This is a genomic window from Hyphomonadaceae bacterium BL14 (assembly GCA_027627705.1).
Classification (GTDB): Bacteria; Pseudomonadota; Alphaproteobacteria; order Caulobacterales; family Maricaulaceae; genus Oceanicaulis.
Window position 1 is genome coordinate 1081928 of the sequence record CP091242.1, and the last position, 55985, is coordinate 1137912.

Genomic DNA, 55985 nt, shown 5'->3' on the forward strand with positions numbered 1-55985 from the left:
AGCGCGTGCTGGGCCTGCTGCTGGCGTCCGCAGGGATCATCACCCTTCTGGTGGGCGGGATCGGCATCATGAATGTGATGCTCGTCTCGGTGACCGAACGCACACGCGAGATCGGGCTGCGCCTGGCAGTTGGTGCCCGGCGGCGCGATATCCGCAACCAGTTCCTGATCGAATCGGTCGTTCTGTGCTCGGCCGGCGGCGTGATCGGCCTCGGCGTGGGCGTGCTGGTGGCCAGCAGCATTGAAGCCTTCGGCCCGGCGCTGGGCCTGACCGGCCTGGCAGTATCGGTGGACCCGTCCATTGCGGTCATCGCCATCGGCGCGGCAGCGGCGGTGGGCATATTGTTCGGGTTCTATCCGGCGATGCGCGCGAGCCGCCTCGACCCGATCGAGGCACTGCGCCACGAATAGATCCGGTATGGATCATCACCGCCGCGACGCGGCTGTGATGATCCGCCACACGATCCAGATCGGCACCACGATCACGGCACCAAGCGCCAGATAGCGCAACGCCCAGCCCAGCGTGGACCCGATGGAGTCAAAGAAGGTCGTCCAGGCCCGGCCCACGGCCCCGAAGAAGTCCACCCAGAGGTCAGCGGGGTCGACATTGAAGGCGGCCAGGATCAGACCCACCACCACGCACAGCACGACCAGCAGGACGATGTCGCTGGGTTTCACGGCGGCAAGGCGCTGCCAGAAGCTGCGCCGGGTGCGCGGCGGCGGGGCGGTGTCCGGGGTCTGGGTCATGCATCGCTCTCCTGTCTTGAGCTGACATCATCGATGCCAGCCGAATGCGGCGCAATCGCGGCGCGCCTCAGGTGTCCGAGCGCGGCTTGCGCGGCTGTTTGGCACCCGACGGCTTGCGGCCGGTGGCGGGTGCCCGCGTCGTCTTGCCCTTGCCGTCGGCGCTGCTGGCCGCAGCACCGGTCTTGGCCGCCGACGCCACGCGCGGCTTGCGAGCGGTCTTGGCCGCGGCCGGTTCGGGGGCCGGCTCCGGCGACGGCGACGCGTCCTCCACAGCCACCTGGGTCAGCGCAGCAGCCGCACGGACGGCCTTGGCGGCAGCGGCGATCACGGTTTTGCTGCGAGCCGCAGACGGCTTGGCCGGTGCCATGTCGGCCTTCTCCACCATGACGCGGTGGGGGAAGGGAATGGAGATGCCCGCCGCGTCGAAAGCCAGCTTCATGCGGCGATTGGCGTCCCAGTGGACATCCCAGTAATCGGACGCGTTTACCCAGACCCGCGCGAAGAAGTCGATCGACGAATCGGCGAAGCTGCCCAGCTCCACAAACACCGCCGGATCCTTGTGGATGCGCGCATCGGCTTCGAGCACCTGGCGGATCACTTCACGGGCCAGCTCCAGATCGGTGTCGTAATCAACCGAGAAGGTAAAATCGACGCGCCGCGTGGGGTAGCTGGAGAAATTGGTGATCACATTGCCCCAAGCCTGGCCATTGGGGACGATAATCTGCTTGTTGTCCGGCGTGCTGAGCTCGGTCAGGAACAGGTTGATATCCTTCACCGTCCCTGCCGTCCCGGAGATGTCGACGAAATCACCGACCCGGTACGGGCGGAAGAACACAATCATCACGCCTGCCGCCACATTGGCCAGCGTGCCCTGCAGCGCGAGGCCGACAGCCAGCGTCATGGCACCCAGCGCGGCGACCAGCGAGGTGGTCTCCACGCCGAACCGGGTGAGTACGGCGATGATGACCACCGCCATGATGATGTATTTGACGATGGAAGAGAAAAACACCGCCAGCGTGCTGTCGATACGCGGATGGGCGATGCCCCAGGCCCGCACGCGCTTTGAAATGAAACCGGCCGCATAAAGCCCGATGACGAGGATTGCGGCGGCCATCAGCACGCTGGTCAGCGCCTGCATGCCGGTCACGGCAAGCCAGTCCAGAAGTTGTGTGACTTCTGCATTCATTCCGGCAGTGTTCATGTGTCTCCCCCCTTTTAAGCCCGTGTTCGTCAATATCGCCGCGCACGCTTTAGCAAGCGCTGCGCCCGATGCGAAGCAAGACGATTCAAAATTTACCGGAAGGGCGGCTCGTCAAAGCTTCTCAGCTTGCGTGAATGCAGCGCGGCAGAGCCTTCGCGTTTGAGAATCTCGATGGCTTCAATGCCCGCAGCCAGGTGTTCGGACACCGAGCGCTGGTAGAACCGGTTGGCCGCGCCGGGCAGTTTCAGCTCGCCATGCAGCGGCTTGTCGGACACGCACAGAAGCGTCCCGTAGGGCACGCGCAGGCGGAAACCGTTGGCGGCGATGGTGGCGCTTTCCATGTCCACGGCGATGGAGCGCGACTGGTTGATGCGCCGCGCTTCCTGATAATAGCGCAGCTCCCAGTTCCGGTCGGCATAGGTCACCACCGTGCCGGTGCGCAGGCGGCGCTTGAGCGCTTCGCCCTTGTCGCCGCTGACCGTCTCCACAGCCTTGTGCAGGGCGACCTGAATCTCGGCGATGGGCGGGATCGGGATTTCCACCGGCAGATCACGGTCAAGCACGCTGTCATAGCGCAGATACGCGTGGGCCAGCACATAATCGCCCAGGCGCTGAGAATGGCGCAGCCCCCCGCAATGGCCCACCATCAGCCAGCATTCGGGGCGCAGCACGGCCAGGTGATCGGTGATGTTCTTCGCGTTGGACGGCCCCACGCCGATATTGACCAGCGTGATCCCCCGCCCGTTCGGGGCCATCAGATGATAGGCCGGCATCTGGAAGCGCTGCCAGTGCGCGCTCATCACCTCGCCCAGGGCGTCAGGCGTATCGGCGTCCACGCGCACCAGGCCGGCTGCCGACAGGGCGGTGTAGTCATTGTCTTCTTTGAGCTGGCGCACCGCCCATTCGACGAACGCATCGACATAGCGGTGATAGTTCGTGAACAGGATGAAGTCCTGAACATCATCAAACGGCGTGCCGGTGTAATGGCGCAGGCGCGAGAGCGAATAATCCGTACGGGCCGCATCAAACAGCGAGAGTGGACGCGGACGACCGGGCCTGGAGGGCCGCTCGCCATTGGGCAGGGCATCGTCGATCGTGGCCAGATCGGCGTAGGGGAAGTGACGCACCAGCTCGGCCGGGCTGACCTCGTCCAGATCCAGATCGCTGCCGTCGAGCACATAGGAGAACGGAATCTCCTGGGTCGACAGCCCGGTCTCGATCACCACCGGGTATTCGTCGGCGAGAATCTGGATTTGCTCGGTCAAATAGCGCCGGAACATGGCCGGATGAGTGACGGTATTGGCGTAGACGCCGGCTTCGGAAAACTTGCCGAAGGCCCGACTGACCGGCGGGACCGGTCCTTCGGGCTGGTAAGTGATGCGCAGCTCAGGATAGGCGAACGCCCCCCCGGCCCGGCTGGCCGGCGAAGGCGGGGTTCCGTCGGAGAGAAAGGCCTTGAGCGCGGCGCGCAGATTGGCCACGGACGCTTCATACAGCGCATTGAGCCGATCGACGGCCGCATTGGCGTCATCGGCTTCCTTGAACGTCGCCAGAACCGCGTCCGGCGCCACGGCGCGCACAAGCGACAAGGCTCTAGTCCTCGCGCTTGACGAAGGTCACAGCGAACAGCGGTTCGCCGTCAAAAGCGGGCTTGGTCTTGCCGTCCTCGTCGATGATCTCGAACACGGTCGGCGCAATCCGCCCCTCCATCCGGTAGCCCTTGTCGGCCATGTGCCCGCGATGGAATTCCAGCGCAGCAGCAGAGAAGGTCTTGGCGAGATAGGTGATGCGGTGCGGATCGGCGGCCATGGGGCGCTCCCTTGATATCAGGCTGGTGTTGGCGTCACTCCTAGCGGCTTCGCCCGATGGAACCAAGTCCCTTGCGGCAAAGGCCTGCGCCAAAGCTGTGCGTCACAACCGGCTGCGTGCGCCCGCCGCGGTGTCAATGCGCAGCGCCGTCTCAAGCGCCAGCCGCCCGTCTTCGCCGTCGGCGGCGGGATAACCTGTGCTGACACCGCGCACCGCATCGAGAAACGCGCCGACATTGGCCCCCAGGCTGTCGCGGGCGGCGGGGTCGTCTGCAAAGTCCGGGTTCAGCGCGAGACCGGGCGAGGCCTCGAACGTCTTGGCAATGAAGTCCACCTTCACCGAGCGATCATCGACATAGCCGATCTCCATCACCCGGTCTCGCGCCTCGGCGACCCGGCTCGATTCCAGCTCGGCGATCAGCCCCGATGCAAAGCCCAGCGTACAGCGCACATGGTCAGCCAGCCCGGCGCGGCCATCCACCATCTGCGCCTCGACCCGGTCAGGCGCCGAGCCGGCCAGCGCCAGCACCAGATCGATATCGTGGATCATCAGGTCCAGAGTCACCGAGACATCGAGATTGCGCGCGCTGGGTACGCCCATGCGCCGTGCCGAGAGGGTCCGCGCCCGGGGCAGATCGCCGAACAGACCCATGGCGTGGAACACAAAGCGTTCCTGATGGCCGACGCGTAGCACGACACTGTTCGCCGCCGCCAGCTCGGCCAGTTCGCGCGCCTCGTCCACCGTCGCCGCCAGCGGTTTTTCCACCAGCACCGCCCGGCCCGCCATCAGCGCACGGCGCACCGCGTCATGGTGGAACACCGCCGGGCTCGCCACGGTGAGCACGTCGCACGCATCGATAAGCCCGCTCAGGCTTTCATAGGCCTGCCCGCCCTGGGCAGCGCACATGGCGCGCGCCCGGTCGCTCACGGGATCGTAGACGCCGATGAAATCGACGCCCGGTGCCGCCACATATTTCGAGGCATGGTATCCACCGAACACGCCGGCACCCACGACCCCGGCCCGAAGCAGTCTTGTGTGATCTGTCATGGCGCGCACCTAGCCCAGCGCGGGCGCGGCTGCAACAGGCTTGCCGTTCGGCGTGTGGAACGCTTGTCCGCGACCGGCCTCTGGTTAATCCTGCGGGCCACATGAGCCACAGGAAAGCACCCCATAGATGACATCCCGCGAAATCCGCCTCGTCCGCCACTTCACGGGCCCGGTGAAGCCCGAGTATTTCGAGCTGGTCGAGACCGACATCCCGGCTCCGGGGCCCGGCGAGGTTCAGGTGCGGAACGCCTTCATCTCGGTTGACCCCTATATGCGCGGGCGCATGATCGGCGTGAAAACCTATGTCGATCCGTTCGAACCGGGCAAGGCCATGGATGGCGGCGCGGTGGGCCAGGTGACCCAATCGAACGCGGACGGGTTTGCGCCGGGCGATTGGGTGCTGAGCATGCATGGCTGGCGCGAGGCGTACACCGCCCCTGCCGCGGGCCTGATGAAGGTCGATGCAAACCTTCTGCCCGCCCAGGCCTATCTGGGTCTGGCCGGCATGACCGGCCTCACCGCCTATGCCGGCATCAAGCGCATGATCGACCTGAAAGCGGGCGAGACGCTGTGGATGAGCGCCGCGGCCGGTGCCGTCGGCTCGGCCGGGGTGCAGTTCGCCAAGGCCATGGGCGCGCAGGTCGTCGCCACGGCGGGCGGGGCGGACAAGACCGCGTTCTGCCAGGAGATCGGCGCGGACGCGGTGGTCGACTACAAGGCTGTGAGTGATCTGGCCGGCGCGGTACGCGAGGCGGCCAAGCCACTAGGCGGGGTGGACGCCTATTTTGAAAATGTGGGCGGCGACCATCTGCAGGCGGCGCTGGACGTGATCAAGCCGTTCGGGCGCATCGCCGCGTGCGGGATGATCGCGCGCTATAATGACGACACGCCAATGCCCGGCCCGTCCAACCTCACCCAGATCGTGGGCAAGAAGCTGACCATTCGCGGCTTCATCGTCACCGACCATTTCGATCTGCAGCGCGAGTTCATCGCCGATCTGTCCAAATGGATGATGGCGGGTCAGGTGACGATGCGCGACACCGTCTATGACGGCATCGAGCGGGCGCCGGAGGCCTTCATGGGGCTGTTTACCGGCGCCAATACCGGCAAGATGCTGGTCAAGCTTTGATCAGGCCTGCGTCATGAGCGGCGGCGGGATTTCAGCAGAGGACCTCAATCGCGCCGGCACGGGCAAGCTGCCCGAGCTGATCGGGATCGAGGTCACCGCCGCCGGGGCGGCGCGCGCGGCCGGGCAGCTGGCCGTGCGGGAGGCGCTTTTGGCCCCCAATGGTTTCCTGCATGCGGCCAGCGTCATCGCGCTGGCCGATACCCTGGCGGGCTATGGGGTGATGGCGAGCCTGCCGGAGGGTGCCAGCGGCTTTACCACGGTGGAGCTGAAATCCAACTTCCTCGGCACGGCGCGCGAGGGCGTGGTGCTGGGCGAGGCGGTGATGGTCCATGGAGGGCGTACGACGCAGGTCTGGGACGCGCGCGTCTGGCGCGAGAATGACGGCCGCACCATCGCCCTGTTCCGGTGCACCCAGATGATCCTCTATCCGCGCTGAAGCGGGCCGTGGCGCATCAGGCGCCCCAGGGCGAACCCGCCCACGCACGCCGCCACCAGGGCCGCCAGCAGCGGATTTTCGAACATGTGGACGAAGCCGGCATAGGCCAGGCACGCCGCTGCCACCGCGAATCCTGCCGCACCAAGCCTGTTCAGCCATGAGACATGTGTGCGCTTCATGTTTCCCCACAGGCAAGGAGCGGGCCGGAAGTCGAGGTTTTGTTTACCATACGGATGAATTGCTGCACGTGCGGGCCAATTATATCAGCAAAATCGCCTGTATTGCCTTGCAAAGACCGGTCAGAATCGCGCTTGATGCCTCGCGTTCAGCACTGGTGCGCCAAGCGATCCCCGCTCTGGCGAACCCAAAACCAAAGGGGGGATCCCTCATGAACAAGTCCGAACTCGCCAAAGCCGTCTCCGACAAGGCCGGTATCACCCGCGCTCAGGCCGGTGACGCGATCGATGCCTTCATCGACGCCGTGGTCGGCGCCGCCAAGGGCAAAGACACCGTCCAGCTGGCCGGCTTTGGAACCTTCCACGCCAAGCACCGCGAAGCGCGCGAAGTGCGCAATCCGCGTACGGGCGAGAAAATCAAGGCGAAAGCCAAGACCTCGCTCGCCTTCCGTCCGGCTTCGGCCCTTAAGGACCTCTAGGACGGCTCACAGCCGGCGCGCCTTGCGCTCTGGCTCAATAGCCAGCCTGACATGAAAACGCCGCCGGAGCGATCCGGCGGCGTTTTTTGTTCTGGTGCAATCCAAGATGCGATCGCCGCTGACCCCCGCGGTCAGTCGTCCGCTTCGCTGCGCATGATGGCGTTGAGTTGCGGGACAATGCGCTGGACGATCTGCTGTCCGAGCGCTTCGCCCATGACCTGCCCCTGCCGGGTCAGTTCGGGCTGAAGCTCTGCAAAGCGGGCGCCCTCTGGCGTCTCAAGGAAAGACGACAGGGCCTGCAACTCCTCGAGGGTGAACAGGCTGGCGTAGATATCGACCATTTCGGCCACGAACTCGGGCGTTGCCTCGTCAAAGGCGTTCTCCAGAAGCATCATCGCCTCGGCGACCTGGTCTTCGCTGGCTTGCGGAAAACCCTGGCGGATACTGGGCTCGATCAACGGCACGATGACCCGCGTCACATCCGCGAATGCCGTCTCCAGCTGCATCTGGTCCGCGATCAAGCTGGCATAGTGGCGGCGCTCTGCCTCATCGGCTTGCGCCTGGCCAGACCCGGTGGCTGACACCAGCATCAACACGCCAGCGCACGCCATACTCACCCATTTTTGCATCAGCATTCTCCCATTAAGGACACGTGATGCAATTATAACGGCATTCCCTGCCATGGGAAAGCCTGATCCGGCTTCTACTCTGCCGCGCGGCTGAGCTTCTGGGCGGGTTTCAGCGCCTCGGCGATCTGGAAGGCCATTTCAAGGGCCTGGTCGGCATTGAGGCGCGGATCGCAATGGGTGTGGTAGCGGCTCGACAGATCGGCCTCGGACAGATGGCCCGCGCCGCCGACGCATTCGGTTACGTCCTGGCCGGTCATTTCGAAATGTACCCCGCCGGGCTCGGCACCCTCGGCGTGGACGATTTCGATGAAGCTCCTGAGCTCGCCCAGCACCCGCTCGAAGGGGCGGGTCTTGTAGCCATTGGCCGCCTTGATCGTATTGCCGTGCATGGGGTCACAGGCCCAGACCACATTGCGCCCCTCGGCGCGCACCTTGCGCACCAGCGGCGGCAGGCCCTCGCCCACCTTGTCCGATCCCATGCGCACATAGAGCACCAGCCGTCCGGCCTCGTCACGCGGGTTGAGGATATCGATCAGGCGGATCAGCTCGTCCGGGTCCAGGCTGGGGCCGCATTTGAGCCCCACCGGATTTTCAATGCCTCGCATGTATTCCACATGAGCGCCATCAGGCTGGCGGGTGCGATCGCCGATCCACATGAGGTGGGCGGAGGTGGCGTACCAGCGCCCGGTGGTGTGCTCCATCCGGGTCAGCGCCTCTTCAAACGGCAGATGCAGGCCTTCATGGCTGGTGAAGAAGTCCACCCCCTCCAGCGAGGGCGCCGCGTCCGGCGTCACGCCGCAGGCACGCATGAAGGCCAGTGCCTCGGTGATGCGCTGGGCGTAGGCGGCGTAGCGCTCGCCGGCCGGGCTGCCGTCCAGGAAATCCAGCGTCCACTGGTGCACATTGTGCAGGTCGGCATAGCCGCCAGACGCCAGCGCGCGCAGCAGGTTGAGCGTCGCGGCCGACTGGTCATAGGCGCGCAGAAGGCGCTCTGGGTCCGGCGTCCGGCCTTCAGGGGTAAACGCCATGTCATTGATTGAATCGCCGCGATAGCTGGCCAGCTCCACCCCGTCGATCACCTCGGTGTCAGACGAGCGCGGCTTGGCGAACTGCCCGGCGATGCGCCCCACCTTCACCACCGGCTTGGCGCTGGCGAAGGTCATGACGACCGCCATCTGCAACAGCACGCGGAATGTGTCGCGCACGGTCTCGGCGGAAAACTCCTTGAAGCTTTCAGCGCAATCGCCGCCCTGGAGCAGGAAGGCCTGGCCCGAGGCCACATTGGCCAGCTGGCGCTTCAGGCGCTTGACCTCGCCGGCGAACACCAGAGGCGGACGCCGGGTCAGTTCCGCTTCCACCCGCTTGAGGGCCACGGCATCGGGATAGCCCGGCAATTGCTTGGCGGGTTTGGCTCTCCAGCTGTCCGGGCTCCAGGCGGTCATGGCACAGTCTTCCTTGTTTGTTTGCCGCTATAGAATGGCGTCCGTGCTGCGGCGCGGCAAGGGCGGGTGTGCGCCTAGCCCAACTTGACGGCCGTGCGCACGAACACCTTGCGCATGGCGATGTTGGAGATCAAACGCGCCACGCCGGGCAGACCCGACAGCCGCTCGCGGTGGACGCGCTCATAATCGCGCGCATCGCGCACCATGAGACGCAGAAGATAGTCCTCCGCGCCGGTTGTGAGATAGCACTCCATCACCTCGTCCACCTCGGCCACGGCGCGTTCAAAGCGCTCCAGCGTTTCGCGTTTCTGGTTCTCCAGCGTGACCAGCACGATCACGGTCAGCCCGCGCCCCACCGCCTCGGCGTTCAGGATCGCCACATAGCCCTCTATGACGCCCGCCGCTTCCAGCGCCTTGACCCGGCGGTGACAGGCCGACGCTGACAACCCGGCCTGCTCGGCCAGGTCCGCATTCGATATCCGGCCTTCGCGCTGAAGGCTCTCGAGCAGAATCCGGTCCACACCATCAAATCGCATACTGTCTCATCCCTGCAATCATCTGCCGTCCGGGGCGCTCAGGACGGCGTGTGTGCGGCGCAATGTTCGTGAAGCGGCTCACAAACGCAAGACTCTTCGACAAACACGGTTTCACTTGCGGCATGTGGCGCGCGAAGGGTAGTTTGCGTGCAATTTAACACCAGTGTGCGTTGCTCTGATATCGGGCGCGTGCCGAACGGGAGACAGGCTCATGCGCATTGGCGTACCCAGCGAGATCAAGGTTCACGAATACCGCGTCGGCCTCACGCCCAATGGCGCGCGCGAGCTGACCGCCCACGGCCATGAGGTGTTCGTGCAGGCCGGTGCCGGGTTGGGCGCTGGCTTCACTGACGCCGAGTACGAAGCGGCGGGCGCCACCATGCTGCCTGACGCACGGGCCGTGTTCGAGGCGGGCGAGCTGATCGTGAAGGTCAAGGAGCCCCAGCCGGTCGAAACCGCTATGCTGACGCCCGGCCATGTCCTGTTCACCTATCTGCACCTGGCACCCGATCCGCAGCAGGCTGAAGGCCTGCGCAAGTCCGGCTGCATAGCCATCGCCTACGAGACCGTCACCGATGCGCAGGGACGCCTGCCGCTGCTGCGTCCCATGTCCGAAGTCGCCGGTCGCATGAGCGTCCAGGTTGGTGCCGCCGCTCTGCAGAAGTCCAATGGCGGGCGCGGCGTCCTGCTGGGCGGCGTGCCGGGTGTGACCCCGGGCAAGGTGGTGATCCTGGGTGCGGGCGTGTCGGGCAGCCATGCGGCCGAGATGGCCCTGGGACAGCGCGCCGATGTGACAGTTATGGATCGCGCCATTCCGAAGCTCGCCGAGATCGACCAGTTCTTCCGCGGCGCAGTGAAGACCCGCTTCTCCACCCAGGGCGCGGTGGCCGAAGAGATCGCCGAGGCGGATCTGGTGATTGGCGCGGTGCTGGTGCCCGGCGCGGCGGCACCCCGCCTGATCACCCGCGCGATGCTCAAGACCATGAAAGAGGGCGCGGTGCTGGTGGATATCGCCATCGACCAGGGCGGCTGCTTCGAGACCTCCAAGCCCACCACTCACGAAAACCCCACCTATATCGTGGACGGCATCGTGCACTATTGCGTGGCCAACATGCCCGGTGCCGTGGCGCGCACCTCCACCCTGGCGCTGACCAATGCCACCCTGCCCTTCACCCTGGCCCTGGCCGGCAAGGGTGCCAAGCAGGCGCTCAATGAGGACATCCACCTGGCTCACGGGCTGAATGTCGCGGGCGGCGAGATCGCCTATGAGCCGGTGGCAAAGGATCTGGGCGTGCCGTACGTGAAGCCGGACTGGCTCACCAGCCTCTAGTACGACGGCCATTATCCCTCTGGCGGCGCGCGGCGGGCCTGCTAGGCTCGCCGCTGGCGTATTGCGGAGGGGTGCATGATCGAGCCGGTGTCCATCAGCGCGGTCCAGGCGCTGGCCGAACGCGAGCCCATATTCATCGACGCCACCTGGTTCATGCCGGGCGCCGGCCAGACAGGCGCGCAAGCCTTCGCCGCACGCCGCCTGCCCGATGCCGTGTTCTTCGAAATCGATGCGGTGTGCGATCCGACCAGCACCCTGCCCCACATGGCGCCGGGATCTGCGGTCTTTGCGCGCTGGCTGGCCAGAAGCGGGCTCAATGGTGACGGGCGTTTCATCGTCTATGACCAGAACGGCTATGCCGCCTCGGCCCGGGTGTGGTGGACGCTGCGCCGGTTCGGCTGCGATGTGCGTATCCTGGATGGCGGGCTGGAGGCCTGGCGCAAGGCGGGCGGGGCGATCGAGGCGGGCCCCGTTCCGGCCCGCGCACCGGCCCGCGAACGCATGCCCCGCCTGATCCGCGACGATTCCGTCACCTGGGCCGATGTGCTCCACCATGTTGAGACCAAGGACGCCCTGATCGTGGATGCCCGCTCGCCCGGACGATTCACCGGGACCGAGCCCGAGCCGCGGCCCGGCCTGCGGTCCGGGCACATCCCCGGATCGTTCAACCTGCCTTTCCAGAGCGTGATCGGGGCGGACGGCAAGCTGTTGAAGGAAGACGCGCTCAAACGCGTCCTGCCCGATGTGAGCCGCGAGCGGCGCATCATCACCACATGCGGTTCGGGCGTCACTGCCGCCATCCTCTACGCCGCTTTCATCACCGGGGGATTCCGGGATGTGCGCCTGTATGACGGCAGTTGGGCAGACTGGGGCGCGCGCGGCGACCTGCCGGTGGAAACAGGCTGAGCAGCGCCCAGCTTCAAAACGGGGCTTCCCCTCCCCTCAAACCGCGCTAGCTTGGCGGCGAACACTGTTCACTGTTGTTTCAAGGGGAGGCCGGCATGGCTGGACTGGATATTCTCAAAGGCCGGCTGAGCGTGCCGGTTATCGCGGCACCGCTCTTCATCATCTCCAACCCCAAGCTGGTGATTGCCCAGTGCAAGGCCGGGGTGGTGGGCTCCTTCCCCGCGCTGAACGCCCGCCCGCAAAGCCAGCTGGATGAATGGCTCGATGAAATCACGTCCGAGCTCGACAGCTACAACAAGGCCAATCCCGACAGACCGGCCGCGCCCTACGCGGTGAACCAGATCGTCCACCGGTCCAATGACCGGCTGGAAGCCGATCTGATGACCTGCGCCAAGTACAAGGTGCCGCTGGTGATCACCTCCCTGGGCGCACGCGTGGAGCTCAACGACGCTGTCCACAGCTGGGGCGGGAAGACGTTGCACGACATCATCAATATCAAATTCGCCCACAAGGCGCTGGAGAAGGGTGCCGACGGCCTGATCCCGGTGTGCACCGGAGCCGGCGGCCATGCCGGTGTCATGTCGCCGTTCGCCCTGATGAGCGAGATCCGCGAGTTCTTCGACGGCCCCGTGGCGCTGTCGGGCTCCATTTCCACCGGCGCAGGCGTGCTGGCGGCCCAGGCCATGGGCGCGGACTACGCCTATATCGGCTCGGCTTTCATCGCCACGGACGAAGCGCGCTGCGGCGATGACTACAAGCAGGGCATTGTCGAGGGCACGGCCGACGACATCGTCTACACCAGCCTGTTCACCGGTGTGCACGGCAACTACCTGCGCCGCTCCATCGAGCAGGCCGGGCTCGATCCGGACAATCTGCCCGAAAGCGATCCGTCGGCGATGAATTTCGGCTCCGGCGGCGGCAGCGCCGCCAAGGCCTGGAAAGACATCTGGGGCTCCGGCCAGGGCATCGGCGCGGTCAAGAAAATCCAGAGCGCAGGCGGCTATGTAAGCCAGCTGCAGGCGCAATACGAGGCCGCGAAGGCGCGGACTATGGCGGGGTAGGCCCAGGTCTGGCTCCAACGAAAAAGCCCCGGCGCAGCGCGCCGGGGCTTTTTGCGTCAGGGCGGTCCCGCCCCTATTGCCACAGCTCGCGGCGCCAGTAGCGGGCGGGGCGTTCATCGCGCACTTCCACCACCAGCGTGTCGGTGTAGACCACGCCATTGCGGTCGGTGCTGGTCACCTCGATGCGGTGCACGCCGTCGGGCAGCTGAGGCAGGGCCGCGCGCCACAAATGCATGTTGCGGTCGGCAATGGAGCGCTGGGGCTGGGGCGCGGCCGGGCCGAAGCGAGAGCCCTGGAACAATTCCACCCCCTGCGCGCGCTCATTGCCCGACCGGCTTTGCAGGGCGATGCGCGCCACGGACAGCTGGCGCTGGGTGGCGAAAGGGTCAGCCCATTCGGTCCCGATGCGCGAGGCTTCGCCTGCACCCTCCTGGGTGCGCGTGAGCTCCAGCACGGTGCCATCGGGCAGGCGGGCGCTGACGCGGGATTCGGCAGAGCCGGCCCAGACATTGGCCGTCAGCCACACGCCGCCCGCAAAGTCCTGCGGCGTCAGGATTCGGGTGTCGGGCAGATCATTGATCGACAGCGGCGGGACGGGGTCGCGCTCGCGCCAGTTTTCGTTGGACCAGGCGTAGATCGCCTCGAACCAGTCGCGGAAATCGGGCGTGCTCAACCCCACCCACTGGCCGCGCGCGGCATCGATGCGCGCGCCGATATAGCGCTCCACATAGGCCGGGCCTTCAAAGTCCAGGCGCAGATAGCCCATGGGCGCGCCCATGCGCTGCAGAGACATCGGCACGCCGTCGACATTGAAATCACCCTGGAACCAGGCACCTGACGCCGCACCGGCGATGATGTGGCGGAAGGGCAGCGGGCCGATGCCCGTCTGCTCGGCCCAGCCATCGAAAATCTGACCCGGTGCGTGGTTTTCAGTGGTGTGGGTGTGGCCCGACAGGGACAGCGCCTCACGCCCCTCCAGCAGGGCATGGATCACACCGGCATTGTCGGTCTGATGACGGTCGCTGGTGGAATCCACAAAGGACACGAACGGGATATGGTGCGCGAGCACGATCAGGCGGTCTTGCGGCGTCGCCTCGATCAAGCCTTCGAGCCACATCATCTGGGTTTCGTCGACAATGCCATTATAGGCCGGGCGCTCGGGGTCGCCGCACCAGCTGCGTCCGGTCTGGCAAGGGTAGTCGACATTGTCGAGCACCACGAAGAGCACATCGCCCTGTTCGAACGCGTAATAGGTCGGGCCGACAATCCGGCGCCAGCTATCGCCCTTGTCGGCGTTGGAGCGCGCGTCGAAATCATAGTCGTGATTGCCGATGGTCAGGTATTGCGGCGCGCCGGCCATGGCACCGATCTCCAGGAGCCGGTCCAACAGGCCCAGATCATCGCCCACCACATCGCCCACATAGAGCACGCAATCGTCCTGGGTCAGACCCGCCTGGACCAGATCATGGCCCACGGAGTCGCGAAACCAGCTGACCTGCTCGTTGGAATAGGTCTGGCTGTCGCCAATGATCGCGCAGGTGAAGGCCTGACCCGCCGCGCCGTCGCGGATCAGCGGGAAATTGACCTGCTCGGGTGCCGGGCCGGTGTCCGGCAGGCCGCCATAGCGCATCTCGTATCCGGTGCCGCCGGGCTTGTGGATGTAGAAGAACTGCGGAACAAAACGGTGATCGGTGGGCGTGCGCCAGCCTGTGGGCTGGACAATGGTCAGGTCCATATCGCCGCGCACCGCGATCTCGTAGGCGCCATTCTGGTCCGTGCGCACCCAGTCGCGCCCGTTGGAGACCAGAACACCCGGCACGCCCGCTTCGCCCCGGCTGCGCACGCCGTCGCGATTGGCGTCCTCGAACACCACGCCGCGTATCGTCTCGCCGCCAGCGCCCGGATTGATGATTTCCGGCGACGCCTCCCAGCGGTCGGCATAGGCGGCACCCGGCAGGGCCAGGCCCAGGGCTAGGACACAAACAAGGCGCATAGCGAATCTCCCATGATCGGTGATGGATGGCCTAACAGCCCGGATTGACATCTGCATGACAAGGCCGCGCGTGGCCGTTGGCGGGAGAGCAGAGAATAGGCGAGGATGACCGCTCACCGCGAATCGGATCGTGCGCCTTGGCCAAGTTCAATTTTTCCCGCCTGCCCTTCCTGGACCGGATCGAGGCTGCTGCGCTCAAGGCGATTGAAGCCGAGGTGGAATGGTTCTGCCTGCCCGCCGGGGCCACCTTGTTTCATGAGGGCGACGAGGCGGATGCGTTTTATCTGGTGCGATCGGGCGCGCTGGCCGCGTTCCGCACCGCCGCCGACGGGCGCTCTGAGCTGATCGGCCATATCCGCCAGGGCGAGCCCATTGGCGAGATGGCGCTGGTCGAGGAGCGCCGCCATTCGGCCAGTGTCTATGCCCTGCGCGACAGCGAGCTGGTGCGCCTGCCCAAGCCCGCCTTCGAGACCCTGACCCTCAAACACCCGTCTTTGATGCGCGAGCTGGCGCGCATGATGATGTTCCGCCTGCGCGGCGGTTCGATGCGCCAGCGCTCCGACCCCAAAATCTTCGCCCTGATCGCCACCTCGCCGACCATTGATCTTGAATACCGCGCGCGCGAACTGGAAAAGGCGCTGGGTGCCATGGGGCTGACCACAGCGGTGCTGGGCGAGGACGCCGCCGGCCTGTCGGCTCAGCGCTTTGACGTGATCGAGGCGCGTCATGATGTGGTGCTGCTGGCCGCGCGCATGTCCGATATCGACTGGACCCAGCGTGCCATGGCCCGCGCCGACCGTATCTGGCTCCTGGCCAGGGCCGACGCGCGCCCGTCCACGCCGCTTCTGCCAGAGTCTCCTTCTCCAGCGGCGCGGCTGAAGCTTATCGACGTGGTGATGGTCCATCATGGCGGCGACCGGGCCGCGGCAAGACCGCAGGAATGGGTGGAGGCCGCTGAAGCCGCGCGCTGCTTCCACTGGCGTCAGGGCCGGCGCGAGGATGTGCGCACGCTGGCGCGCACCCTCACCGGACGCTCCGTGGGACTGGTCCTGTCGGGCGGAGGCTCGCGCGCCTACGCCCATGTGGGCGCGGTGCGGGCCTTGCGTGATGCCAGGATCAGTTTTGACTTCTATTGCGGTGCCTCCATGGGCGCGATCATCTCGGCAGGTGTGGCGCTGGGCTGGGAGGATAGCGAGCTGGAAGACCGCATGCGCGCCGCCTTCGTCACTTCCAACCCACTCAGCGACTGGACCCTGCCCGTGGTCAGCCTGATCAAGGGGCAGCGCGTGGACAAGCGTCTGGAAGAGCATTTCGGCGACACGGAGATCGCCGACATGCCCCGGCCCTTCTTCTGCGTGTCGTCAGACCTGACACTGGGTGCCGTGCGCGTGCACCGCACGGGACGCCTGCGCGACGCGCTGCGCGCCTCACTGGCCATTCCGGGTCTCCTGCCCCCCGTGGTGGATGGCCAGTCGGTGTTGGTGGACGGGGCGGTGTTTAATAATTTCCCGGTCAATGAGCTCAAAAGCTTCCATCGCGGCCTCAATATCGGCTCGGACGTGACGCGCACCAATTCGATCTGCGCCGATGATTTCATTGATCCGCCGGGCTTTTTCGGCTGGGCGATGCGCCATGGCCTGAGCGACCCGCCCCCCATCGCCTCGCTGCTCCTGCGCGCCGCCACCGCCGGCACGCTGGACCAGCACGCCGCGACCCGTGATGCGGCAGACCTGCTGATCCTGCCCGATCTGGACATGGATCTACGCGAATGGCGCCGCTTCGATGATGCGGTGGAAGCCGGCTACGAAGCCGCCACGCGCATGATCAAGGCGATGGAGCCTGAGGATCTGGTACGGTTTCAGGCGGGCGTGGCGTGATGCCAGACCGGGCCAGGTCCCGGACGCGCGAGGCCGCTTCCGCTGGATGCGCCGCCGACCCGATGCTAGCCTGCCCGAAAGCAGAAAAGGGTGGATCGAGCCATGACACTCACACGCAGAATGGCGGCGCTGGGACTGGCCGCGGGCGCAGGCGCGCTGGCCACCGGGGCGGGCTTTGCCGCCCGGCGCGGGGACGAGGCGCGCTGGGGCCGGGCACCGGATCTGCCTTTCCCTGTGCAGGAAATCTACCCGGCGCTGATGGACGGTACGCTGTATGTGGCCGGCGGGTTCGCCACCGGGATTTCCGACCGCCCGCTGGACATTTCAGACCGGGTGCTGGCCCTCACCCCCGGCGTGGACGACAGCTGGCGCGAGCTGGCCCGCCTGCCCATCCCCACCCATCACCCGCAATGCGTCGGCGTCGACGGGACGCTCTACGCCATCGGCGGCTACACGGCGGAAAACGGCGGCGCGTGGTCGAACACATCGCGCGTCTGGACCCTGCGCCCGGGCGAGGATGAGGCATGGCGAGAAGGCCCCGCCCTGCCCGGGCCGTGGGCGGAGAATGTGGCCGTGGCGCTGGATGGCCGCATCCATGTGCTGACCGGGCGCCGGCCCGCAGGCGCAGAAAACGCCGAATGGAACCATCAGGCGGACGTCACGGCGCATCTCATGCTGGACCCCGCCAGCGGCGACTGGACCACGCGCGCGCCCTCGCCCAGCGCCCGCAATTCCGCCGCCGCCGCTGTGCTGAACGGGCGCATCCATGTGGTGGCCGGGCGCACCGTGTCGGGCGGCAACACGCCGGTGCACGAGGTCTATGACCGGGACAGCAATAGCTGGAGCACGGCTGCGCCCCTGCCCGCGCCCTCACGCGGCCCGCGCGGCTCCGGCGGCCTGGCCGCCGCCAGCGTGGGCGATACGCTCTACGTGTTTGGCGGCGAGTGGTTTGAAGATGGCGGCGGGGTGTATGACGAAGTCTGGGCCTGGCGCGACGGCGCCGACGCCTGGGAAGCCGCCGGAACCATGCCCACGCCGCGCCATGGCCTGGGCGCCCACGCCATTGACGGCGCCATCTACACCATCGGCGGCGCCGCCCAGCGCGGCGCGGTGGACACCAGCGCGGTAGTGGAGGTGTTCAGGCCATGAGCGTCTGGCGCGGCGACTAGTCTGACGCCAGCTCAGAGGACGGCGCGCCGTCCGGGTGCCACGGGTCTGCGAAATCGGCCTCGCAGCGCCCCTCCTGCGCCGCCTGGCGCAGGGTTTCGTAGAAGAAGACGACCGTGTCCAGTATGGGTTCGGGATAGCTCATCACGAAATGATCAAGGTCGTACTCGGCCAGCGAGACCGTGTGGTCCGGGTTGAGCCGTTCGGCGCGCGCCAGCGCAGCGCGGGACATCTCGGCAGACGGCCACATATGGTCGCGGGTCGCGCCCAGCATCAGCACGGGCATGGCTGCCTGCTCCACCGGGATTACTGCACGGGCGACCATCGCTTCGTTGCTTAGCGCCTGACGCCCCAGCCGCAGCACCGCCTCATAGTCGCGCAGCAGAGCGCCAGGCACATGCGGTGACAGCCACGGATAGCGCACGAAATCCAGCGGCTCCCCGGCCAGCGACCAGCTGGAATTGACGCGCAATGTGCGATGGGGCGACTGGAGCACCACATGGCTGGGAACCGCCGCTACCGCCGCATCCATCAGCGGACTGCCCTCCCCGGCCAGCGTGTCGCTATGCGCCGCCAGCAGAAGCGTCAGCTCACCGCCCTTGGACACCCCGACAAAACCGATGCAGCGGCGCTGTGCGCCGCGCGTCGTACGGGCGTCCCGGATCACTTCGGCGATGGCCTCAAGGCGTCCTTCGGCCAGCCGGGGCGGCAATTCGCCCTCGCCAAACCATTCGGGTAAAGGCCTCCCGCCGAAATGGGCGATGGAGCGGATCGAGAAGCCAAATTCCATGAGGATTTGACCGAAACGCCCAGAAGTCGGACGTCGACCAGGCCCGCCCAGCCAGAACCCACCTTCAGAGCCGCCCACCGCGACAATCAGCGGCGGCAGAAAGGCCTCATCGGGCTGCAGTTCGTAGTCCATAACCGCAACGCCATCCATCACACCGCGATGCTGGTGTCTGATGCGCCATTGCGGCAAGGGCTCCGGCAGCCGGGTCTGATAGCGCTCCCACAGCCCCTCCGAGTCCTCTTCCCACGCCGCTGAAATCGAGTCGGCTATACTTGCGCCGACGATCAGCGGGGTGCTCTTGGCGGCGGCAAACATGAGCATCAGCGCCAGGGCCGCTGACATTACGGCCCAAATCGCCAATCCGCCGGCCCAACGCAGCACTGTCACCCCTCCCGCTCACGCCACGGGGGAATGCTGGCTTATTCCAGATTGAATGCCAATCCCTAAAACGGAATATCGTCATCCAGCGTATCCGACGAGAAGTCCTCGCGCGGCTTGTCCATCTGGCGCTGGCCGCCGCTGCCGCCGCCGGAGCGGTCGTCCATCTGGTCGTAGCCGCCGCTGCGGCCGCCGCCACCGCCCTCGCCCTTGCCGTCGAGCATGGTCATCTCGCCGCGGTATTTCTGCAGCACGATCTCGGTGGTGTAACGGTCATTGCCGTCGCGGTCCTGCCATTTGCGGGTCTGAAGCTGGCCCTCAATATAAACCTTGGCACCCTTCTTCAGATAGTTTTCCGCCACCTTGGCCAGGTTGTCGTTGAAGATCACGACATTGTGCCACTCGGTCTTTTCGCGCCGCTCGCCCGTGGACTTGTCGCGCCACTGTTCGGACGTGGCGATGCGCAGATTGACCACCGGATCGCCTGAATTGAGCCGGCGCACTTCCGGGTCCGCGCCCAGATTGCCCACCAGGATGACCTTGTTCACGCTGCCCGCCATCGCATCCACTCCCTATTGCCGTTTGCCGGCATTTTGTTCACACAATGTTCCGCGCGTCAATTCCAGCGCGCGAGTCGGGCGCCAGCGAACACGAGGCGGGCGCGGGAGTCCACCGTTCTGCCCTGCCTTGCACTGAACTTCACTGGGCGCAGCGGTGTTGTGGCGGAGCCGGGCCCGCCGGTCTAGTTAGGACGTGTTTGCTGGAGAATTTTATGAGAGAGCCGCTCAAGACCATCTCCGTGCGCGGCGCGCGCGAGCACAATCTGAAAAACGTGTCGGTGGATTTGCCGCGCGATCAGCTGATCGTGTTCACGGGGCTGTCCGGCTCGGGCAAGTCCTCTCTGGCGTTTGACACCATCTATGCCGAGGGCCAGCGGCGCTATGTCGAGAGCCTGTCGGCTTACGCCCGCCAGTTCCTGGAGCTGATGAGCAAGCCGGACGTGGACTCCATCGAGGGCCTGTCGCCGGCCATCTCCATCGAGCAGAAGACCACATCGAAAAACCCGCGCTCCACCGTGGGCACGGTGACGGAGATTTACGACTATATGCGCCTGCTCTGGGCGCGCGTCGGCGTGCCTTACTCGCCTGCCACCGGCGAGCCGATCTCGGCCATGATCGTGTCCCAGATGGTGGACCGGCTGATGGCGCTGGAGGATGGTGCCAAGCTGTACCTGCTGGCCCCTATCGTGCGCGGGCGCAAGGGCGAATACCGCAAGGAATTTGCCGAGCTGATGAAGCAGGGCTTCCAGCGGGTGAAAGTGGACGGCGCCTTCTACACGCTCGAAGAAGCCCCCGAGCTCGACAAGAAATTCAAGCACGATATCGACGTCGTCGTAGACCGCATCGTCATCAAGCCGGGCCTCGAGCAGCGCCTGGCGGACTCGCTGGAGACCGCGCTGCGCCTGGCCGACGGGATTGCAGTGGCAGAGTTCGCAGGTCCGTCCGAGTCGGACGAGAAAGCCTACGACACCGGCGAGCGGATGATCTTCTCGCAGAAATTCGCCTGCCCGGTCTCGGGCTTCACCATCGCCGAGATCGAGCCGCGCCTGTTCTCGTTCAACAATCCGTTCGGTGCCTGCCCGGCGTGCGACGGGCTGGGCCAGAGCCTGAAGTTTGACGAACACATGGTCGTGCCCGACCGCGACAAGTCGCTCTATGACGGTGCCGTCGCGCCGTGGAGCCGCGCTACATCCAAGCTGTATCAGCAGACCCTGCAAGCCATCGCCGACCATTACGGAGCGTCCATGTTCGCGCCCTGGCGCGATTTGCCGGAAAAGTTCCGCCACACCGTGCTGCATGGCACGTCGGACAAGATCAAATTCACTTACGAAGACGGGCTGCGCCAGTTCTCCACCACCAAGACGTTTGAAGGCGTCATCCCCAATCTGGAGCGGCGCTGGCGCGAGACCGACTCCACCTGGGTGCGCGAGGACCTGGGCCGCTTCCAGTCCGCCCAGCCGTGCGAAACCTGTGGCGGCAAGCGCCTGAAACCCGAAGCGCTGGCGGTGAAGATCGACCGCACCGACATATCCGAAGCCGGCGACCGCTCCATCCGCGAGGCGCTGGACTGGTTCACCCGTGTTGAGGAGACGCTGTCAGCCAAGGATCAGGAGATCGCCCGGCGGATCCTGAAGGAAATCCGCGACCGGCTGCGCTTCCTCGTCGATGTGGGGCTCGATTACCTGTCGCTCAGCCGGGCCTCGGGGACGCTGTCGGGCGGGGAAAGCCAGCGGATTCGCCTCGCCTCCCAGATCGGGTCGGGCCTGACCGGCGTGCTCTACGTGCTCGACGAGCCGTCCATCGGCCTGCACCAGCGCGACAATACGCGCCTTCTGGAAAGCCTGCGTGGCCTGCGCGATCTGGGAAATACGGTCATCGTGGTGGAGCACGACGAGGAAGCCATCGAGACGGCTGACTATGTTGTCGACCTGGGTCCGGCAGCGGGCGTGCATGGCGGCCAGATCATTGCCCAGGGCAAACCGGCCGAGATCGCCGCCAATCCGGCGAGCCTGACCGGCCAGTACATGTCCGGCGCGCGGCTGGTGCCGGTCCCTGAAAAGCGGCGAAAGACCAGCGCCAAGCGCCAGATCACCGTGCGCGGGGCGCGCGGCAATAATCTCAAGGGCGTGGACGCCAGCTTTCCGCTGGGCGTGTTCACCTGCGTCACCGGCGTGTCGGGTGGCGGCAAGTCCACCCTGACCATCGAGACGCTCTACAAGGCGGCGGCCCGGCGGCTCAACGGCGCCTCTGACGTGCCCGCCGACCATGACGGCGTGGACGGGCTGGAACAGCTGGACAAGATCATCGATATCGACCAGTCGCCGATCGGGCGCACGCCGCGCTCCAACCCGGCCACCTATACCGGCGCCTTCACCCCCATCCGCGACTGGTTCGCCGGCCTGCCCGAGGCGCAGACGCGCGGCTACAAGCCTGGCCGCTTCTCCTTCAACGTGAAGGGCGGGCGCTGCGAAGCGTGCCAGGGCGACGGGGTGGTGAAGATCGAGATGCACTTCCTGCCCGACGTCTATGTCGAGTGCGATGTGTGCCACGGCAAGCGCTTCAACCGCGAGACGCTGGAGGTGACGTTCAAGGGCAAGTCCATTGCCGACGTGCTGGACATGACGGTGGAAGAGGCCGCCGAATTCTTCAAGGCCGTGCCTGCCGTGCGCGACAAGATGGAAACGCTCAAGCGCGTGGGCCTGAGCTATGTGAAGGTCGGCCAGCCCGCCACCACCCTGTCAGGCGGTGAGGCGCAACGGGTCAAGCTGTCCAAGGAGCTGGCCAAGCGCTCCACCGGCAAGACGCTCTACATCCTGGATGAACCCACCACGGGGCTGCATTTCGAGGACGTGCGCAAGCTGCTCGAAGTGCTCCATGAGCTGGTGGATCAGGGCAATACGGTGGTGGTGATCGAGCACAATCTCGATGTCATCAAGACCGCCGACTGGGTCATTGATCTGGGCCCCGAAGGCGGCGATGGCGGCGGCGAGCTGGTGGCCGCCGGCACGCCCGAGGACGTCGCCGCGGTGGACGCCAGCTGGACTGGCCGCTATCTCAAGCCGCTGCTGGAGCGGGACCGCGCGCGCCAGAAGAAGCTGGCGGGGTAGCGCCGTCGGCCTGCGCCAGCACCAGCGCGGCGTACGCCGCCGCGCCGCGCGCCATGACCCAGAACAGGCTGGCGCCCAGCATCGCGCAGGCGAGCACCAATCCGTCAACGGCCGACAGGGGCGCGGTGAGCGCCCAATTGTAAATCACGTCGAACTGCGCGCCGAAGCTTTGGTAATCATCGGCCAGTCCGGCGATCCGGAACACCATGCCGCACGCGATAAAGGCGAGCAGGAGCGTGGCGATGATCATCGCGCCAACCGCCGCCGCCCGGCCCCAGATCCGCCCGGTCGCCGCCAGATCCTCGAATGGCGCGATCCGCTTGAGATAAACTGTGGAGGCGAGCATGATCAGGAAGCGCGGGAACAGCACAAACAGGCCGGCGATCATCGCCGCCACCGGGACCCAGGCAAAAGCGGAAAATTGCTCGAAGCCGACTACCAGAAACATCAAAGGGATCATCACCAGCCCGCCCAGGACGGTCAGCACAAAGCCTGCGAGCCATCCTGCCAGCAAAAAAGCCGCCATTCATCGGAGCCCAGCCGGAACGGCACGTAGGGCTTCGTCTCGGGCTCCCCCAAAAAGAAACGCAGCCAGGCCGCCTCCGACATGACACGGCGCGCGAAGACAGCGAGCATGAAGAGCACTCCCGCAAATCCGTCCGGCCTGTCCATCTCCGCCGTCATCACGAAATGCGCGCCAATCAGGATCAGCCCCAGCGCCGTGGCGCCGTCCCACCCGAACAGCCAGGCCGCCCGGCCCGGGGCCTGCAGGATCCGGCCAAATCCGTGCTCCAGGGCGGCGCCGCCAGAAAAGGCGAGCGCTGCGGGCTGCGACAAGGCGCCGGCATGGGACATCAGCGAAACGCGCCTCCATGAGTTTCAGCTCAGCACTAATTTCGCTAATGAGGAGAGGAAATGCAACTCCGATAAGAGCTTTGCGCAAACGAGGTGGGCAGACAGCCCTTCTGCCTAAATCCGCCCCGTCAGCGACGCCCAGGTCAGCCGCAGCTGCCGGGTGAAGAGTGGCGGTTCGGCGATCTCCCGGAACGGGTCTGCGACGTGGCGGGCGCGGCGCAGATAGCCCGGCGCCAGGCTGACATAGCCAATGGCAGGAAACATGTCGGCCGGCAGGGCCCTGGAGAGGCTGGCGAGCGCCCGGGCCGACGCCTCGGCTTCCGCGATCAGGCCCGCCAGCGCCGCACGCGCCGCATCCGGCTTGCGCCCAGAGAGCCAGTCGGATTCGGTGAGGCCCGCACCGGCCGCTTCGTCGGTGGCCAGAGGCGGACGCCCGGCCGCACACAATGGCGCGAAGGCACGGATCAGCCCGGTGAGCCCCCACAGCCGCCCGGCTTCAGTCAGCGCCTGCTGAGCCGTCTCATTCAAGGCGGTCTCGGGCGCGGCGAGACGCGCGGCGGCCGCCATCAGCACGCCGGCGGTGCGGTCGACATAGTCGCGCCGGTCCTGCCGGGTCGGAAAAGGCCCCTGCCCCAGATCGGCGGCGCGCGCCTCGATCAGCTGGTCGAGCACCCGGGCATCAGGGGCTCCGGGCACGCGGGTGAGCGGTGCCAGTGCCTCATACACATCATGGCGGCGCACCTTCGGCGGGGAGGCGTAGAGATCGCGCACCGCGTCGCGCGCCCAGCTCAGGCGCATCTCGCCGATCACCGGCTCGCTGACCGCATCGGGCACGCGCGCGATCTCGTGATAGAAGGCGTACAGCGTGACCAGGCGCGCACGCGTGTCAGCCGGTGCGAAAAGCGCCGCCATCCAGCGGTCCGGGTCATCGCGCTGCAGCGCCGCCTCGAAACTTCTTTCAGTCAATCCGGTCTCCTGCGGTGGACCTTAGCGTGAGAGGCGCCATATGGCGCACGGGGTGCCGATCGCGGCACCAGTTTGAATCGACCGGAACAAGAGGAAACCCGATCATGGCCTTCACTCTCCCCGACCTGCCTTACACCCGCGACGCGCTGGCGCCTCATATCAGCGCCGAGACGCTGGATTTCCACCACGGCAAGCACCACAAGGCATATGTGGACAAGGCCAATGATCTGGTGAAGGGGACGGAGCTCGACGGCGCGGACCTGGAAACCGCCATCCGCACCGCCTGGCAGCGCAAGGACGCGGCCCTGTTCAACAATGCCGCCCAGATCTGGAACCACACTTTCTACTGGCAGTCCATGTCCCCCGATGGCGGCGGGCGCCCGTCTGGCAAGCTGGCCGAAGCCATCGACCGGGATTTCGGCTCGTTTGAGAAGTTTGCCGACGCCTTCAAGGCGGCCGGCGCCGGTCAGTTCGGGTCCGGCTGGGCCTGGCTGGTGGTCAAGGACGGCAAGCTGGAAATCCGCAAGACCCCGAATGCCGAAACCCCCATCACAGAGGCCGGGGTGACCCCGCTTCTGACCATGGATGTGTGGGAACACGCCTATTACCTCGATTTCCAGAACCGCCGTCCGGACTATATGGGCGCGTTCCTGGAGAAGCTGGTGAACTGGGAATTTGCGGCGGAGAATTTCGCCAAGGCCTGAACACCGCTGTCATCAATCCGCGATTGACGAACAGACCGGCCGCGGCGAGGCTCGCCGCGGTCGTTCTGTTTTGGCTGGAGAGGGGATTTCATGAGCCGGATTGATCACGCGCCCTGGCGCTCTGTGCTGGGTGCCGGTGCGCTGGCGGCTCTGCTGGCGCTGGGCGCTTGCGGCGAACGCGGCCAGCACTCGGCTGAACCCGCACCCGCCGGCGCACCGGCGCAGCCCTCGGCAGACACCGCGCCTGCGGCGCGCGGACTGGATGCATCGGCGGTGGCGCGCCTCGACGAGACTCTCGCCGCGCTGGCGGCAAGCCAGGATCGGTCCGGCTATGTTGCTGTCATCGCGCGAGACGGAATCGTCCAGCATGTCAGCGCGGCGGGCTACGCCGATGTGGAGGCCGGAATTCCCATGCGCGCCGACACGGTGGTGCGCATTGCCTCCATGAGCAAGCCGGTGACAGCCGCTGCGATCCTGATCCTGGCCGAGGACGGCGCCCTGTCGGTCAGCGACCCTGTGTCGGACTACATCCCCGCCTTCGCCAGCGCGCGCGTCGCCACCCAATTGATGCATGACGGGAACTTCGAGATTCCCACCGAGCCTCTGGCGCGCGCCATCACCATTGAAGACTTGCTGACCCATACTTCGGGCGTCGGCTATCTGTTTGATTACCAGACCCATCTGGGCGCACTTTATATCGACCGCGACATCTACCGGGCCGATGACCGGCCACTGGAAGACCGCATCAACTCGCTCGCTGGCATTCCCCTTTATTTTCAGCCGGGCGAGCGCTGGTTCTACTCCTACTCCAACGACATTCTGGGCCAGGTCATCGCCGTGGCATCGGGTCAGAGCGTGGAAGCGTTCATGCAGGCGCGCCTGTTTCAGCCGCTCGGCATGACGGACACCAGCTTCTTCCCTGACGAAGCCCGGCGGCAACGCCTGGCGGCGCTCTACACCCATGATGAAGACGGGGCGCTGGTGCACGTGGCCCGCCAGCGCGATCTGGCCGTGCTCGCTCACGTCGAGGCGGGCGGCGCAGGCCTGTTTTCGACGGCCGATGACTATCTGCGCTTTGCGCTCATGCTCGCCAATGGCGGCGAGCTCGACGGCGTGCGGGTCCTGAGCCCGGACAATGTCGCAGCTATGGTCACGCCCCATGTGGGTCTTGACCGGATGGGCGAGGATCAGCGCCGCATCGGGCTGGGCTTTGGCTATTCGGTCGGCGTGTCGGTGAATGAAGATGGCGGGCGGCGCACCGGCGATTTCGGCTGGGGCGGCTATTTCGACACGGCCTTCGTGGTTAGCCCGGCGACGGGCGTTACCGCCGTGATCATGGCCCAGGAAGAGCCCGGGCCCGGCACGCGCGACACCACCAGCGCCGGCGCTGTGCTTCAAAGCCAGCTGGCCGGCCTGGTCCCCACCGAAAGCTGAGGCGCATACGAAACCGGCCCCGGACACAGTCCGGGGCCGTCTTGCGTTCAGACTTGGAGGGCGTTTCAGCCCAGCGTCTGGAAGCCCGCCATCGCCACCAGCATGGGCAGGGACAGCAGCGTATTGGTGCGCGAGAACAGCATCGCCGTGCGTGCCGCCTTCGGCTTGGCGTCGGCAGCCGCCTCCACCAGACCCAGCGCGATCTTCTGATTGGGCCAGATCACGAACCAGACATTGAACGCCATGATCAGGGCCAGCCACATGCCGATGCCCATGAACACAAAGCCCGGCGCGAAGCCCGCCAGCGCGCCGAGCGTCATGGTCTCCACGAAATAACCCTTTACCAGGGCCAGCAGCACGCCAGTCAGCACGGTGAAGGCCGCGCCCCAGCGGAACCAGAACAGCGCGGCCGGCGCGATATGCTTGCCGATGGCCGGTTTCAGTTCATCCGGGATGGACGGCATGGTCGGGATCTGGACGAAGTTGAAATACCAGAGCAGGCCGATCCACATGATTCCGGCGACCACGTGGGTCCAGCGCAGCAGCGCCTCCAGCACTTGCGGCTCGCCGAGGCCCACGCCCTGGCCAACGATGATGTAGATGAAGAAGAAGGCCAGCGCCAACAGCACCGAAATCAGCACCGTCGTGCGCAAATTGGTCAGTACAGCCACCATGTCGAGCCCCTTTGCTGCTGCGAATCACTCCGCCAGCATAGGGCTATGCACGCTGTACGCGCCAGCGGGACCGTTTCGATTGGCCGGCCATGATCGATGGGGGGAAATGGCGCGAGTGACGGGGCTCGAACCCGCGACCTCCGGCGTGACAGGCCGGCGCTCTAACCAACTGAGCTACACCCGCATTGCTGCGTACCCGGCGGTATGTCTGGCCGGGAGGCGTTGTCCTAATAGGGCGCCGGACGCCGGTCAAGCCGGTTTAGCGGCCATCTGCACAGGCGGCAGGGCGGCCCGCCAGAGTGCTGTCACCAAATGTGTTATGGCCATGACCACCATGGCGCGTCATGGCTAGAGTGAACCCATGACACCACGCCTGCGCCCCCTCATCCTGACGCTTGCCATCGTGTCGTTGGCGGCCGGTTTTTCCGCCTATGTCAGCGCCTGCACGCCGGCCCGTCACCTGCTCATGACGGCAGACATGGCCGCGCGTGGACCGGCGGCGTCCCCGGCCTTGCTGGCACCCGGATTCGGGCAGGACACTGTAACCTCGCGCGGCGACTGGCAGGCCCGGCGCCCGGCCTTGCTGGCTGCACTGGAAGATCACATTTTCGGCAGCGCGCCGCCGCCTGCTCAAGCGCGCCTTATCGCGTCGACCCTGGTTGATCCGGCCGCCTATGGCGGCACAGGACGAATTGAACGTCACGCGCTGGAGTTTGTTTTCGAGGACGGACGCGCGGTCACCCAGACGCTGGCGCTGGTTCTGCCGCTGAACGCTCCGGGGCCTTTTCCGGTTATCATGATCGCCAGCGATTGCGGCCCAGGCGCCGTGCTTGGGGTGGACGCCTTCGGCGAACCGGACGCTTTCCGACACGGTTATTGCGAGGCGGGCGGTTGGCTGAGCCCGGTGGCCGGGCTCGTGTTCGGCGAGCATGTGCTGATCCCGCCCGTCGCGGAGATTCTGGCACGCGGCTACGCCCTGGCGGTCTGGCATGAAAGCGAAATCGGGCCGGATGCCCAGCCAATGCACGCCGAGGCGCTGGCACGTCTTGGGCTTGATCCCGAGGCCTACGGCCGGCCCGGACTGATCTCACTTTGGGCGTGGACCATGAGCCGGGTCGCGGACCACCTTGTTCCTGACGCCCGTCTGTCGCCCGGTGGCCTGATTCTGTACGGCCATTCTCGGCGCGCCAAGGCGGTGCTGCTCGCCGCCGCGCGCGATTCGCGCTTCGCCATGGTGCTGTCGCTGCAATCGGGAACGGGCGGCGCTTCGCTGCATGGCGATGGGGTGGGCGAGCCGGTCGCGTCCATCACACAGAGCTATCCCCACTGGTTTGCGAGGCGCTATGCGGAATACGCGCACGACGAGACCGCGCTGCCGGTGGACGCCCATCACCTGCTGGCGCTGATTGCGCCACGTCCGGTCCTCCTGGGCGGTGCCATGCGCGACACCTGGTCAGATCCGGCGGGCGCTTTTCGCGCCGCTCAGGCCACGCGGCCGGTGTGGCGGCTGCTTGAGGCGGACGCGCCCTGGCAAACAGATATGGACGGGTTTGATCCCACCTCACGCCTGACCACTCATATGCGCGGCGGGCTGCATGGCGTGCGTGCCAGCGACTGGCGCGCACTGCTCGATTTCGCCGACGCCCATCGCGGGGCATTGGAGGCTGAAGATCGCGCGCCGTGACCGGCTCAGGCCAATTGCGCTAGCGGGTTCGCGTTGCCGCCGCTGCCATCCGGTGTGATCAAACAGCAGGCCGGAGCGTCAGTCGCGGCTCAATGCCCAGTGCTGTGCGGCCCGCCGGGCGTGATCGCGCACCAGGTCCGGCTCGGTGTCGTCACCGGCCTCCCAGGTAACAGCCACGGTGCGCCAGTCATCGGTGAAGACGGCCTTTGCGCTGACCCGCCGGCTCGGATTGGTGCGCATTGGCGTCAAGATCTCGAACATGCCGTCCGCCTCCATGGCGGCCAGCCACGCGTCCAGGCGGGCATTGGCCTCGGCCGGCAATTCTTCTGGCTGGGGCAGGTAGAGTCGCTCGGCCACAGTCGCGTGGAAATCCACCATCAGCTCAAGATCGCTTTGGACCAGGGACAGCGCGTCCAGCAGCGCGGGCACCGCCTGGACTTCCGGCTGGCTGCGCGAACGCCAGTCGCGATTGAGGTCTACCCGGTTCTCATTGAGCCGCCAGTAGCCCGCGTCCACGCCGTCCGGGTTGAGAACCGGGATCACAATCAGCCCGGACCGGAGGAGCCCGGCCTCCCGCAGGCGCAGGGCTTCATCGACGAACGCGTCCAGCGCCCAGGCACCGGGAATTTCCGGCGGGTGCTGACGGCCGAGCACCAATGCCCATCCGTCGCTGTCCGGGAGCGGCTCGAGGATCAGCGCGCGCAGGTCGCGGCCTTCGACGCTGTGACCGATGGTGCGCCACGGGCCGGGCCAGCGTTGCTCAAGCGAGGCATAGTCAGCCAGCGTGTAGAGCGGCTGCGCGGCGACCTGCAGAGGGTCTTCGCCCAGCGTGAGCTCCAGAACAGCGCGGCGTCCTTCATCCGCGAGAGCGACCCGGTCCGCTCCCAGACGCGTCCAGCCCCCTGCCCCCTCGCGTATCCAGGGAGCGTAGCGATGGGAGGCGGCTGAATAGGCCAACTCGACCTGATAACGCCCAGGGGTGCCCTCCAGCGTGAAGGCGTACCAGGGACTGGGATTGATGGGTTCGGCCTCCGGCGCGATGACCAGGCTGAAGTGCGCCCCGCCAGCATCGCCGCGCCGGCACACACCGGCTGCGGCACTGTCATACCCGGTGACCAGCCGAACCGCCCCGTTCATGCAATCAGCAGCGGCCGGCGGTGCCGCGCAGGCAGCGAGCAGGCTCAGGCTGAGGGCGAAAATGACAAACGAGCGCTTCATGGGTGGCTTCATGGGTGATTGTCCCTGTCACATGCGCGCAAGGCGGCGGGGGCGCCCAGATCTGGCAGACCCAGCGCGGCTGCGTCCGTCACGGTGAGGGTGCACAGGGCCGCGATCATGCCGGTCCCTTCAGACCATAAAGGATCAGGTGCAGATAATCGTCGCTGACCGAGCGGGGGTCTTCGGCCAGGCTCCAGCCGGAAATACGGGTCGCGGCGGCCAGGGTATAGCCCCCGTTCAGGAAGATGGCACCGGCCAGAATCTCCTCGACCAGCCCGCTGTCGAGGGCGCGGATCTCCCCGGTCTCCACACCTTCGGCCAGCGCGTCGCCCAAGCGCAGGGCGATATTGCGCATGCGGCTCTGGTAGCGCCGCCGCCGCGGTGGCGGCAGGACAGCAGCCATGCCGGGCCGGATCAGCGGCTCCACCCCTGCGGCCTGGCGGTAGATCAGCTCCACCAGCACGCTGCGCACCCGGCCCAGCGCCGACAGCTCGGCGGCCTCGGCCTGACTCAGTGCGCGCTCCACAATCTGCAGCGAACGGTCAAGGCACTGGTCCAGGAACTGCTCCTTGTCCTGGATGTGGTAGTAGAATGCCCCCCTCGACACCCCCAACGCCGAAGCGACCTCGGCCAGCGACGCACCGCCAAAGCCCTTCTGGTTGAACAGGCGTGATCCCGCCTTGAGGAAGGCCTCGCGCTTCATCCGGTTGCGGGCGTCGCGGTCGAAGATCGCCAGCGTCTCGTCGCTTGTCAGGTCAAGCGGCGCAGCCGCACAAACCGCAGTGCCGGCCGCGGCGAGCCCGTGGTCAAGCAGATCGGCCAGGGCCGCACGCGCGGCGCCGATATCGCCGCCCTTGCCTGTCCCGGTCTGGCGTTCGGCCAGCCAGTCCAGCAGCTCCAGAAGCAGCACGGTGACTGGTTCGGGGCAGCGCACCGGAGCGCGCTGGTCGCTGATCCAGTCGGCGACCAGCGCGTTGATCAGCGACACCGCCTCGGACATGCGCCCGGATATCTGGATCCGCACGCCCTCAGGCAGAGCCTCCAGATCACGCAACGCGGCCAGATGTGCCCGCCGCCCGCGCGCGGCATCTTCAAGCTGGGCTGCATAGGCCGAGACCAGCGCCTGTATGCGCTCGGCCGGACCGCCCGGCGCGGCCCGTGCCGTGTTGACGGCGTCATGCAGAAACTCGGCGGCGGCGCGAAACACCGCTTCGGCGAGGTCTTCCTTGCTGGCGAAGTAATAGGCGATGCTGGTCTTGGTCAGCCCCAATTCGGCGGCCACATCCTCCAGCCGGGTATGGGCGAAGCCCTGGTCGTTGAAGCGCTGTGCAGCCGCTGACACGATGGCGTCGAGTTTGCGCCGCCGCTCCTGCTTGCGTGAGAAGGGCGAGCTATGGTCGGGGAATTGCGGCCGTACAACCGACATGGCGGACAAGGCTCCCTAACGATCAGGCACCGATGCGCCCTACCCCGACGTGGCCGGAATGACGCAAAAAGGCAACCCCTCCCGCTTTAAATTTGAACCGGGTGTATATTTTTCGTTGACACTGTTCAGTCACATTGCTCTCTTCCCGGAAACACATAACCGGGAGGAAGTCATGTCGGTTCGGGGAATTTTGAAATCGGGAACGGCGCTTGGGGTTCTGGCGCTGTGTGGAACCGCGCTGGCACAGGAGCCTGTGGCAACGCAGCCTCAGCCGCCCGCCGCGCGCCAGGCACAGGCACAGGCAAACGACGTGATCATCGTCACAGGGACCAATATCCGTGGCGCACGGATCAATGAGGCGCTGCCTGTCACCATCCTGACCGAGGCTGACATCGCCGCCATTGGCGGGGTCGATGGCGAGGACCTGATCCGCTCGCTGCCGGCCCAGGGCAGTGTGCAGTTCCGCAATGACAACAACACCACCAACAACAACGCCCGTGGTGACATCGCCTCCATCAATCTGCGCTCCATCGGGTCCAGCGGGACCCTGGTGCTGCTCAATGGGCGCCGGGTGGTCAATCACCCCTCCACCCAGGCAGAGCTGTCCACCCCGGTCACAACGGTGAATGTGAATGCGTTGCCGGTATCGGGAATCTCACGGGTGGAAGTGCTCAATGACGGCGCGTCAGCCATCTATGGCAGTGACGCGGTGGCGGGCGTGTTCAACACCATTCTGACGGATAATTTCACCGGATTTAACGTCCAGGCCCGTCATCTCTGGGCGACCGGCAATGGCCTGAACGAGCAGACCCTCACCGTACGCGCGGGCGAGGACTTCAATGGCGGGCGCACAAACGTGTCCTTCTCCGCCCAGTATTCGCGGCGCGAGGGCCTGTTCGCCAACGAAATTCCGGTGGCCTCGAGCGAGGACCTGCGTCCCTTCCTGATCGGCACCAGCTTTGAAGGCGACTTGTCCTTTGACAATCGCGCCACCCAGACACCTTGGGGTCAGTGGACTCTGAGAACCACCACGGCCACGCGCGTGCGCCGGAACGGGGCCATTCTGACCTCGCCCGCAGGCGTCTTCCACTTCCAGCCCGACACATTTGCGGGCTGTCTGGGCAATACGGCCAATGCCCTGTCGGTTCCAGGGCTGTGCATCGACGACGGCGCCCAAGATCGCAATTTGCGCTATGACGGGGCCACCGAGCGTTCAATCATCTCCGACCGCGACCGGTTCAACGCCTTCGCCTTCGTGAACCATGATCTTGACAATGGCATGGAGCTCTATGGCGAGTTCGGCTTCTACTGGGCCGAGACCCGCTCCACCAACGAGCCGCGCAATGGTATCGGCGCGACCAACATCTCGGTTCCGGCGCAGTATTATTACAACCCGTTCGGCCCGGTGACCTTCTCGGACGGCCGGCCGAACCCCAACCGATTGTCAGGGCTGACCAATGTGCCCGCCGGCGGCTTGCCGGTCTTCACCGACGCTGGCCGCTACCGCTTCGTCGATGTGGGCTTCCGCGACATCGTGGTGGTCAACTCCCAATTCCGGGCTCTGGCCGGGGCGCGCGGCACGTTCGGCCAGTCCGGGTGGGACTGGGATTCGGCAGTGCTTTACAACCGGTCCCACGCCGAGGACACGGAGAACAACTCGATCTCGCGCACCCTGCTCCAGCGTGAGCTCATGAAGGAAACCCCGGACGTCTACAACCTGTTCAACGGGGGCAGCCCGGCCAACCCGTCAGTGGGCGACGCCACGCCGAATCCGCGCAATCTGATCGAACCTTTCCTGGTCGATGTGGTGCGCGACAGCACCGCAGAGCTGGCGCTGGCCGACTTCAGGGTCAGCAATGGCGCTCTGTTCAATGTGCCCGGCGGACCGGTCGGCTTCGCCGCCGGCGTCGAAGCGCGCTATGAATCCTACAACGAGGACCGCGATGCACGCGTGGACGGCACCATCACCTTCACCGACGCGGTGACCGGTGAGGTCAGCGAGACCGATATCTACGGCACCAGCCCGACACCGGACTCCAGCGGGTCGCGCGAAGTGCTCGCGGCCTTCGCCGAGGCCTCGATCCCGCTGGTCAGCCCGGACATGAACATCCCGCTGGTGGATACGTTCGACGTCCAGATCGCCGCACGCTACGAGGAATACTCCGACTTCGGCGGCAGCGGGATCAAGCCGCGCATTGCGGCGGCGTGGGTTCCGTTTGCGGGCCTGAAATTCCGCGGTGCCTACTCTGAAGGCTTCCGTGCGCCCAACCTGATCGTGATCAATGAAGGCGTGGACCGGTCCAACGCACGCGAGGACAGCTATGCCTGCGAAGCGGGCGTGCGCAATGGCAGCTTCGCCAATTTTGGCGCCTGCACCGGCTTCAGCGAAGGACGGATCGAGCGCCGCGCGGTGTCCGATGATATCGGTCCGGAAGACGCGACCAATATCACCTATGGCTTTGTGTTCGAGCCGAGCGGCTTCCAGGGGCCGCTGAGCTTCCTCAACGGTCTGACGGTCACCGTGGATCGCTGGGAGATCCAGCGTCAGAACGTGGTGGGCGTTTTCGGTGCCGAGAACCATATCAGCCTCGACTATCTGCTGCGGCTGCAGGGCCAGTCCAACCCCAATGTGGTGCGCGAAGCGCCGAACGCGGACCAGATCGCCTACTTCAATGCTGCCGGCCTTGATCCGGCCGGGGATATCCTGTTCATCCGCGACACATACGACAACAATGAGAACATCGATGTCGAAGGGTGGGATTACGGGGTGTACTACACGATCGACGACACTCCGATCGGCGATTTCAACATCAAGCTGAACGCCTCTTATCTGGACACTTACTTCATCGCCCTGTCTCCGGGTGCCCAACGAATCCGCGACGCGGTAGATAGCGGTCTGATCTCCAACGAGATCACGGTATCCCAGGAAGGCGAGATCATCCGTCAGGATGGCCAGCCGGAATGGCGCATCTCCGGCGGGGTGACCTGGCGCCATGACAGCGGTTTCGGGGCGGGTGTGCGCGCCGATTATACCAGCGACTTCATCGACACCGGCGCTGGTCTGAACCCGGCCGGTGAGCCGTTCATCGTCGAGTCCTGGACCCAGACCAATGCTTACCTCCAGTATGATGTGAGCCGTCCGGGTCCGCTCGATGGCCTTCGGGTGCGCGTGGGTGCCAATAATATCTTCGATGTGGACCCGCCACTCGCCGACGAGACCAACGGCTATGACGCGGCCTATCACAGCGTTCGCGGACGCCAGATCTACGTCGACCTGCGCATGCAGTTCTGATTGAGCCAAGCCGGGGTGCCGTCTGATTCAGGCGGCACCCCGATTGTGTCATGCGCGCTGCCCTCACCCTCATCCTGACCGTGTTCGCGGTGCTGACTGCGCCTGCCTCTGGCCAGGCGCTGCGCACGGGCAGCTTCGTGTTTTCCGATTGGCCGGGACCGCCGCTGCGCGTGTTCTTCGCCGAGCCGGCACCCGACGCCATGACCGGTGCGCCGGTCGTGATTGTCCTGCATGGCGTGGACCGCAATGCCGATGACTATGCCCGTAACTGGGAAGGTCTGGCGGGTTCCCTCGGGCTCAGGGTCTACGCGCCGGAATTTACCGCCGAAGCCTTCCCCGGCGCAGAGATGTACAATCTGGGCGGTCTGGGTACGGACGGGCCCTTCGCCTACGCCGCCTTCGAGCCATTGTTCGACGCGATCGCCGCCCGAGGCGGTGACGCGGCCGGTTATCATCTGTTTGGTCATTCGGCTGGCGCGCAGGTCGCCCATCGCGCCGTGCTGCTGGAGCCGCTGCCGCGCCTCATCACCGCCTACGCCGCCAATGCCGGCTGGTATGCCCTGCCCCATGAGGGCGTGGCCTGGCCCTATGGCCTCAGCGGCGCAGGCATCGAAGAGGCGGCAGTGCGCGCCTGGCTGGAAGCCCCGCTGATGATTTTGCTGGGCGACCAGGACACTGATCCGCGCCACCGCTATCTGCGGCGCACGCCCGAAGCCGCCGCCCAGGGGCCCCACCGCTATGCCAGGGGCACCTTTTTTGCCAGCGTCGGCCGGGCTCAGGCTGAAGCAATCGGCGCTGACTTCAACTGGAGGGTTGGGTCGGTTCCCGGCGTCGCCCACGACAATGCCGCCATGGCGCAGGCCGCGGCGGCGCTGATTGCGCAATATCCCGACGGCTTCGCCGCACCCGCCGAATAATCGAGATCAGGACACGTCATGACCGCATCCGAACCTGCAGCCGGCCCGGCCCTGTACCAGCGCATCGGTCTGGTCCTCGGACCGGTCGCCGCGGCACTTGTGGCCACCGTCTTCGCACCCGAAGGCCTGCCGCGCGAGGCCGTTCTGGTGGCCGCAATCGGCGTGCTGATGGCGATCTGGTGGGCGACCGAAGCCATTCCCGTCGCGGTCACTGCTTTCCTGCCTCTGGTCGCGCTGCCCATTCTGGACGTCGCGCCGCTGAGCAGTATGGCCGCGCCCTACGCCAATCCGATCATCTATTTGTTCTTCGGCGGCTTCGTGATCGCCCTGGCCATCGAGCGCTGCGGCCTCCACCGGCGCATTGCGCTGAGCGTGTTCGCGCTGTCTGGCGCCGATGCGCGCGGTCTGGTCGCCGGGTTCATGATTGCGGCGGCGTTCGTGAGCATGTGGATCTCCAACACCTCCACGACGCTGATGCTCCTGCCCATCGCGGTTTCGGTGGTGACTGTCATCGCCGAAACCATGCCGACGTTGTCCTTGCGCCAGCGCAGTAATTTCGGGATCTCGCTGCTGCTGGGACTGGCCTATGGCGCGACGCTGGGCGGGATGGCGACGCTCGTGGGCACGCCGCCCAACGCCTTCATGGCCGGCTTCATGGCCGATAACTATGGCGTGGAGATCGATTTTGCGCGCTGGATGCTGGTGGGCCTGCCGGTCACGCTGGTGCTGCTGCCGCTGGCCTGGCTGCTGATGACCCGGATCATGTTCCCGATCGACTTCAAGGCCTCGCCCGAAACGCTGCGCTACATCCAGTCCATGCGCACGAGCCTGGGGACCATGAGCAAGGCCGAGGTGCGCACCGCCGGCCTGTTCCTGTTTCTGGTGGCCGGCTGGCTCGGGCGCGGCTGGCTGGAAGGCCTGCCCTTCGTGGGCGAACTCAGCGACACGGGCGTGGCGATGATCGCCGCAATGGCGGCCTTCCTCATCCCGTCAGGCAAGAAGGGCGAGGCGCTGATGACCTAGGATACCATGTCCCGCCTGCCCTGGGGCGTGCTGATCCTGTTCGGCGGCGGCCTCGCCCTGGCCGCGGCGGTGAGCAGCTCGGGCCTGGCGCTGTGGCTGGGCCAACAGCTCGCCGGGCTCGGGACCGTCAACGCCGTGCTGCTGGTGGTCGCCGCCACGGCACTGGTGATATTCCTGACCGAACTGACCAGCAATCTGGCCACCACCGCCACCTTCCTGCCGGTCATCGCGGCCATCGGCGTGGAAACCGGACAGGATCCGCTGGTCTATGTCATCCCGGTCACGCTGGCGGCGAGCTGCGCCTTCATGCTGCCGGTAGCCACACCGCCCAATGCGGTGGTGTTCAGCTCGGGCCTGGTCGCGATCCCGACCATGGCGCGGGTGGGCCTGGTGCTCAATATCATCGCCGTGGCCGTGCTCAGCGTCGTGGCCCTGGTGGTCGCGCCGGCGGTATTCGGAACGGCCAGCTGAGGCGGATGCCACAACCGGGACCGCACCGTGTGTCGGCGATCCGGCTGAAGGAATTTTATGGTGGGCGGTGACGGGCTCGAACCGCCGACCCTCTCGGTGTAAACGAGATGCTCTACCAACTGAGCTAACCGCCCTTGGCCTCTATCTACTCCGCCCGGCCCGCCGGCTTCAACCGGTCTGATCCGTAGCAGCCGAGCTGACGCACGGTTTTGGCATGCTTGCCCAGATGCGCCAATGCGCGCGCCACGGCCGGATCATCCTCATGGCCCTCCAGATCAAGGAAGAAGAGCTGTTCCCACGGCGCGCCTGCCACGGGCCGGCTTTCCAGCTTGGTCAGATTGACGCCTTCAGTGCGGAAGCCTTCCAGCGCGCTGATCAGCGAGCCGGCCTCGTCACTGGTGACCACCACCAGCGAGGTCTTGCACGGCAATAGCGGCGAGGCTGGTGCCGGGTCCAGCGCCAGCGAGACAAAGCGCGTCTCATTGCCGGCGAAGTCGGAAATATTGGGCTCGATGACATTGAGCCCGAACAGGCGCGCCGCATCCGGGCTGGCCACGGCGGCCACGCCTGCGCCTTCGTCCAGCGCCCGCTCCAGCGCGCGGGTGGTCGAGGAAACCGGGACTTTCTGCAGGTCCGGGCGCGCATTTAGCCAGCGCTGGGCCTGGCGCAGCGCCTGGGGGTGGCCGTAGACGGTGCGCACCACACCCACATCGCTCGCCTTGCCAATCAGGGCGTGGATGATGCGCTGATGGTGCTCGCCGGCGATTTTCAGCCGGGTCTCGCGCAGGAGGTCATAGACCTCCACAATGCCGCCCGTGGCCGTGTTCTCGATAGGCAGGAAGCCGTATTCTGCCTCGCCCGCCTCCACCGTGGCGAAGATGGCGGCATAGTCACGCTTGATCACCGGGGCCACGCCGGAATAGCGCCCCGAGTAATGGGCATAGACGCCAAAGTGGGAGTAGCTGCCAGGCCCGCCGAGATACGCCACCCGCGCCTCGGTCAGCAGCCGGTCGCCCGCGCGGGCGTCCAGCCCGGCTCGCTGGCGGCGCAGGGAATCGTCGATGATCGCCTGGAACAAGGTCTCGATGAAGCGCGCGTCCAGTCCCGCTTCGCCGCCCATCTTCACGGCGCGCGCGATCACGTCCTGCTCGCGTTCCACATCGCGCACCGGGGTCTGCTCGCCGGCTTTCAGCGCGCCCAGCGCCTCGCCCAGGCGGCGGCGTTCGGCCAACAGCCTGATCAGCTCGGCATCCGCCCGGTCGATGGCGGCGCGCAGGACGGCGCGTTCATTGCGCGGTTCGGGCGGGGTCATGATGGTCTCCTGACAAACAAAAACCCCCGCCGGGCGGCGGGGGCGGACTGGTCTTCATCTTCAAACAGACGAGCTCAGCCAGTCCCCTCCGGGCCGCTGGTATAGCCAATAAAAGGATAGAGGGCCGGGCGCGTGATCATGCGGCGCAGCATGGCGCAGGGCTGATCGTCCGGTCAAGCTGGAAAACCGCACGCGTTGACACGGGCGCTGCAGCACGCTCCGATCACGGCAAGGCATCCATTGCCGGGGACAGGAGATCGTCATGCCCATGCGCTTCACCGCCGCCATTGCCGCCGCTGTGTCAGCCGTTCTGTTGGCCGCCTGCACCGAACCGGGAGAGCAATCTGCCGGGCCGGTGCCCGCCCAGCCGCCTCATGCCGTGATCGAAACCTCGCTCGGCGATATCCGCATCGCGCTGCACGCCGACCGTGCGCCGGTGAGCGTCGCCAATTTCCTCGCCCATATAGAGGCGGGCACATTCGATAACGGTGAATTCTACCGCGTGGTGCGCGATGATAATGACCGGCCCGAGATCGAGACCCCAATGAATTTGATCCAGGGCGGCTGGGGGTTCGAGGGCCTGCCCGAAGCGGACGGCATTGCCCATGAAGGCACGGACATGACCGGCCTGTTCCATGTGCGCGGCGCGGTCTCCATGGCCCGCTATGATGTGGGCACAGCGACCACCGAGTTCTTCATCATGCTCAATGACACGCCCGGCCTCGACGCCGGACCCGGCGGGCGCAATCCGGGCGATGAGGCGGGCTATGCCGTGTTTGGCCAGGTGGTGGAGGGCATCGAGATCGCCGAGGCGATCATGAACAGGCCCGCCGGACGCGAAGATGCGCCCGACGGCTTCGCCCACCAGTTCCTCACCGAACCGGTGACCATCCGCGCGATCCGGGCGGAGTGACGGCGCACGCCTCTATCGCGTCGCGTTGAACAGCTCGCGTCCGATTAGCATGCGCCGGATCTCGCTGGTGCCGGCACCGATCTCGTAGAGCTTGGCGTCGCGCAACAGGCGGCCCGTGGGATATTCGTTGATATAGCCGTTGCCGCCCAGGATCTGGATGGCGTCGAGTGCGCACTGGGTCGCGGCTTCCGCTGCGAACAGAATGGCACCTGCTGCGTCCTGGCGCGTGGTCCGGCCCCGGTCGCACGCTTGCGCCACGGCATAGACATAGGCGCGCGCCGCGGTCATGCGCGTATACATGTCAGCGATCTTGCCCTGGATCAGCTGGAACTCGCCGATCGCCTGGCCGAATTGCTTGCGCTCATGGACATAGGGCATGACCACATCCATGCACGCCTGCATGATCCCGATGGGACCCGACGCCAGCACGGCGCGCTCATAATCGAGCCCGCTCATCAGCACGCGTACCCCGCCGCCGATGGAGCCGAGCACGTTCTCCTCGGGCACTTCGCAGTTTTCGAACACCAGCTCGCCGGTTTCCGAGCCGCGCATGCCCAGCTTGTCGAGCTTCTGGGCCACGGAGAAGCCCGCCATTCCCTTCTCGATCAGGAAGGCGGTGATGCCTTTCGAACCTGCTTGCGGATCGGTCTTGGCATAAACCACCAGCACGTCGGCGCTGGGCCCGTTGGTGATCCACATCTTGGAGCCGTTGAGGACGTAGCGGTCACCCTTTTTCTCGGCTTTCAGGCGCATGGAGACCACGTCGGAGCCGGCCCCCGTCTCACTCATGGCCAGCGCGCCCACATGCTCGCCGCTGATCAGCTTTGGCAGATAGCGCGCGCGCTGATCGTCATTGCCGTTGAGGCGGATCTGGTTGACGCACAGGTTCGAATGGGCACCGTAGGACAGCCCCACCGAGGCTGACGCCCGGCTGATCTCTTCCATGGCGATGCAGTGCTCGAGATAGCCGAGCCCGGACCCGCCCAGCTCCTCTTCCACCGTGATGCCCAGAAGGCCCAGCGCGCCCATCTCCTGCCAGAGATCGGCCGGGAATGTGTCCGTGGCGTCGATCTGCGCAGCGCGCGGCGCAATTTTATCGGAAGCGAAGGAGCGCACGGTGTCGCGCAGCATCTCCGCCGTGTCGCCGAGTGCAAACTCGAGCGTGGGATATTGATTGGCTGTCATGGCACGCGAGATACCACGCCGGGGCACCCGGTCAAGCGGCGGCGCAGCAGCACTCAGGCATAGACCACTGCGCCCATCATGGCGGCGATCCCGGCGGCTGCGCTCAGCGCCGCGCCAAGGCGCCGCCAGGCCGCGTCTTCAGGGCCGGACATCGCCCGTACATAAAAAATAGCTCATCCAGATCACGATAGCGGCCAGCACCACCGGTTCGAACACCCCGTTATCGCCGCCCGGCCCGGCTAGCGTCGAGGCCGGTTCGGCAACGCTGATCACCACCAGAAATCCGAACAGCCCGTACTGCGCGCCCCGAACACTTGCCGTCAGGGAGCGCCTCTCAAGCCGCCAAACCTGAGCCGAAGCGAACAACATCATGCCAAAGGCGAGAGCACCGAGAAACAGCGGGACGGCGACCGAGGCAGCCCGCCAGAACTGGCCTTCCCCTGCGGCGGTGCGCACGCCTTCCCCTATGGCGACGACGGCACCTCCAGCTTGAGGCACGGCAAGGGAGATTGCGATCAGTCCTGCAAACAGGCCGAGCACCAGGAACGGCCCGGGGGCCAGCAAGAAGCCGCGGCGGCCCTCATTCTCGATAGCGTCAAGTTGCGGCGTCAGCAGGCGCGGATGAAGGAGGACCGCCACCAGTGTCGGGAGGATCAATATGAGACCCAGCGACAGCTGCGTCAGCGCGCCATCGATCACCCCCAGCGTCCGCCGGCCTTCGGTTACCGCCTCATCTGCCATGCACGCCCCTTCCCGGGACTGACTTTGGCGCCAAGCGCAGTTTCGGTCCAGCGCCTTGGCGCGAGGGCCGTGCCAGAGGAAAGGTGAGGCGTAGCCGGTCGGGCTAGGCGCGCTTGGTGCGCCGTTCCTTCAGCCGTCCGACCAGCGTGATGCCCGACGCGACCGCCATCAGGACCCCCGCCGCGATCAGGCCCGGTGCAGCCCAGTCATTACCGATGCCTTCGGCCATGTATGTTTCGAAATTGGCGACCAGCAGCGACGCGCCCAGCCCGGTCATCAGCAAGCCGATGCCCAGATTGGCAATGAAGAGATTGATGCCGGCGCTTTGCGGCTGATCGGGTGTCGCCTCGTCCCCCGGGTGCACCATCGCCTCACGGCCAGCCACATGGGCGGGGTCCAAGGCTGAATCGTCTTCGTGGACAGTTTCGGAAAGCTCGCCCTCGGGGCGTTCCGGGCCATCGACCTCGCCCGACAGACCCGCCGCGCGGGCAGGCGCTTCACCCGGGTGGGGCGGGACTGGATCGGCGCGCAGGTCCGGCGCGGAGGCTTGCGTCTCCATCAGGGCGGGTTCGGGTGCTGGCTGGTGGACCGGCTCAGGTGCCGGTGCCGACTGCGGCATCGGCGCGGTGATGATTGCCGGCGTCAGGAAGCTGTAGCCCAGGACCGGGCTGTCACTGACGGGCGTGTCCGATGCGTGCAGTGCAGCGGCATTTTCAGGCTCGGGTTCGGGTTCGGGTTCAGGCACGGTGTCCGTCGCCGGCTCGGGCTCACCGGCCGGCTCCGGGTCCTGCCCGGACTCAACGGGTGCCACGGATCGCGCCGCGTCACCGGCCATCGACGCTGCCATGCGGGCGAGTACGGCCTGCACAGCCCCGTCCTGCTCGGTGCGCGCGGCCTGCGAGGCCGGCTGCAGCTCGGGCTCCGGTTCGGATTCGGGTTCTGACTCTGGTTCTGGCGCGGGCTCGGCATCCGTTTCAGCAACGGCGTCCGGCCCAGGCTGCGCTGAGGCCTCGGCATACGGTGCCGGCTCGGCGGCGGGCTCCTCACCGGCAGCAGCGCCTTGCGCGCCGGCGGCAGGTTCAGACCAGTCTTCAAATGCGATATCCACCTCGACCAGGGGGCCAAGGCGCGGCGCGGGCTCAGGCGGGGTCTGCGCGGCCGGCTCCGGCACCGCTTCAGGAGCGGCAGCCTCGGCAGGTGCCTCCAGGGCCGTCAGGAAAAGCGCTTTCTCGGCCGCACGCCGGCGCACCAGGCGCTCGGACACCACCAGGCGCCCGGCTTCTTCGGCGCGCACCCAGGTCTCCAGCGCCGCAGCGGCTTCGCGATGCTTGCCCGCGCGGGTCAGACGCGCCACGTCAGACACCTTGAAGGCATTGGCACCCACCGACGCCGCAAACGAGACAAGCGCGTCGCGCATGGGCGCGGGCAGATCGTCGCCCGCCGCCGTCTCGACGGCCTGTTCGGCCAGCAGCACGTCATAGATCAGCAACAGCTCGGCGTTCTCGCGGGTGAGGGACACACCCTCTTTCGCGGCGGCGCTGTGACCGTACCCGACGAGCCAGCGGCGCCCACGCCGCTGCGCCTCGCCCAGAAAGGGTTCATGGGTCTTGATCAGGTCGCGCGCAGCGCGGGTGGATTTCAAACGCGGTTTCATCGCTGTCCCGTTCCGAAACGGCAGTGCTCAGGCCGTGCCGGTATTGCAAGCCCGAGGCCGTCAGCGGGCAGGACGGTCCAGAACGTCAACAGAGTCTACCGCTGTGAACGGCGCAAAGAAGCCCGCTCCGGCACCGCCGCCGATCAGCCATATCTCGCCGCCCAGTGCGACTGCTGCCGCCTCGGTGCGCGTCGCCGGCAGCGCCACACCCTGACGCCAGCCCGATGCGCCGGCTTCCAGCACCAGATGATCGCGCAGGGTCTGGCGCATGTCAGAACTGCGCCCGCCCAGAATGTGGATGGCCCCGTCCAGCGCCGTCATGGCATGGCCGGCACGCGGCTGGGGCAGGTCCGGGCCGCGCCGCCATTGGGCCGTGTCGAGATCATAAATGTCGACACGCGCGCTGGTTTCGCCATCGCGAGAACCGCCCACCAGCCAGATTTCGTGATTGATGCGCACCACCGCCGCCCCGCGCCGGCCGGTGTCCTGCGGTGCGGCAAGGGTGGTCCATTCGCGCGCGGCCAGATCGAACACATACATGTCGATCGCGCCGTCCTCACCGCCTACAGCATACAGCATTCCGTCCGTCTCGATCAGCGAGAAGGAAGCCTTGGCTGCCGGCATGGCCGGCTCGCCCTGCCACACATCGCTTTCGGGATCATAGGACCAGACTTCGGCAATCGGTTCGCCGCCGGACTCAGACGAGTAGCCCCCGGCCACCCAGATTCGCCCGTCCGCGGCAACCATGCCGAAGCGCTCCAACCCCAGCGGCAGCGGCGCGCGCGCGCGCCAGGCACCGTCTTCGGGCTCCAGCGCCTCGAAATCATTGCGCGGTTCGACCAGCCCCGCACCGCCTGCGGCGTAAATCACGCCGTCATGAACGACAGCGGCAAGGCCGGCGCGCGCCGTTTCAAGCCGGGGACCGGGACGCCAAGGACCATGCATGGAGTAGGCGGACACCTGTCCGCGCTCGCTCCACTGGCGCGCATCCTCCTGCGCCAAAGCGGGCGCCGGGGCGAGCCCCAGCAGCGGACTTGCGATTGCAATGATGCAGACTGTGCGCAGCATGGAAAAATCCTGTCAGTGCCGCCCCGTGTTTCCAGCCACCATTGTCTGGCGCCAATCGCGGCGGAACAAGGGCCGGTGCGCGTCCAATCGCGCGCGTTTGCAGAGGCCGAATGCAAAAAGGCCCGGCGCTGCCGCCGGGCCTTGATACAGGGGCTCCTTGAGAGAGCCAGTTCTGGTGCGGTCGAGAAGACTCGAACTTCCACGGGTTTTACCCCACAGCGACCTCAACGCTGCGCGTCTACCAATTCCGCCACGACCGCAAAACCGGAGCGCGCGTGTACCAAGACCGCAGGGGCTTGTGAAGTCCCCCGGTGTACAGCGTGCGGCAGGTCAGGCTGCGAAATAATCGTGAACGTCCGCCGGGCCGGTAATCGACACAGCGACACGATCGCCCTGGATCACGATCTCACCGCGCGCGATGGGGTGGTTGTTGGCCAGTATCCACACCTCGTCATGCTCGGCCGTGGCGAGCGGAATCACCGCACCGCGCCCCATGCGCAGGAATTGATGGATCGGCAGGCGGGACCTGCCAAGCAATACGGAGATTTCGACCTGGACTTCGCCCAGCTGGCTCATGGTGATACGGACCGGTTGGACCCAAATGGTGCGAGGCCTTGCCTCGCGGCGTGGGAGTCACGATGTTCCGCACCGGTTTCGGAGCCGTTAAGAGCCTGAGCAAGGACAGCGAAAAATGCCGATTGGCTGGGCAGTTTCAGCAGCGCATGTGCCCTACCCTGATGCCGTTGCAGCCATGGAGGCGCGCGTAGAGGCGATTGCGCGCGGACAGGCCCGCGAGCTGGTCTGGCTGCTTGAACATGACCCCATTTACACCGCTGGCACCAGCGCAGACCCGAAAGACCTGCGCGATCCCGAGCGATTCGCCGTGCATCGCACCGGGCGCGGCGGCGAATACACCTATCACGGCCCCGGCCAGCGCGTGGCCTATGTGATGCTGGATTTGCGTGAGCGCGGGCGGGATGCACGCCAGTTCGTGCGCGGCCTGGAACAGTGGATCATCGATACGCTGGGCACTTTCAACGTAAACGGCGAACGGCGCTGCGGGCGAGTCGGGGTATGGGTGGACCGCACCCAGCCAGGTGGCCCCGAGCGCGAGGACAAGATCGCCGCCATCGGCATCCGCTTGCGCCGCTGGGTGTCGTTTCACGGCATCGCCCTGAATGTGGAGCCGGACCTGTCGCACTTCACCGGCATCACCCCGTGCGGCATCGCCGATGCGCGCTATGGCGTGACGAGCCTGGTGGATCTGGGTTTGCCGGTGACCATGGACGACGCCGACCTGGCGCTCAGACAGGCGTTCGAAACCGTGTTCGGGCCGGTCACTCCGGAGGCGGCGCCCGCCTGATCCCCGGTTTGAGTTTCGCAAACCAAAGCGCAAACAGCGCAATCACGATCCAGAACGCCCAGGTGGAGGGCCAGATTCCGGCGTCGGCAATCTGGCGCGCCAGATCGCTGTCATTCGACAACCTGTCGGACAAGGCCTGCTGCAGGGCCGGATCATAGGCGGCGGCGTTGACGGCCTGGGGATCGTCGAGGTCCACGCCGGCCTCGCGCATCATGTCGAGGAAGACCGGCAGGACCGCCACAGTCATGGCCAGAATCCCAGCAGCAAACTTGGCCAGCCAGGCGACCAGCAGCGGGACCACCGCCATGTCCACCCGCCGCCCGGCATGGCGCAGGCGGTTGATGTGCGCGGCGAGCACAAAGAAGGCGACGAGCGGCCATAGGATGGTACCCTGCACGCCCAGAAGGCTCAGCCGCACAAAGTCCACCGCCGCAATCAGGCCCAGCGCGATCCAGTACTGGTCCGCGTCAGCGCGCTGGTTAGGCAGGAAGGCGGCGGCGAAAGGCAGGCGGGAGATCACAGGTCTGACACCGGGTTCAGCGCGAAGTGCGCCCGCGACGCTCGCGGGATTGCATGAGACAGGGTATGGGGCGCGCCCGCCCCCGGTTCAAGACAAACCGGCACCCGGAGCAAGCCTCCGGGTGCCGGGATCAGGCGTTCGGGATGGGGTTAGGCTGGCTGGTCAGGGGTCGCTGGGGGCGGCGGCGGGGCCGGAACGGGTCCGAACCGGTTGTCGGCCGGATCGCCTTTGATCACACCGGCCCAGATCGTGTAGCCCACCCAGACAAGAAAGCTGAGCAGGAAGAACAGGCTGGCACCGCCAGCCCCTGCGATGATGGCGGCGACATCGGCATCGTCGCCATTGCCAGAAATCGCCGCGAACACCGCGCCGCCCACCATCACACCGCCGATAATGCCCAGCAGCAGCGAGACGCCCCACGGAATGGCGTGCAGCCAGGCGCTCTTGCCGGCGTCATGCAGGCGCTTGCCGTATACCGCGATGCCGACCCAGATCAGACCCAGCGAGATGATGAAGCCCAGGATCGGAATGAAGCTGGCGACGATATTGCCTGCCAGCAGGATGAGGATTCCGATCCAGTATTCCTGCTGACCGATGCGCCCGTTCGGGCTGAACAGAAGGTGGGTGATGTTCATGGCGGCGTTCTCCCCGAAATGATTCCTCCTGCCAGAGTCCCCGCGCGGGCGCGCTAAGTCAACGAACGGCGTGGCGCTATTCAAACTCCACCAGCAGATCATCCGCCGCCACACTGGCACCCGGCGTGGCGTGAATGGCCTTGACCACGCCGTCGCGTTCCGCGCGCAAGACGTTTTCCATCTTCATGGCTTCGACCACCAGCAGCGGCTCGCCAGCCTTCACGTCCTGACCGGCCGCGACCGCGACCGAAACCACCAGGCCCGGCATGGGGCTGAGCACTTGCTTTGCCGTGTCGGCGGCTTCCTTTTCAGGCAGGCGCGCATAGAGCTCGGCCACGCGCGGCGCGCAGACAATCGTCTTGGCTGCATAGCCGCGATGGCGCAGCTGATAGCCTTCCAGCAGTTCAGCCAGGAAGACAGCGAAGGTCTCGTCATCGAGATGCGCGTCAAACACCGGCTGACCCGGCAGCCAGGCGGTGGTCAAGCGCATGCGTTCGGCCTTCAGCGCCGGAATCCAGATCTCAGCCGTTGTGGGCTCCGCTTCCAGCGCGCCGGCACCCAGTGTGATCTCCACATCGAATCGCTGGCCATCGAGCAGCACGGACCATTCATGCACCCGCCCGGGCGCGGGCGGCGGGGTCAGGCGTCCGCTTACGCCCGCAGCGCGCTCGGTGAAAACCGTGTGCACATAGGCTGCTGCCGCTGTCATCCAGCGCAATTGCGCTTCGCGCGGCGCGGTCCCTTTGAAACCTTCAGGGAAGTGCTGCTCGATATATCCGGTATGGATCCGCCCGGCGCGAAAGTCCGGCTCTTCCAGCACGGCTGACAGGAATGGCGCATTGGACTGCAGCCCTTCGACATGCAGCCGGTCCAGCGACACGCTCAGCGCCTCGATGGCCGCCTCGCGGGTTTTGCCGTAGCCGATGACCTTGGCGATCATCGGATCGTAGAACAGCGAGATTTCATCGCCTTCGCGCACCCCCGCATCGATGCGCAGGCGGCCCGGTCCCGCCTCGCCTTCGACAGGCTGGATATACCGCTTGAGCCGACCGATAGAGGGCAGGAAGCCGCGATACGGGTCCTCGGCATAGAGGCGCGCTTCCACCGCCCAGCCCTTGATGCGCATGTCGGCTTGCGTGAACCCCAGCTCTTCGCCGGCGGCGACGCGGATCATCTGCTCGACCAGATCAATATCGTGGGTGAGCTCGGTGACCGGATGCTCCACCTGCAGGCGGGTGTTCATTTCCAGAAAGTAGAAGCTCTTGTCGGGCGCAACGATGAACTCCACCGTGCCCGCGCTGTCGTAATTGACGGCCTTGGACAGGGCGACCGCCTGTTCGCCCATCTTGCGCCGGGTCGCCGCGTCGAGAAACGGCGACGGCGCTTCTTCCAGGACTTTCTGATTGCGGCGCTGCACCGAGCATTCGCGCTCGTTGAGGTGAATGACATGGCCGTGCTTGTCGCCAAGGACCTGGATTTCGATATGGCGCGGGCGCTCGATGAACTTCTCTATCAGGATGCGGTCATCGCCAAACGAGGATTTGGCCTCGTTGCGTGCCGCCTGAAAGCCTTCGCGCACCTCGCCTTCGGAGCGGGCAATGCGCATGCCCTTGCCGCCGCCGCCCGCCGAGGCCTTGATCATCACCGGATAGCCGATGTCGTTGGCTACTTCGACGGCCTGCTGATCATCCATGATCTCGCCCTTGAAGCCGGGCACGGTGCTGACGCCGGCCTGGGCCGCGAGCTTTTTGGATTCAAGCTTGTCGCCCATCGCCGCGATGGCGTCCGGGTTCGGCCCGATCCAGGCGATGTTCTTCTCTGCCAACGCGCGCGGAAAGGCGGCGTTTTCAGACAGGAAGCCGAATCCGGGATGCACCGCATCGGTGCCCGTCTCAACGCAGGCGGCAATGATCTTGGTCATGTCCAGATAGGACTGGCCCGGCGCGGGCGGGCCGATGAACACAGCCTCGTCAGCCATCTGCACGGCCAGCGTATCGGCGTCGGCTTCCGAATAGACAGCAACGGTGGGTATGCCCAGCCGCTTGCAGGTCTTGATGATCCGGACAGCAATCTCGCCGCGGTTGGCGATCAGGATTTTCTTGAACATGAATTGCGCCAGCCACGCTTGAAGGAAATGAGCACGGAAGCCGGTTTAGCGCGCCTGCGCACAAGGCGGCAAGCTGGGGCGCGCCGGACCGGCAGCTTGACGCGTGCGCCACCCATGGCCGAGCATCTGTGCAGGCCAGCCGGACAATGGCTGCGGGAGATCATAAATGAGCACGATTACAGTCACGCCGTCAGGTGCCACGCTGGGCGCATCGGTGACAGGCGTCGACCTGACCAGGCCGCTTGACCCTGGGACCATCGCCGCGATTCGCGCTGCCTGGCTGGAGCATCTGGTGCTCGCCTTCCCCGGCCAGAAGATGAGCCATGACGATCTGGAGCGCTTCACACAGTATTTCGGGCCATTCGGCGATGATCCTTTCATCGCCCCCCTGCCCGATCGCCCCCGCATCATCGAGGTCAAACGCGAGGCGCATGAAAAGGCGTCGGTGTTCGCCGCGGCCTGGCATTCTGACTGGAGCTTTCAGGACACGCCGCCCGCCGCCACCATTCTGCATTCCAAAATCATCCCGCCGGCGGGCGGCGACACGCTGTTCTGCAATGGCTATGCGGCCTATGACGCGCTTTCCGATGCCACGAAGGCCCGCATCGAGGGCTTGCAGGCGGTGCATTCGGCGGCGCTGGCTTACGCGCCTGACGGCGTCTACGGCTCCATGGACGGGCCGGACCGGTCCATGACCATCCGCGCCGACGAGCGCGCCCGCGCCGCGCGCCTGCATCCGGTGGTGAAAACCCACCCTGAAACAGGGCGCAAGACCCTGTTCGTCAATCCCGGCTATGTGCGCACGATTGAGGGCCTGAGCGATGAAGAGGCCTTCTTCCTGCTCATCGAGCTCTATCAGGCCGCCCATGACGAGCGCGTCGTCTACCGCCATGTGTGGGAGCCGGATATGCTGCTCATGTGGGATAATCGCTGCACCCAGCACATGGCCACGGGCGGCTATGCCGGCCATGCCCGGCTTCTGCACCGCACCACGGTGGCGGGACCCTAGTCGAGCAGGCGATCAAATTCATAGGCACCGGCGCCGGGGACCTTGAAGGCGAAGGCGCCGCCGTCGAGGCGTCCCGATTCGCTGTAGCGGACCTGCATCAAGCTGAGCTCGATACGAGCGTTGATCCCCATCTGCCGGCCGGATTGCGCCGTGATCACACAGGCGCTCTCATCGACTTCCAGCACAGTCACGCCACCCTCGCGAAAGACCGGCGCCAGGCGGCAGTCTTCAGGATAATCGATCAGATCATCCACGGTGAGACCGGTGAAATCGCTCCCGCCGGCGCGCCCCTCGAAGGCTTCGGGATTGCGGAAAGCGTAGAAATCCATACCGGTGAGCGGGCTGTCATGCTCTCGGATTTCGGAGTGGAACACCCACAGGCGCTGCCGGCTCACCGGCCCGTCCGGCCCGCCCGAGCGCCATTCCAGATACACCGCGTCGCCGGGAATGTGGGGCGTCTCCACCGGCACAAAGCGCGCGTGCTGCAGATCCAGCCAGTCATAGGGATGGCCCGGCGCAGGCGGGCGTTTCAGGCTCTCATCCGCCGCTTCGTACTGGGCGGTGTTGGACCAGGCCCCGGAAAGGAGACTCGCCAGAATTTCCCCCTCGGTCTCGATCTCCCCGGCCGATCCAGCGGCCAGAGCCAGCGCCAGCACCGTGATCATGACAGCGTCTCCCTCCATTGCACGTCAATCAAACCTGTCTAATGAGACGCGCAGGGGCAAATCCGCCCCCTCAAACCCCCGCCTCATCCAGAATCGCGATGGCGGCGCGTTCGCCTGATTCCATGGCCGCTTCCATGCCGGTGTGAAGATCGCCGGTGTGCTCGCCTGCAAAATGCAGCCGGCCCGCGGGCGCCAGGCGCGCATCAGCCCAGCGGTGGGCCTCGCCCGGGCGCCAGTGCATGTATGCGCCGCCCGCCAGCGGGTTGGACTCTGTCCAGCGCTGCACATGGGCCAGTCGCACCCGGCCTTCGCTCGCCGGGCGGATAGCGGCGAGCGTATTGCGCGCCAGCACCTGCAGGCCCTCGTCATCCAGCGCATCTGCCGCCAGCGCGCCGCGGCCGTCGATCCAGGCGGTGAGCATGCCCGTGGGCGCACCATCGGCATCGCGCTGGGCGAAAATCCGGTTGAGAGGGGAGTCCGTCCACATGTCTGGTGCCAGTCCGTCCGACTCCCACCAGGGCTGTTGCGCTTCCAGATGCAGCTGCACGATGGGGGTGTAGGCCATCTCCTCGACCGCCTCGCGCGTCACCGGGTGCAGCGGTGCGTCCATATCCAGATTGCGCAGGGCGGAAAATGGGATGGTACAGACGGCAAAGTCCGCGCGCAGCTCCGCGCCATTATTGAGACGCACGCGCGCGCCCGCCTCATCCGCCTGTATCGCGCGCACGGTCTGGTTCAGGCGCACCTCATGCCTGAGCCGCGCCGCCATGCTTTCAGGCAGGCGCTGGGCACCGCCGACCACTTGCTGCGACCCGCCCAGCGGACGCTCCTGTTCGTAGATGGCCAGCGACCGCCAGACATTGAGCATGGAGTAGCTCGCCAGATCGCGCCCGTTCAGGGTGGCATCCATCAGACGTAGCGCCTCGTCATTGGCACCCTGGCTGACGAGCCATTCGGCCGCCGCGATGTCATGGGCGGCAGAACCCGGATCGCGCCAGGCATAGATGTCCTCCAGCGGATTGGCGCGCATGGCCAGGCCCATGAAAAGGCGGCTGGGCGGGATGGCACGCCAGGCTTCGGGCAGACCGTTCTGATCAGACGCCGCCCAGTCGCTGGCGCGGATCAGGGTCCCATTGACGCTGAGCACCTCGCCGAACCGGCTAGGCGGGAAGCCGGCGAAGCCCAGCCCGGCCTCCAGCGCGCGGGTGCGGAAGCGGGCATAGGTGGCTCCCACCTGCTGGCCGCCTGCTTCTGGCGCGCCGGGCAGATGATCCAGCGTCATCAGCCGCCCGCCAATGCGGCCCGAGGCTTCGAGCACGATGACGCTCAAACCCGCCTCTTCCAGCAAGAGCGCGGCGTGCAGGCCTGACAGCCCGGCACCAATGACGATCACGTCGGCGTCCTTTCGGCTCCGGTCCCCGCGCGGCCCGCAGCCGCCCAGCGCCACGGCGCCGGCACCCAAAAGTCCAGATAAGGCACTGCGCCGTGTTAGTTTCATCGCTATGCTCCCCAAGCTGCCTCCCTGGCGGCGGCGCGCAGTCCGCGCCTTGCCATCGGGGCCGAATTTAAATGTTATACCATTTGAAGCCGGAGCCATGCGCAAGTCAAAAGCGCGCCCGGCGTCTGAAGGGGGAGCGGGGATGCGCCGCAGACAGTTCATGGCCTTGGCCGCCGCGGCGGGCGCTGCGCCCTGGATCGCCGCCTGCGGCGACCGGCGTGATCCCGAGCGGCTCTATGGCCGGGCCGTTGCCCAGGCCCCGCCCCGCACCCCCTGGGATGCGCAATGGGCCAATTTCGAAGCCAACATCGCCGCCAACCCGTCGCTGAATTTCGAGTATTTCACCAAAGCGGAGCTCGGCGACGAGGAGCGTATGCTCCATGACCTGCGCCGCGGCCGCGCCCATGTGGGCGGCATGAGCCTGCAGGGCCTGTCCTCCTCGATCCCTGAGCTGACCATCGCAATGGCACCATATCTGTTCGACAGCCAGGCCGAGGTGGACTTCGTCTATGACGAATTTCTGTTCGACATCACCGACGACCTGGCGCGCGCGCAGAATCTGCGGCTCTTGCAGTGGGTGGAAGTGGGCTGGACCCATGTGTTCGCCAACCGGCCCCTGAACCATCCCGACATGGCGGCGGGCCTGCGCATGCGCACCAGCCCCAACGCCGCCGCCCGCTTTTTCTGTGAAGCGGCCGGCATGGATGCGATCCCGCTGGGCATTGCCGATGTAATCCCGGCCCTTCAGACCGGCCTGGTCCAGGGCGGGCTATCCAGCGCGGTCTTCCACTTCTTCTCGACGCTGGATCTGGCCGAGCATTTCACCCTGACGCGCCATTCCTACGACACCGGCGCGATCATCCTGAACAAGCCCTGGTATGAAGGTGCCAGCGACAGCCAGCGTGTCACCATCGATGCAGCCTGGGGCAGCCCCGCCTCGGCGCGCGCAGGCGTGCGGGTGCTGGATGATCTGGTGGTCGGCTGGATGCGTGACGGTGTCCAGCGCGGCCCGGACGGCCAGGTGGTGCGCGAGATTCGCACTACCAGCAGCGCACCGATCAATATCCACGAACTCAGCATCAGCGACCGCGCCGCCTGGCAGGCGGTGACCGGCAACGTGCTGGACCGCCTGGTCAACTCCATTGGCGGACGGGCGCGCGACTTCGCTGACCAGATCATGGCTGGCAAGGCCGAGTTCGCCCGTCGTGCCGCAGGCAGCTCGCAGCCGGAGGACCAGTCATGAGAGGCCTCCTTACGGTCATCGGTGCTGCCGAGCGCTGGCTGACCATCGCCGCCTTTGCGCTGATGGCGCTGGCCCTGCTGGCCGATGTGATCTCGCGGCGGGTGTTTCTCACCGGCCTGATCGGGGCCACCGAGATCGCAGTGATCGGCATGGTCGCCGTGGCGATGTTCGGCATCGGCGTTGCGACCGACACAGGCGCCCATCTGCGTCCGCGCCTGTTTGATTTCCTCATCCCCGCATCCTTCGAGCCTGTCCTCGACCGCCTGGTCAGCGCCGTGACGGCGGCTTTCTTCGTGGTATTCGCAGGCCTCGCCGTGTGGATGGTCATCGAAAGCGTGATCCTGAGCGACCGGACCGAAATCCTGCGCCTGCCGATCTGGACGCTGCAGGTGATGATCGCCGCCGCCTTCATCACCAACTTCATCCGCTTCGCGGCCTATGCCCTCGATCCGGGCCTGAAGCCGAGCGAGTTCATCGAAGACATCAAGGACGCGGCCGCCGATGCGGTGGACCTGCCGGACGGGGAACCGCGCTGATGGAAATGTGGCTGCTGGTCGGACTGATCGTCCTCCTGATGGTGTTGCGCCAGCCGGTGCTGGTGCTCCTGGGCTGCGCGACCCTGTTCGTCTATTCGGTCTTCAATGACGGTCGGCCCGAATACGCCGTCTATGATGTCTGGTTTGCCGTGAACCAGGAGGTGCTGCTGGCCATTCCCCTGTTTGTGCTGGCCGGCGCGGTGATGTCGAAGGGTAGTATCGCCGAACGGATCATTGATCTGATGCGCGAGATCACAAGGCCAGTCCCCGGCGGGCTGGCGCTGGCGGCGGTGCTGTCGTGTGCAGGCTTCGCGGCCATCTCCGGCTCGGCGGCGGTGACGCTGCTGGCGGTGGGCGGCATCATGTACAAGGCACTGACCGAGGCGGGCTATTCGAAAAGCTTCTCCATCGGCATGCTGTGTTCGGGCGGTGTTCTGGGCATCATCATCCCGCCTTCCATCCCGCTTATCCTGTACGGCTACATCACCCAGACCTCGATCGCGAAGCTGTTCCTGGCCGGCATCGGCCCGGCGCTGGTCATGGTGGCGGTGTTCGCGATCTACGCCTTCATCGTCAATTTCCGCCGCCGCGAGGGCGCATGGCGCATCAGCGGCTTCGTGCGGGCGCTGGGCCGCTCCATCTTCGCCATCCCGATCCCCATCGTGATCCTCGGCGGGATTTATGGCGGCGTCTTCACCGTCACCGAGGCGGCCGCCGTCGCGGTGATCCTGGCCGTCGGCGTGGAAGTGGTGCTGCACCGCGACCTGTCGCTGGCGGACCTGAAAGCCGTGACCGTGGAATCGGGCAAGCTTCTGGGCTCGCTCTATCCGGTGCTGGCGTTTGCCTTTGCGCTCAATGTCTTCCTCACCGCCGAGGGCGTACCCCAGGCGTTGGTGGCGCAGCTCAACGAGATGATTTCCGGGCGCACTGAATTCATGCTGCTGGCCAATGTGCTGCTGCTGGGCGTGGGCATGGTGATCGATGTGGGCTCGGCCACGCTGGTGCTGGCACCCCTGCTGCAGCCGCTGGCCGAGGCGCAGGGGGTGGACCCGGTGCATTTCGGGATCGTCATGATCGTCAATCTGGGGATCGGCTATCTGACCCCGCCGCTCGGCCTCAACCTGATCGTGGCCATGGCCGCGTTCAAGGAAAGCTTCTGGACGGTGACCAAGGCGGTGCTGCCCTTCATAGGGCTGATGCTGCTGGCCCTGGTCGTCATCGCCTTCGTGCCGGAGATCGCGCTCTATTTCGTCCGGTGAGCCGCCCCGGCGGCGTCACTCCAGCGTGAATTTCGGCGCGCGCTTTTGCAGGAAGGCGCTGTAACCCTCCTGAAAATCCGCGCTCTGGAACGCTTCCAGGAAGAGCTGGCGCGTGGCCGCGTCATCGCTCGCCTGACCGGCCTGAATGCGCGCGATGATCTGCTTGGTCACCCGGGCCGACTGCGCCGAGGTTTTCGCGACTGAGCTGACGAAACCGTCCACCGCACCGCCCAGCGCCTCTTTTGTCACCAGCCGGTCGATCAGGCCCATGGCCAGCGCCTCGTCCGCCTCCAGAATGCGCCCGGTGAACAGGATGTCCTTGGCCGCGCTCACCCCCACCGCATCGATCAGGCGGCGGGTGTCATTGAGCGTATAGGCGAGCCCCAGCTTGCCCGGCGTGATGCCGAATTTCGACCCCTGCGCCGCGAAGCGCAGATCGCACGCGAGCGCCAGCCCGCAGCCGCCGCCCACACACGCGCCATCGATCATGGCGAGCGTGGGCTTGGGACATGCCGCCAGCGCGTCCAGCGCCTCGGCGATCGAGCGTGAATAGGCCGCCGCGCTGTCGGGCGTGGCGTAGACCTGTTCGAACTCGGAGATATCCGCGCCCGCCGCGAACGCGCCCCCGGCCCCGCGCACCACCAGCACCCGCACGCCGTCATCGGTGGCGGCCTCGCTGAGCAGGCCCGGGATCGCCGCCCACATGGCGCCGTTGAGGGCGTTGCGCTTCTCGGGCCGGTTCAGGACCAGATGCGCCGTGCATCCCTCACGTTGGAGATAGACCGGATCGCGGCTCATGCAGTTCATCCTTCAA

The 55985-nt window shown here is 66.1% G+C and carries 51 protein-coding genes, 3 tRNA genes and 1 pseudogene (1 of these 55 cut by a window edge); 22 read left to right on the forward strand and 33 right to left on the reverse strand.

Features of this window, described 5'->3' with window-relative positions:
• Window positions 1-410, forward strand: the 3' portion of a protein-coding gene (locus L2D00_05140; GenBank protein WBQ14074.1) for an ABC transporter permease. 844 nt of this gene lie to the left of the window's left edge; the window shows 410 of its 1254 coding nt (coding positions 845-1254); the start codon falls outside the window, past its left edge; its stop codon occupies window positions 408-410.
• A gap of 15 nt (window positions 411-425) precedes the next feature.
• On the opposite strand, the gene L2D00_05145 is transcribed toward L2D00_05140, so the two are convergent.
• The 5 genes from L2D00_05145 to L2D00_05165 form a co-directional block, all read right to left on the reverse strand.
• Entirely contained in the window at window positions 426-746 is a 321-nt protein-coding gene (locus L2D00_05145) for a DUF6460 domain-containing protein (protein ID WBQ14075.1), read from the reverse strand.
• A 67-nt stretch (window positions 747-813) separates the two neighbouring features.
• The gene (locus L2D00_05150; protein WBQ14076.1) at window positions 814-1947 is read right to left on the reverse strand and encodes a mechanosensitive ion channel; all 1134 of its coding nucleotides are present in this window, start codon (window positions 1945-1947) and stop codon (window positions 814-816) included.
• A gap of 92 nt (window positions 1948-2039) precedes the next feature.
• Window positions 2040-3500 (reverse strand): AMP nucleosidase, encoded by a 1461-nt coding sequence (locus tag L2D00_05155; GenBank protein WBQ14489.1) that lies wholly within the window; start codon window positions 3498-3500, stop codon window positions 2040-2042.
• Window positions 3501-3540: 40 nt separating this feature from the next.
• Window positions 3541-3756, reverse strand: a complete 216-nt coding sequence (locus tag L2D00_05160; GenBank protein WBQ14077.1) for a hypothetical protein — start codon at window positions 3754-3756, stop codon at window positions 3541-3543.
• A gap of 102 nt (window positions 3757-3858) precedes the next feature.
• Window positions 3859-4803, reverse strand: coding sequence for a Gfo/Idh/MocA family oxidoreductase (locus L2D00_05165; protein WBQ14078.1), 945 nt, complete (start codon window positions 4801-4803; stop codon window positions 3859-3861).
• A gap of 127 nt (window positions 4804-4930) precedes the next feature.
• Here L2D00_05165 and L2D00_05170 point away from each other — a divergent pair, with 127 nt between their 5' ends.
• Together L2D00_05170 and L2D00_05175 are read left to right on the forward strand one after the other, a co-directional pair.
• Window positions 4931-5932 carry an NADP-dependent oxidoreductase gene (locus L2D00_05170; protein ID WBQ14079.1) on the forward strand — a complete coding sequence of 334 codons (1002 nt, stop codon included), beginning with the start codon at window positions 4931-4933 and terminating at the stop codon, window positions 5930-5932.
• A 13-nt stretch (window positions 5933-5945) separates the two neighbouring features.
• Window positions 5946-6368, forward strand: coding sequence for a PaaI family thioesterase (locus tag L2D00_05175; protein WBQ14080.1), 423 nt, complete (start codon window positions 5946-5948; stop codon window positions 6366-6368).
• On the opposite strand, the gene L2D00_05180 is transcribed toward L2D00_05175, so the two are convergent.
• A complete protein-coding gene (locus L2D00_05180; protein WBQ14081.1) occupies window positions 6356-6547 on the reverse strand; it encodes a hypothetical protein in 192 nt (63 codons plus the stop codon). The two genes, L2D00_05175 and L2D00_05180, sit on opposite strands and share 13 nt — an antisense overlap.
• Before the next feature lie 209 nt (window positions 6548-6756).
• Between L2D00_05180 and L2D00_05185 the strand changes: the two genes are divergently transcribed.
• Complete coding sequence (locus tag L2D00_05185) at window positions 6757-7023, forward strand: HU family DNA-binding protein (protein WBQ14082.1); 267 nt, start codon at window positions 6757-6759, stop codon at window positions 7021-7023.
• Window positions 7024-7154: 131 nt separating this feature from the next.
• Here the strand turns inward: L2D00_05185 and L2D00_05190 are convergent, their stop codons facing one another.
• From L2D00_05190 to L2D00_05200, 3 genes are all read right to left on the reverse strand, one after another.
• Entirely contained in the window at window positions 7155-7652 is a 498-nt protein-coding gene (locus tag L2D00_05190; GenBank protein WBQ14083.1) for a DUF2059 domain-containing protein, read from the reverse strand.
• A 74-nt stretch (window positions 7653-7726) separates the two neighbouring features.
• Window positions 7727-9094 (reverse strand): 3-deoxy-7-phosphoheptulonate synthase class II, encoded by a 1368-nt coding sequence (locus tag L2D00_05195; protein ID WBQ14084.1) that lies wholly within the window; start codon window positions 9092-9094, stop codon window positions 7727-7729.
• Window positions 9095-9168: 74 nt separating this feature from the next.
• Complete coding sequence (locus L2D00_05200; GenBank protein ID WBQ14085.1) at window positions 9169-9630, reverse strand: Lrp/AsnC family transcriptional regulator; 462 nt, start codon at window positions 9628-9630, stop codon at window positions 9169-9171.
• A gap of 211 nt (window positions 9631-9841) precedes the next feature.
• Here L2D00_05200 and ald point away from each other — a divergent pair, with 211 nt between their 5' ends.
• The 3 genes from ald to L2D00_05215 all read left to right on the forward strand — a co-directional run bounded on the left by ald (window position 9842) and on the right by L2D00_05215 (window position 12927).
• Window positions 9842-10960 (forward strand): alanine dehydrogenase, encoded by a 1119-nt coding sequence (gene ald / locus L2D00_05205; protein ID WBQ14086.1) that lies wholly within the window; start codon window positions 9842-9844, stop codon window positions 10958-10960.
• A gap of 75 nt (window positions 10961-11035) precedes the next feature.
• Entirely contained in the window at window positions 11036-11866 is an 831-nt protein-coding gene (locus L2D00_05210; GenBank protein ID WBQ14087.1) for a sulfurtransferase, read from the forward strand.
• A 95-nt stretch (window positions 11867-11961) separates the two neighbouring features.
• Window positions 11962-12927 (forward strand): nitronate monooxygenase family protein, encoded by a 966-nt coding sequence (locus tag L2D00_05215; GenBank protein ID WBQ14088.1) that lies wholly within the window; start codon window positions 11962-11964, stop codon window positions 12925-12927.
• Window positions 12928-13000: 73 nt separating this feature from the next.
• Here the strand turns inward: L2D00_05215 and L2D00_05220 are convergent, their stop codons facing one another.
• The gene (locus L2D00_05220) at window positions 13001-14920 is read right to left on the reverse strand and encodes a calcineurin-like phosphoesterase family protein (GenBank protein WBQ14089.1); all 1920 of its coding nucleotides are present in this window, start codon (window positions 14918-14920) and stop codon (window positions 13001-13003) included.
• A 137-nt stretch (window positions 14921-15057) separates the two neighbouring features.
• On the opposite strand from L2D00_05220, the gene L2D00_05225 reads away from it, so the two are divergent.
• Both L2D00_05225 and L2D00_05230 read left to right on the forward strand, forming a co-directional pair.
• A complete protein-coding gene (locus L2D00_05225; GenBank protein WBQ14090.1) occupies window positions 15058-16797 on the forward strand; it encodes a patatin-like phospholipase family protein in 1740 nt (579 codons plus the stop codon).
• Between the two features lie 102 nt (window positions 16798-16899).
• Complete coding sequence (locus L2D00_05230; protein ID WBQ14091.1) at window positions 16900-17946, forward strand: galactose oxidase; 1047 nt, start codon at window positions 16900-16902, stop codon at window positions 17944-17946.
• A 16-nt stretch (window positions 17947-17962) separates the two neighbouring features.
• Here L2D00_05230 and L2D00_05235 read toward each other — a convergent pair whose 3' ends face one another.
• Together L2D00_05235 and ssb are read right to left on the reverse strand one after the other, a co-directional pair.
• Window positions 17963-19096, reverse strand: coding sequence for a hypothetical protein (locus tag L2D00_05235; GenBank protein WBQ14092.1), 1134 nt, complete (start codon window positions 19094-19096; stop codon window positions 17963-17965).
• A gap of 101 nt (window positions 19097-19197) precedes the next feature.
• Window positions 19198-19692 (reverse strand): single-stranded DNA-binding protein, encoded by a 495-nt coding sequence (ssb, locus tag L2D00_05240; GenBank protein WBQ14093.1) that lies wholly within the window; start codon window positions 19690-19692, stop codon window positions 19198-19200.
• 212 nt (window positions 19693-19904) lie between these two features.
• Between ssb and uvrA the strand changes: the two genes are divergently transcribed.
• Entirely contained in the window at window positions 19905-22799 is a 2895-nt protein-coding gene (uvrA, locus tag L2D00_05245; protein ID WBQ14094.1) for an excinuclease ABC subunit UvrA, read from the forward strand.
• On the opposite strand, the gene L2D00_05250 is transcribed toward uvrA, so the two are convergent.
• From L2D00_05250 to L2D00_05260, 3 genes are all read right to left on the reverse strand, one after another.
• Complete coding sequence (locus L2D00_05250; protein ID WBQ14095.1) at window positions 22747-23325, reverse strand: hypothetical protein; 579 nt, start codon at window positions 23323-23325, stop codon at window positions 22747-22749. The two genes, uvrA and L2D00_05250, sit on opposite strands and share 53 nt — an antisense overlap.
• Complete coding sequence (locus L2D00_05255) at window positions 23280-23654, reverse strand: hypothetical protein (GenBank protein ID WBQ14096.1); 375 nt, start codon at window positions 23652-23654, stop codon at window positions 23280-23282. The genes L2D00_05250 and L2D00_05255 overlap by 46 nt, the downstream gene beginning before the upstream one ends.
• 114 nt (window positions 23655-23768) lie before the next feature.
• Window positions 23769-24620, reverse strand: a complete 852-nt coding sequence (locus L2D00_05260; GenBank protein WBQ14097.1) for a squalene/phytoene synthase family protein — start codon at window positions 24618-24620, stop codon at window positions 23769-23771.
• 104 nt (window positions 24621-24724) lie between these two features.
• Here L2D00_05260 and L2D00_05265 point away from each other — a divergent pair, with 104 nt between their 5' ends.
• Both L2D00_05265 and L2D00_05270 read left to right on the forward strand, forming a co-directional pair.
• Window positions 24725-25324, forward strand: a complete 600-nt coding sequence (locus L2D00_05265; protein WBQ14098.1) for a superoxide dismutase — start codon at window positions 24725-24727, stop codon at window positions 25322-25324.
• 90 nt (window positions 25325-25414) lie between these two features.
• Window positions 25415-26758 carry a beta-lactamase family protein gene (locus L2D00_05270; protein WBQ14099.1) on the forward strand — a complete coding sequence of 448 codons (1344 nt, stop codon included), beginning with the start codon at window positions 25415-25417 and terminating at the stop codon, window positions 26756-26758.
• 65 nt (window positions 26759-26823) lie between these two features.
• Here the strand turns inward: L2D00_05270 and L2D00_05275 are convergent, their stop codons facing one another.
• Complete coding sequence (locus L2D00_05275) at window positions 26824-27432, reverse strand: urate hydroxylase PuuD (GenBank protein ID WBQ14100.1); 609 nt, start codon at window positions 27430-27432, stop codon at window positions 26824-26826.
• A gap of 107 nt (window positions 27433-27539) precedes the next feature.
• A tRNA-Asp gene (locus L2D00_05280) sits at window positions 27540-27616 on the reverse strand.
• A gap of 177 nt (window positions 27617-27793) precedes the next feature.
• On the opposite strand from L2D00_05280, the gene L2D00_05285 reads away from it, so the two are divergent.
• A complete protein-coding gene (locus L2D00_05285) occupies window positions 27794-29116 on the forward strand; it encodes a hypothetical protein (GenBank protein WBQ14101.1) in 1323 nt (440 codons plus the stop codon).
• 78 nt (window positions 29117-29194) lie between these two features.
• On the opposite strand, the gene L2D00_05290 is transcribed toward L2D00_05285, so the two are convergent.
• Entirely contained in the window at window positions 29195-30334 is a 1140-nt protein-coding gene (locus L2D00_05290) for a succinylglutamate desuccinylase/aspartoacylase family protein (GenBank protein ID WBQ14102.1), read from the reverse strand.
• 115 nt (window positions 30335-30449) lie between these two features.
• On the reverse strand, window positions 30450-31760 hold the full coding sequence (locus tag L2D00_05295; GenBank protein WBQ14103.1) for a TetR/AcrR family transcriptional regulator: 1311 nt from the start codon (window positions 31758-31760) through the stop codon (window positions 30450-30452).
• Window positions 31761-31932: 172 nt separating this feature from the next.
• Between L2D00_05295 and L2D00_05300 the strand changes: the two genes are divergently transcribed.
• The 3 genes and pseudogenes from L2D00_05300 to L2D00_05310 all read left to right on the forward strand — a co-directional run bounded on the left by L2D00_05300 (window position 31933) and on the right by L2D00_05310 (window position 37463).
• Entirely contained in the window at window positions 31933-35052 is a 3120-nt protein-coding gene (locus L2D00_05300) for a TonB-dependent receptor (GenBank protein ID WBQ14104.1), read from the forward strand.
• A 50-nt stretch (window positions 35053-35102) separates the two neighbouring features.
• Complete coding sequence (locus tag L2D00_05305; protein ID WBQ14105.1) at window positions 35103-35969, forward strand: hypothetical protein; 867 nt, start codon at window positions 35103-35105, stop codon at window positions 35967-35969.
• 18 nt (window positions 35970-35987) lie between these two features.
• Window positions 35988-37463: pseudogene (locus tag L2D00_05310) on the forward strand (DASS family sodium-coupled anion symporter).
• 58 nt (window positions 37464-37521) lie between these two features.
• Here the strand turns inward: L2D00_05310 and L2D00_05315 are convergent.
• Window positions 37522-37597: transfer RNA gene (locus L2D00_05315), tRNA-Val, on the reverse strand.
• Window positions 37598-37608: 11 nt separating this feature from the next.
• Window positions 37609-38775, reverse strand: a complete 1167-nt coding sequence (locus L2D00_05320; GenBank protein ID WBQ14106.1) for a chorismate mutase — start codon at window positions 38773-38775, stop codon at window positions 37609-37611.
• Between the two features lie 262 nt (window positions 38776-39037).
• Between L2D00_05320 and L2D00_05325 the strand changes: the two genes are divergently transcribed.
• A complete protein-coding gene (locus L2D00_05325; protein ID WBQ14107.1) occupies window positions 39038-39688 on the forward strand; it encodes a peptidylprolyl isomerase in 651 nt (216 codons plus the stop codon).
• Between the two features lie 12 nt (window positions 39689-39700).
• Here L2D00_05325 and L2D00_05330 read toward each other — a convergent pair whose 3' ends face one another.
• The 6 genes from L2D00_05330 to fliN form a co-directional block, all read right to left on the reverse strand.
• On the reverse strand, window positions 39701-40873 hold the full coding sequence (locus L2D00_05330) for an isovaleryl-CoA dehydrogenase (protein ID WBQ14108.1): 1173 nt from the start codon (window positions 40871-40873) through the stop codon (window positions 39701-39703).
• Between the two features lie 138 nt (window positions 40874-41011).
• A complete protein-coding gene (locus tag L2D00_05335) occupies window positions 41012-41614 on the reverse strand; it encodes a hypothetical protein (protein ID WBQ14109.1) in 603 nt (200 codons plus the stop codon).
• Between the two features lie 103 nt (window positions 41615-41717).
• Window positions 41718-43268 (reverse strand): glycoside hydrolase family protein, encoded by a 1551-nt coding sequence (locus L2D00_05340; GenBank protein WBQ14110.1) that lies wholly within the window; start codon window positions 43266-43268, stop codon window positions 41718-41720.
• 60 nt (window positions 43269-43328) lie between these two features.
• Window positions 43329-44336, reverse strand: a complete 1008-nt coding sequence (locus tag L2D00_05345) for a hypothetical protein (protein WBQ14111.1) — start codon at window positions 44334-44336, stop codon at window positions 43329-43331.
• A 173-nt stretch (window positions 44337-44509) separates the two neighbouring features.
• A tRNA-Leu gene (locus L2D00_05350) sits at window positions 44510-44596 on the reverse strand.
• 70 nt (window positions 44597-44666) lie between these two features.
• Complete coding sequence (gene fliN / locus L2D00_05355) at window positions 44667-44912, reverse strand: flagellar motor switch protein FliN (protein ID WBQ14112.1); 246 nt, start codon at window positions 44910-44912, stop codon at window positions 44667-44669.
• A gap of 115 nt (window positions 44913-45027) precedes the next feature.
• On the opposite strand from fliN, the gene lipB reads away from it, so the two are divergent.
• Window positions 45028-45699, forward strand: a complete 672-nt coding sequence (gene lipB / locus L2D00_05360; protein WBQ14113.1) for a lipoyl(octanoyl) transferase LipB — start codon at window positions 45028-45030, stop codon at window positions 45697-45699.
• On the opposite strand, the gene L2D00_05365 is transcribed toward lipB, so the two are convergent.
• The 3 genes from L2D00_05365 to L2D00_05375 all read right to left on the reverse strand — a co-directional run bounded on the left by L2D00_05365 (window position 45674) and on the right by L2D00_05375 (window position 48961).
• The gene (locus L2D00_05365; protein WBQ14114.1) at window positions 45674-46219 is read right to left on the reverse strand and encodes a hypothetical protein; all 546 of its coding nucleotides are present in this window, start codon (window positions 46217-46219) and stop codon (window positions 45674-45676) included. The genes lipB and L2D00_05365 overlap by 26 nt on opposite strands.
• A gap of 149 nt (window positions 46220-46368) precedes the next feature.
• Window positions 46369-46854: a DUF805 domain-containing protein gene (locus L2D00_05370; GenBank protein ID WBQ14115.1), complete on the reverse strand. Its 486-nt coding sequence runs from the start codon at window positions 46852-46854 to the stop codon at window positions 46369-46371.
• Between the two features lie 76 nt (window positions 46855-46930).
• Complete coding sequence (locus L2D00_05375; GenBank protein WBQ14116.1) at window positions 46931-48961, reverse strand: acetyl/propionyl/methylcrotonyl-CoA carboxylase subunit alpha; 2031 nt, start codon at window positions 48959-48961, stop codon at window positions 46931-46933.
• A gap of 166 nt (window positions 48962-49127) precedes the next feature.
• Between L2D00_05375 and L2D00_05380 the strand changes: the two genes are divergently transcribed.
• Entirely contained in the window at window positions 49128-49970 is an 843-nt protein-coding gene (locus tag L2D00_05380) for a TauD/TfdA family dioxygenase (protein WBQ14117.1), read from the forward strand.
• Here the strand turns inward: L2D00_05380 and L2D00_05385 are convergent.
• Both L2D00_05385 and L2D00_05390 read right to left on the reverse strand, forming a co-directional pair.
• The gene (locus L2D00_05385) at window positions 49967-50635 is read right to left on the reverse strand and encodes a hypothetical protein (protein WBQ14118.1); all 669 of its coding nucleotides are present in this window, start codon (window positions 50633-50635) and stop codon (window positions 49967-49969) included. The genes L2D00_05380 and L2D00_05385 overlap by 4 nt on opposite strands.
• 70 nt (window positions 50636-50705) lie before the next feature.
• Entirely contained in the window at window positions 50706-52028 is a 1323-nt protein-coding gene (locus tag L2D00_05390; protein WBQ14119.1) for an FAD-dependent oxidoreductase, read from the reverse strand.
• Window positions 52029-52293: 265 nt separating this feature from the next.
• Here L2D00_05390 and dctP point away from each other — a divergent pair, with 265 nt between their 5' ends.
• From dctP to L2D00_05405, 3 genes are read left to right on the forward strand one after another with little or no spacing between them, the layout of a single operon-like run.
• On the forward strand, window positions 52294-53376 hold the full coding sequence (gene dctP / locus L2D00_05395) for a TRAP transporter substrate-binding protein DctP (GenBank protein WBQ14120.1): 1083 nt from the start codon (window positions 52294-52296) through the stop codon (window positions 53374-53376).
• Window positions 53373-53912 (forward strand): TRAP transporter small permease, encoded by a 540-nt coding sequence (locus L2D00_05400; GenBank protein WBQ14121.1) that lies wholly within the window; start codon window positions 53373-53375, stop codon window positions 53910-53912. Before dctP ends, L2D00_05400 begins: the two co-directional genes overlap by 4 nt.
• The gene (locus L2D00_05405) at window positions 53912-55171 is read left to right on the forward strand and encodes a TRAP transporter large permease (protein WBQ14122.1); all 1260 of its coding nucleotides are present in this window, start codon (window positions 53912-53914) and stop codon (window positions 55169-55171) included. The genes L2D00_05400 and L2D00_05405 overlap by 1 nt, the downstream gene beginning before the upstream one ends.
• 15 nt (window positions 55172-55186) lie before the next feature.
• On the opposite strand, the gene L2D00_05410 is transcribed toward L2D00_05405, so the two are convergent.
• Complete coding sequence (locus L2D00_05410) at window positions 55187-55969, reverse strand: enoyl-CoA hydratase-related protein (GenBank protein ID WBQ14123.1); 783 nt, start codon at window positions 55967-55969, stop codon at window positions 55187-55189.
• Window positions 55970-55985: the final 16 nt, after the last annotated feature.

Coding starts and splice junctions, on each gene's coding strand:
- L2D00_05250 (WBQ14095.1), bottom strand. CDS start 23,325: ATGGCGGCTTTTTTGCTGGCAGGATGGCTCGCAGGCTTTGTGCTGACC.
- L2D00_05185 (WBQ14082.1), top strand. CDS start 6,757: ATGAACAAGTCCGAACTCGCCAAAGCCGTCTCCGACAAGGCCGGTATC.
- L2D00_05255 (WBQ14096.1), bottom strand. CDS start 23,654: ATGTCCCATGCCGGCGCCTTGTCGCAGCCCGCAGCGCTCGCCTTTTCT.
- L2D00_05265 (WBQ14098.1), top strand. CDS start 24,725: ATGGCCTTCACTCTCCCCGACCTGCCTTACACCCGCGACGCGCTGGCG.
- L2D00_05150 (WBQ14076.1), bottom strand. CDS start 1,947: ATGAACACTGCCGGAATGAATGCAGAAGTCACACAACTTCTGGACTGG.
- L2D00_05235 (WBQ14092.1), bottom strand. CDS start 19,096: ATGTCAGCGGCCCTGGCGCTGATGCTCATGTTTGCCGCCGCCAAGAGC.
- L2D00_05375 (WBQ14116.1), bottom strand. CDS start 48,961: ATGTTCAAGAAAATCCTGATCGCCAACCGCGGCGAGATTGCTGTCCGG.
- L2D00_05215 (WBQ14088.1), top strand. CDS start 11,962: ATGGCTGGACTGGATATTCTCAAAGGCCGGCTGAGCGTGCCGGTTATC.
- dctP (WBQ14120.1), top strand. CDS start 52,294: ATGGCCTTGGCCGCCGCGGCGGGCGCTGCGCCCTGGATCGCCGCCTGC.
- L2D00_05385 (WBQ14118.1), bottom strand. CDS start 50,635: ATGATCACGGTGCTGGCGCTGGCTCTGGCCGCTGGATCGGCCGGGGAG.
- L2D00_05330 (WBQ14108.1), bottom strand. CDS start 40,873: ATGACAGCCAATCAATATCCCACGCTCGAGTTTGCACTCGGCGACACG.
- L2D00_05410 (WBQ14123.1), bottom strand. CDS start 55,969: ATGAGCCGCGATCCGGTCTATCTCCAACGTGAGGGATGCACGGCGCAT.
- L2D00_05180 (WBQ14081.1), bottom strand. CDS start 6,547: ATGAAGCGCACACATGTCTCATGGCTGAACAGGCTTGGTGCGGCAGGA.
- L2D00_05370 (WBQ14115.1), bottom strand. CDS start 46,854: ATGAACATCACCCACCTTCTGTTCAGCCCGAACGGGCGCATCGGTCAG.
- L2D00_05295 (WBQ14103.1), bottom strand. CDS start 31,760: ATGTCGGTTGTACGGCCGCAATTCCCCGACCATAGCTCGCCCTTCTCA.
- ald (WBQ14086.1), top strand. CDS start 9,842: ATGCGCATTGGCGTACCCAGCGAGATCAAGGTTCACGAATACCGCGTC.
- L2D00_05345 (WBQ14111.1), bottom strand. CDS start 44,336: ATGCTGCGCACAGTCTGCATCATTGCAATCGCAAGTCCGCTGCTGGGG.
- uvrA (WBQ14094.1), top strand. CDS start 19,905: ATGAGAGAGCCGCTCAAGACCATCTCCGTGCGCGGCGCGCGCGAGCAC.
- L2D00_05190 (WBQ14083.1), bottom strand. CDS start 7,652: ATGCAAAAATGGGTGAGTATGGCGTGCGCTGGCGTGTTGATGCTGGTG.
- L2D00_05200 (WBQ14085.1), bottom strand. CDS start 9,630: ATGCGATTTGATGGTGTGGACCGGATTCTGCTCGAGAGCCTTCAGCGC.
- L2D00_05380 (WBQ14117.1), top strand. CDS start 49,128: ATGAGCACGATTACAGTCACGCCGTCAGGTGCCACGCTGGGCGCATCG.
- L2D00_05160 (WBQ14077.1), bottom strand. CDS start 3,756: ATGGCCGCCGATCCGCACCGCATCACCTATCTCGCCAAGACCTTCTCT.
- L2D00_05405 (WBQ14122.1), top strand. CDS start 53,912: ATGGAAATGTGGCTGCTGGTCGGACTGATCGTCCTCCTGATGGTGTTG.
- L2D00_05220 (WBQ14089.1), bottom strand. CDS start 14,920: ATGCGCCTTGTTTGTGTCCTAGCCCTGGGCCTGGCCCTGCCGGGTGCC.
- L2D00_05175 (WBQ14080.1), top strand. CDS start 5,946: ATGAGCGGCGGCGGGATTTCAGCAGAGGACCTCAATCGCGCCGGCACG.
- L2D00_05400 (WBQ14121.1), top strand. CDS start 53,373: ATGAGAGGCCTCCTTACGGTCATCGGTGCTGCCGAGCGCTGGCTGACC.
- fliN (WBQ14112.1), bottom strand. CDS start 44,912: ATGAGCCAGCTGGGCGAAGTCCAGGTCGAAATCTCCGTATTGCTTGGC.
- L2D00_05145 (WBQ14075.1), bottom strand. CDS start 746: ATGACCCAGACCCCGGACACCGCCCCGCCGCCGCGCACCCGGCGCAGC.
- L2D00_05275 (WBQ14100.1), bottom strand. CDS start 27,432: ATGGTGGCTGTACTGACCAATTTGCGCACGACGGTGCTGATTTCGGTG.
- L2D00_05270 (WBQ14099.1), top strand. CDS start 25,415: ATGAGCCGGATTGATCACGCGCCCTGGCGCTCTGTGCTGGGTGCCGGT.
- L2D00_05230 (WBQ14091.1), top strand. CDS start 16,900: ATGACACTCACACGCAGAATGGCGGCGCTGGGACTGGCCGCGGGCGCA.
- L2D00_05325 (WBQ14107.1), top strand. CDS start 39,038: ATGCCCATGCGCTTCACCGCCGCCATTGCCGCCGCTGTGTCAGCCGTT.
- L2D00_05320 (WBQ14106.1), bottom strand. CDS start 38,775: ATGACCCCGCCCGAACCGCGCAATGAACGCGCCGTCCTGCGCGCCGCC.
- L2D00_05290 (WBQ14102.1), bottom strand. CDS start 30,334: ATGAAGCGCTCGTTTGTCATTTTCGCCCTCAGCCTGAGCCTGCTCGCT.
- L2D00_05300 (WBQ14104.1), top strand. CDS start 31,933: ATGTCGGTTCGGGGAATTTTGAAATCGGGAACGGCGCTTGGGGTTCTG.
- L2D00_05335 (WBQ14109.1), bottom strand. CDS start 41,614: ATGGCAGATGAGGCGGTAACCGAAGGCCGGCGGACGCTGGGGGTGATC.
- L2D00_05285 (WBQ14101.1), top strand. CDS start 27,794: ATGACACCACGCCTGCGCCCCCTCATCCTGACGCTTGCCATCGTGTCG.
- ssb (WBQ14093.1), bottom strand. CDS start 19,692: ATGGCGGGCAGCGTGAACAAGGTCATCCTGGTGGGCAATCTGGGCGCG.
- L2D00_05305 (WBQ14105.1), top strand. CDS start 35,103: ATGCGCGCTGCCCTCACCCTCATCCTGACCGTGTTCGCGGTGCTGACT.
- L2D00_05210 (WBQ14087.1), top strand. CDS start 11,036: ATGATCGAGCCGGTGTCCATCAGCGCGGTCCAGGCGCTGGCCGAACGC.
- lipB (WBQ14113.1), top strand. CDS start 45,028: ATGCCGATTGGCTGGGCAGTTTCAGCAGCGCATGTGCCCTACCCTGAT.
- L2D00_05340 (WBQ14110.1), bottom strand. CDS start 43,268: ATGAAACCGCGTTTGAAATCCACCCGCGCTGCGCGCGACCTGATCAAG.
- L2D00_05165 (WBQ14078.1), bottom strand. CDS start 4,803: ATGACAGATCACACAAGACTGCTTCGGGCCGGGGTCGTGGGTGCCGGC.
- L2D00_05195 (WBQ14084.1), bottom strand. CDS start 9,094: ATGACCGCCTGGAGCCCGGACAGCTGGAGAGCCAAACCCGCCAAGCAA.
- L2D00_05170 (WBQ14079.1), top strand. CDS start 4,931: ATGACATCCCGCGAAATCCGCCTCGTCCGCCACTTCACGGGCCCGGTG.